This window comes from Paenibacillus sp. FSL H7-0703, assembly GCF_038003485.1.
GTDB lineage: Bacteria > Bacillota > Bacilli > Paenibacillales > Paenibacillaceae > Paenibacillus > Paenibacillus polymyxa_B.
Genome location: NZ_JBBOPF010000001.1, coordinates 2,323,015 through 2,380,685, shown reverse-complemented (window position 1 = coordinate 2,380,685; position 57,671 = coordinate 2,323,015). Strand labels below are relative to the sequence as shown.

Below are 57,671 nucleotides of genomic sequence, written 5' to 3'. Positions count from 1 at the left end.
GTCATTGAATTCTATCCAGTCCCCCATCATACGAACATTCCGTTTAAAAAAGCGGTGGAGAACATCATTGAGGAATATGGCAGCCAATTAAATTTATATCCAATCAGCAACGCGGAAGTTATTTTGGTTGAAGGTGACAGGATAAAAGTGGAGAACACATGACTCATTAAAAAGGCAGCACATAAAAAGAACCTTTAACTCAACATCTATCGTAGTGTTAAAGGTTCTTTTTTTATAATTCTACCTTACCATACGATCTTTTTCCCAGTTGCAGCTGATTCCTCAATGCGGTCCAGTAGCTGATGCAGCTTTAAGGCATGGTTGAAATCGGGAGCGAGACGGGTGTGTGTCAAAATATCCTCGGCAAAAACATAATGAGCCTTGGCTACATTCAGGGTTACCCCTTGTTTTGGGAAATCTAGGCTTGTATTAGGCTCTCTAGTTATACTTATTTGTTCAAAAGAGCCATTAGGGCCATGACTCTGCGTACTGCTTGGATCGTACACAAGTTTTTCGAGCGTTAGATTCCCAAATTGAACATGCCCAAGCGAAAGATTCTGTGTCAAACGCAAAATGCCCTTTTTCCCCTGAATCTCTATCTCAAACTTAGAATTTACTCCACCTTGAATGTGAACGGATACCGGTACTCCTTTTTCCAACAGCCCGTGAATCAAAATCTGATCGGCTGTATCCTTGGAAATGACTTCACCCGTTTCCTGAATAGTGGCTTCGTGATAACGAGATGATGTGATGGCCGATAGCTCGCGGAATTCGCCAACGATGTATTGCAGCGCGTCTAGGGAATGCCCGCCATTAATCGTGAGCAGATTAGCCCCATTGGCTCTATTCAGCAAATAAGCAGTGTCCTGATTTACTTGTCCTCCTTTGCCGGGAGTAGCTACTTGCATATGACAGGATATAATTTCACCAATCTCTCCGCCCTCTACGAGTTTTTTCATCGTTTGCACTTCAAGATCCTGTCGTGCCTGCAAGCCGACGGTATGATGAATGCCTGCCAATCCCGCCGCCTTGGCCATTTTAGCAGCTTCCGCAGTGTTTGCCCCCAAGGGCCATTCACAAAAAATATGCTTTCTCTCTTGAACTGCCGCCATCACCGCCTCGTAATGATGGGGAACTTTTATGCTCACCACGACCATATCCACATCCTCGGAAGCTGCGAGCTTTTTGGCATCATCAAAAGCCAGTGCCGCGCCTACTTCTTCTGCGCTTTGTCGCGCACTCTCCATACGAGAGGTACCGACGGCAGTGATATCCAGGTTTAAGTGCTTGAGCAAAGCCGGAATATGCGTTTGACTGGCCCATTTATTATTCATCGAACCTCCTACGATACCTACACGAATCTTCTTTTTGATCATGTTGCCATACCTCCTGATTTTTAAAATGAGGGTGGAAAATAGCGTCCAAGGCCAATATAATACATTTAACTCATAAATAATAATGCTTGTTTATGATATAGATATCATTTTATTTGATGGGGGATGAAGAGATGGATATTGAAAATATGCAGGCATTTGTTTCGGTGGCAGAGCTGAGAAGCCTGACAGAAGCAGCTCAAAAGTTGAATCACCTGCAATCGAATATGACGGCCAAAATAAAGAAGCTGGAGGCTCATTACGGCACAGCGTTATTTTACCGAAAGCCCCGTGGTATGGAGCTGACACCTTCAGGAGAAATCCTATATGCTCAGTTCAAGCAAATGCTGTCGCTATGGCAAGACACGGAGATGAAAATGAGACCGCAGGAGGAAAAGCTGCGCATTGGTACGATGCAGTCCATTGTTGCGGGGGAAACAACAAGGGCGCTTACGAAGGTATACGAGCTGTACCCGCAGGCCTCGGTTACATTAAAAACCGGAACCACCACGGAAATGGAGCGATTGATCCTCGACGGCGAGCTCGATATTGCTTTTGTCACAGGGTATCCCACCAACCCGTATATTCATTATCAAAAAATATGCCGTGAAGAGTTGGTGCTGGTGGGAAAAGGCATACATGAAGGTTCAGACCTCAAACAGGTGCTGCAAGGAGCCTCTATTATCATATTGTCGGATGGCTGCCTGTACCTAACGCATTTAAAGAAGATGTATCAGGACATGCAATTGACCCATGGCGAGGTTGTGGAGGTCGGTGTGTTTGATACCATGGTGGAATTTTCCTTGATGGGAATGGGAATCACCCTTATGTCTAAAAGGCTTGCGCGGCAATTCAAAGTAACATCCTATTTGCCCACTCCCCCAACTTTCGGCTACATGGATACATATTTAATATCTCGTCCAAATCACGAAATGACAGCGATTGAACATAAATTTATCGAAATCAACAATACGATCTAATAGAGTAGGGGGAATTGATTTACAGAATCACGGCATATCCGGCAGCAGTGTAGCCAGTAGCGGTTTTGAACCGATGTGCGAGCGCCCATCGACAAAAACGCGTACGTTTTATGGTGCGCTCAAGCATATTGCCGAAGGATTAATTAACCGTTACCCGGACAAGCTGATCGTCTTTTTGCCCCCCCCCCTCACGGATCAAGTGATACGGTTCCTGAGCATCTGCCTAATGCCATCACAGGTCAAGTCTATAGCGCGTATGCACAGGCTGCTCAGGCTATTCGTTTAGCTTGAGCATTTTTTTGTGATTGTAGGATTTGTATATACTTGTCTCAGACTTGTTTATTTTTAGTGAGGGTGTATAATACTTGATATATCAATTGATGGGTCAATCATTAGAAGGAGGGTTTGTCATCGAACATTGCTCTGAAAGAAGCCAGTTGTTTTATCGCATGCATCTTTTGTGTAAAGAAATGAATAACGCTTTTGAAGCACAATTAAAAACCAGTTTTACCAAGGTCGAAATTTTGTATCATATTGATCATCGTCAGGAACTAAGTCAGCTGGAGCTCCAACATCTGCTCGTTCTGGATGGTGCAGCAGTGACCCGACATCTGAGAAGGCTGGAAGAGGAAGGTCTGATTTTACGTAGTAAAAAAGAGCGGGATAAGCGTGTGACCTATATACGTTTGACCGAATTAGGGGTTCAAGAGCTGCAAGTTTTGTCAGAGCAAAGACAAGCCTTTCAGGAAAAGCTGCTATGTAAGTTTACAGATGAGGAAATTGTGGCTTTTACAGATGTGCTACAGCGTATGTCTAGCAATGTAAAGAATATGTAAATATGCGAGGAGGAAATGAATATGAAAGCCATCGTTATAGATCAGTATGGAAGCAAGGATGAATTGAAAGAAAGAGAAGTGGCTACTCCTACACCACAGGCTCACCAGGTTGTAGTCAAAGTGGCGGCTACCTCCATCAATCCAATTGACTGGAAGCTGCGTGAAGGTTACTTAAAACAAATGATGGATTGGGAGTTCCCGATTATTTTAGGCTGGGATGTAGCCGGCACTATTTCGGAAGTAGGCAGCGAGGTCACCGATTGGAAAGTGGGAGATGAAGTGTTTGCACGTCCGGACACCACCCGATTCGGTACTTATGCCGAGTATACCTTGGTGGATGATCATCTGCTGGCACGTAAACCCGCCTCAATTTCTTGGGAGGAAGCCGCTTCTGTACCTTTGGCGGGGTTGACTGCTTGGCAGGCGCTCTTTACACATGGTCAACTGACCAAAGGGGAAAAAGTATTAATCCACGCAGGTGCAGGTGGCGTAGGTATGTTTGCTATCCAGTTTGCCAAACAAGCCGGAGCCTATGTCATTACTACAGCCAGTGAGCGTAATCATGAATTGCTTGCTTCATTGGGAGCCGACCAAATCATTGACTATCGTACAACTCGTTTTGAGGAAGTTTTATCTGATGTGGACGTCGTGTTCGATACGATGGGCGGGGATGTTCAGAAGAACAGCTTTAAGGTAGTGAAAAAGGATACCGGACGGATCATATCCATTGTCAGCAATTTTGACGAAGAGTTGGTGAAGGAGTACAACGTAACAGCCCAAAATATATGGCTGGAGCCCAATGGACAGCAACTACAGGAAATTGCCGATCTGTTGGAGCAAAAGAAAGTAAGATCGGTAGTAGGAGCTACGTTTCCTTTTTCTCAAAAAGGTTTGTATGACGCACACGCTTTAAGCGAAACCCACCACGCTGTTGGTAAAATTGCAATAACCTTCCCATAAGGACGCATACACATATACGGTACGAAAGGAATTGCACGATGAAGATTTTAGAAGATTATTTTCACTACTATAATCTATCGTTTATCTGGAAAATATACCGGACTCAGCGAATGCCTTTGATAAGTACAAAATATCTGATTCCTCTAAATGATAACCCGTCAGCTGCATAATAGCTTGCGGGTTTTCTGTTTTCCGAACAATACATATGTGTTCAATTTGTAACATTCGCTTTTTCTGTTGACAAGCAGTAGGTGAGAGCCTAAAATAACGAATGTAATAATATAGCGCATATGAATGCGAATATTACTTCAAACGAACGACAACAATACGAGTATGCTTTGCGTAGGAGGAATTACGACTCATGGAGCGTTTCTTTAAATTAAAGGAACATGGCACGAACGTCCGCACAGAGATTATTGCGGGGATTACTACTTTTATGACCATGGCTTATATTCTGGTGGTCAACAATACCTTTTTAGGTCCGACTGGAGCAGGTATGCCCAGTGAAGCTGTCTTTTTTGCGACGGCGGTAGGTGCAGGTTTGGTTACCATACTGATGGGGCTATTCGTTAATGTGCCGATCGGCATGGCGCCGGGTATGGGCTTGAATGCTTATTTTATGACTGTAGTCCTGAGTTCCAATGGCATGATTACTTGGCAAGCGGCACTTGGCGCTGTATTTATATCCGGTATCGTCTTTCTGATTTTAACCGTGACACGAGTAAGACAGATGCTGCTTGTTGCAGTTCCGGAAAATTTAAAGACAGCCATTACAGTGGGTATCGGTTTGTTTATTACGATTGTCGGCTTCAAGCTTTGTAATCTGGTTATGGTGAGCATCGTTCCAGGGACAGATGTTGGTCAACCGGTTCCGGGTCATGCTTTTAATTTGATTCTGGGAAGTCTGGTACATCAAAAGGATGCACTGCTGGCGCTAATCGGATTGCTTATTATCGCAGCACTGATGGTCGTTCGGGTCAAAGGTGCATTGCTGATTGGGATCGTAGCTACTACATTAATCGGTATTCCGATGGGAGTAACAAATTTGAGTAGCTTGACAACAGGCAACTGGATTCCTGATTTCAGTAATTTGGCTGTAGGTCAGTTAGACTTGAAAGCAGCTTTGCATATCGGTCTGTTTGATATCATTTTCATTTTCACATTTGTAGAGTTGTTTGATACGTTCGGTACCTTGGTAGGTACGGCTACACGCGCGGGTATAATGAAAGATAAGAAAAAAGGCGAGAAAATTATCGGTAAAGCAATGCTGGTGGATGCAGTTGGGGTAAGTACTGGTGCAGTATTGGGTACAAGTACGATTACAGCATTCGTAGAAAGCTCCGCAGGGGTAGAAGAAGGCGGACGTACCGGACTGACTGCTGTAACGACAGGTGTTCTGTTCTTGTTGGCCCTGTTTATTGCACCGTTGGCTCTGGTTGTGCCTTCTGCCGCTACTGCTCCAGCTCTGATTATCGTTGGGGTCCTAATGATGAGTCAGGTTCGCAATATCGACTGGGATAACTTCCTGTTGGCGTTTCCTGCATTTTTGACCATCGTGCTGATGCCTTTCACAGGTGGAATCGCGAATGGTATCTCTGCTGGTATTCTGTCTTACGTTGTGCTGGCTGTGTTTAGTAACCTGTTTACCAGCAATAAAGTTAAAATTCACTGGCTCATGTGGGTGCTTGCTATTATTGTAGTGATCCGCTTTGCCTTTATGGGCTCCGAATAATCAGTAGATATAGAACACAGAACCTCTTTCCTGTTGCTTAAGGGAAGAGGTTCTTTTTTTTGTAGTTAGACGCAGATAGATACAAAGGAGCTATTATATAGAAGGAAAACGAATAATAATAAAGTATTGTGAAACCTTATCTAATAAATGCTTGCAAAAGGGATATGTATATGGTATATTCTAATTCCGGCCAAGAAATACAATATTGCGAGCGAGTGTTACAAAAAAAGATTTCAAAAAAAATGCTTGCAAAGTTGGTTCGGACATGGTAAGATATAAGAGTTGATGAGGCGACAAACCAAATCGACAAGAAAAGAATGTTTGATCTTTGAAAACTGAACAACGAGTGAGTAAAACGATTTTGTTCGCAAAATCAAACAAGAGATATTTTATCTCGTCAGTTTCAAAATGAGCTTATCGCTCTTTCTATAAACCAACTTTGGTTGGTCTTTAATGGAGAGTTTGATCCTGGCTCAGGACGAACGCTGGCGGCGTGCCTAATACATGCAAGTCGAGCGGGGTTATGTAGAAGCTTGCTTCTACATAACCTAGCGGCGGACGGGTGAGTAACACGTAGGCAACCTGCCCACAAGACAGGGATAACTACCGGAAACGGTAGCTAATACCCGATACATCCTTTTCCTGCATGGGAGAAGGAGGAAAGACGGAGCAATCTGTCACTTGTGGATGGGCCTGCGGCGCATTAGCTAGTTGGTGGGGTAAAGGCCTACCAAGGCGACGATGCGTAGCCGACCTGAGAGGGTGATCGGCCACACTGGGACTGAGACACGGCCCAGACTCCTACGGGAGGCAGCAGTAGGGAATCTTCCGCAATGGGCGAAAGCCTGACGGAGCAACGCCGCGTGAGTGATGAAGGTTTTCGGATCGTAAAGCTCTGTTGCCAGGGAAGAACGTCTTGTAGAGTAACTGCTACAAGAGTGACGGTACCTGAGAAGAAAGCCCCGGCTAACTACGTGCCAGCAGCCGCGGTAATACGTAGGGGGCAAGCGTTGTCCGGAATTATTGGGCGTAAAGCGCGCGCAGGCGGCTCTTTAAGTCTGGTGTTTAATCCCGAGGCTCAACTTCGGGTCGCACTGGAAACTGGGGAGCTTGAGTGCAGAAGAGGAGAGTGGAATTCCACGTGTAGCGGTGAAATGCGTAGAGATGTGGAGGAACACCAGTGGCGAAGGCGACTCTCTGGGCTGTAACTGACGCTGAGGCGCGAAAGCGTGGGGAGCAAACAGGATTAGATACCCTGGTAGTCCACGCCGTAAACGATGAATGCTAGGTGTTAGGGGTTTCGATACCCTTGGTGCCGAAGTTAACACATTAAGCATTCCGCCTGGGGAGTACGGTCGCAAGACTGAAACTCAAAGGAATTGACGGGGACCCGCACAAGCAGTGGAGTATGTGGTTTAATTCGAAGCAACGCGAAGAACCTTACCAGGTCTTGACATCCCTCTGACCGGTCTAGAGATAGACCTTTCCTTCGGGACAGAGGAGACAGGTGGTGCATGGTTGTCGTCAGCTCGTGTCGTGAGATGTTGGGTTAAGTCCCGCAACGAGCGCAACCCTTATGCTTAGTTGCCAGCAGGTCAAGCTGGGCACTCTAAGCAGACTGCCGGTGACAAACCGGAGGAAGGTGGGGATGACGTCAAATCATCATGCCCCTTATGACCTGGGCTACACACGTACTACAATGGCCGGTACAACGGGAAGCGAAATCGCGAGGTGGAGCCAATCCTAGAAAAGCCGGTCTCAGTTCGGATTGTAGGCTGCAACTCGCCTACATGAAGTCGGAATTGCTAGTAATCGCGGATCAGCATGCCGCGGTGAATACGTTCCCGGGTCTTGTACACACCGCCCGTCACACCACGAGAGTTTACAACACCCGAAGTCGGTGGGGTAACCCGCAAGGGAGCCAGCCGCCGAAGGTGGGGTAGATGATTGGGGTGAAGTCGTAACAAGGTAGCCGTATCGGAAGGTGCGGCTGGATCACCTCCTTTCTATGGAGAATCGTTTCCTGCAATGGAAACATTCAAATATGAAGCGTAAGCTTCAAAAACTACTCACTCGTTGCTCAGTTTTGAGAGCTCAAACTCTCAAAAAAAGCTGGTTGTATACAGCTTTGCACCTTGAAAACTGGATACCGAAACGAAATTGCGTTTTAGAATATTCCTTTAAGCTGATCTTGTGTAAACAAGTGAAATAAAGGTAGCAGGTAAGGAGAGATCTTTTGCCTTTGGCAAAAATCATTCTTTATCGAACATCGACATTTTCTTTTTTTGAAAGAAAAGTCTAGGTTAAGCTACAAAGAGCACACGGAGGATGCCTAGGCGCCAGGAGCCGACGAAGGACGTGGCGAACAACGATAAGGCCTCGGGGAGCTGTAAGCAAGCTTTGATCCGGGGATGTCCGAATGGGGAAACCCGGCTGTCTTCATCGACAGTCACTTTCTGCTGAATACATAGGCAGAATAGAGGCAGACCAGGGGAACTGAAACATCTAAGTACCCTGAGGAAGAGAAAACAATAGTGATTCCGTCAGTAGCGGCGAGCGAACGCGGATTAGCCCAAACCAAGGAGCTTGCTCCTTGGGGTTGTGGGACGTCTCACATGGAGTTACAAAGGAACCGGTTAGATGAAGAGGCCTGGAAAGGCCCGCCAGAGAAGGTAAAAGCCCTGTAGTTCAAAACTTGTTCCCTCCGAGACGGATCCCGAGTAGTGCGGGGCACGTGAAACCCCGTATGAATCCGGCAGGACCATCTGCCAAGGCTAAATACTCCCTGGCGACCGATAGTGAAGCAGTACCGTGAGGGAAAGGTGAAAAGCACCCCGGAAGGGGAGTGAAATAGATCCTGAAACCGTGTGCTTACAAGAAGTCAGAGCCCGATCTATGGGTGATGGCGTGCCTTTTGTAGAATGAACCGGCGAGTTACGTTCCCGTGCAAGGTTAAGGTGAAGAGCTGAAGCCGCAGCGAAAGCGAGTCTGAATAGGGCGACTTGAGTACGTGGACGTAGACCCGAAACCGGGTGATCTACCCCTGTCCAGGGTGAAGGTGCGGTAACACGCACTGGAGGCCCGAACCCACGCATGTTGAAAAATGCGGGGATGAGGTGGGGGTAGCGGAGAAATTCCAATCGAACCCGGAGATAGCTGGTTCTCCCCGAAATAGCTTTAGGGCTAGCCTCGGAAAAAAGAATCGTGGAGGTAGAGCACTGATTGGGTGCGGGGCCCGCAAGGGTTACCAAGCTCAGTCAAACTCCGAATGCCATAGATTTAGTTCCGGGAGTCAGACAGTGAGTGCTAAGATCCATTGTCGAAAGGGAAACAGCCCAGACCATCAGCTAAGGTCCCCAAGTGTGTGTTAAGTGGGAAAGGATGTGGAGTTGCACAGACAACCAGGATGTTGGCTTAGAAGCAGCCACCATTGAAAGAGTGCGTAATAGCTCACTGGTCGAGTGACTCTGCGCCGAAAATGTAACGGGGCTAAACACACCACCGAAGCTATGGCTTGATGCTTGCATCAGGGGTAGGGGAGCGTTGAATGCGGGTTGAAGGTGTACCGTAAGGAGCGCTGGACTGCATTCAAGTGAGAATGCCGGTATGAGTAACGAAAAGATCTGTGAGAATCAGATCCGCCGAAAGCCTAAGGGTTCCTGAGGAAGGTTCGTCCGCTCAGGGTAAGTCGGGACCTAAGGCGAGGCCGATAGGCGTAGTCGAAGGACAACAGGTCGAAATTCCTGTACCACCGTAATCCGTTATGAGCGATGGGGTGACGCAGTAGGGTAGTGACGCGGACTGATGGATGTCCGTCTAAGCAGTGAGGCTGATGTGTAGGCAAATCCGCACATCGTTAAGGCTGGGCTGTGATGGGGAGCGAAAATTGTAGTAGCGAAGGTCATGATCTCAGACTGCCAAGAAAAGCCTCTAGCCAGGAGAAGGTGCCCGTACCGCAAACCGACACAGGTAGGCGAGAAGAGAATTCTAAGGCGCGCGGAAGAACTCTCGTTAAGGAACTCGGCAAAATGACCCCGTAACTTCGGGAGAAGGGGTGCCTCGGTAGGGTGAATAGCCCGAGGGGGCCGCAGTGAAAAGGCCCAAGCGACTGTTTAGCAAAAACACAGGTCTGTGCGAAGCCGCAAGGCGAAGTATACGGGCTGACGCCTGCCCGGTGCTGGAAGGTTAAGGGGAGTGGTAAGCCCTTCGGGGCGAAGCTATGAACCGAAGCCCCAGTAAACGGCGGCCGTAACTATAACGGTCCTAAGGTAGCGAAATTCCTTGTCAGGTAAATTCTGACCCGCACGAATGGCGTAACGACTTGGGCGCTGTCTCAACGAGAGATCCGGTGAAATTTTAATACCTGTGAAGATGCAGGTTACCCGCGACAAGACGGAAAGACCCCATGGAGCTTTACTGCAGCTTGATATTGAATTTGGGTACGATCTGTACAGGATAGGTGGGAGCCGTTGAATCTTGAGCGCCAGCTTGAGAGGAGGCATCCTTGGGATACCACCCTGATCGTATCTAGGTTCTAACTTGGTACCGTGATCCGGTGCGAGGACAGTGTCAGGTGGGCAGTTTGACTGGGGCGGTCGCCTCCTAAAGAGTAACGGAGGCGCCCCAAGGTTCCCTCAGAATGGTTGGAAATCATTCGAAGAGTGCAAAGGCAGAAGGGAGCTTGACTGCGAGACCTACAAGTCGAGCAGGGACGAAAGTCGGGCTTAGTGATCCGGTGGTACCGCATGGAAGGGCCATCGCTCAACGGATAAAAGCTACCCTGGGGATAACAGGCTTATCTCCCCCAAGAGTCCACATCGACGGGGAGGTTTGGCACCTCGATGTCGGCTCATCGCATCCTGGGGCTGAAGTAGGTCCCAAGGGTTGGGCTGTTCGCCCATTAAAGCGGTACGCGAGCTGGGTTCAGAACGTCGTGAGACAGTTCGGTCCCTATCTGTCGTGGGCGTAGGAAATTTGAGAGGAGCTGTCCTTAGTACGAGAGGACCGGGATGGACGTACCGCTGGTGTACCAGTTGTTCCGCCAGGAGCACCGCTGGGTAGCTATGTACGGAAGGGATAAGCGCTGAAAGCATCTAAGCGTGAAGCCCCCCTCAAGATGAGATTTCCCAATTAGTAAGACCCCTTGAAGACGACGAGGTAGATAGGTTGGGGGTGGAAGTGCAGTAATGCATGGAGCTGACCAATACTAATCGGTCGAGGGCTTATCCTAAGAATAAAACGCAAATGAGTTTCGGATCCAGTTTTCAGGGTGTAACCTTGAATGTAGAATTTGCACAGCAAATTCATGTTTGGTGGCGATAGCGGAGGGGTTCCACACGTACCCATCCCGAACACGACCGTTAAGCCCTCCAGCGCCGATGGTACTTGGACCGCAGGGTCCTGGGAGAGTAGGACGTCGCCAAGCAACAAGTAAAAGAGACCAAGATCTTCTGAAGATCTTGATCTCTTTTTTGCGTTATAAGGCACTGGGATTTTATTTAAAGTGAGTTTGTTATAAGTTCAACTGGATAAGTGGATATTAACTAATAAATAAGAAGACGGTTTTAAAATAATTTAGTACCAGGTATTAGTATCTGGTGTTATAATATGAATAAGGATTACAAAGGAGAGTGATCAGATTGTTGAATTCAAAAGCTAAGCTTACCGCCTTTGGCACTTATGTACCTGAACGGATTTTGACGAACGCTGACTTGGAGAAGCTTGTGGATACGAGTAACGAGTGGATTGTACAGAGAACGGGTATGCATGAAAGACGCATTGCGGCTGAAGATCAATATGTATCTGATTTATGTATACAAGCTATTACTCGTATGATTAACCTGTATGACGTAAATATAAACGATGTTGAGATGATTATTGTAGCGACGAGTACACCTGATTACTACTTTCCAAGCACGGCTTCACGTATTCAGGCTCATTTTGATATTCCAAACACAGGGTCAATAGATATTAGTGCAGCATGTGCAGGTTTTTCCTATGGACTTCATTTGGCAAATGGCCTTATTACGAGTGGTCTGCATCGTAAGGTGCTGGTAGTGGGAGCCGAAACGTTGTCCAAAATTACAGATTATACGGATCGGACGACGTGTATACTTTTTGGAGATGGTGCAGGGGTTGCACTTGTAGAATATGACGAGGATGAAGGATCATTTTTAACTTCAGATATAGGTACCTATGGGCAAGGGGGAGCACATCTTTACCGTGTGGGATTATCTGATCATTTGGATGGAGAGAAGCTGCAAGACCATGGATTTATTGCTCAAAATGGACGTGAGGTTTATAAATGGGCTGTTCGCTCTGTTCCAACGGGAATGGAACGATTATTGGATAAGGCAAATATGAAGAAGGAGGATCTTGACTGGTTTGTACCTCATAGCGCTAATTTGAGAATGATCGAGTCCATATGTGAAAGAAGTACAGTACCTTTGGAAAAAACGCTGACAAGCGTAGAATTGTATGGTAATACATCGGCGGCATCCATCCCGTTGGCTTTGCAGTGTGGTTTGGATGATGGACGTTTACGGTATGGACAACATGTGTTGTTATATGGATTTGGGGGAGGCCTCACCTATGCGGGTCTGCTATTAAAATGGAGTGTGCCTGATTTGTAAGTTATCCTAACCCATGTAGAAGCAATAGCACTAGTATGTACGATCATGTTAATAAGAGCCGTTGGCATTAGAATTTATCGTAAGTTGGCAGGATGCTATAATTAACACTATGAGAGAAAGGAGCGTAACATGAAGGTATTGGTATTGGCAGAAAAACCGTCCGTGGCCAGAGAGATTGCACGTGTGATGGGTAGCCGCGAGAAGCATAAAAGTTATATAGAAGGACCCCAGTACGTGGTGACGTGGGCACTGGGACATTTGGTCGGCTTAGCAGAGCCAGAGGATTACGATTCTAAGTATGCGACCTGGAATTTGGAGGACTTGCCTATTCTTCCGAAGAGTTCAAAGTTAAAGGTGCTGCGCGAAAGTAATCACCAGTTCAAAGCTGTGCAGCAGCTCATGAAGCGGCAGGACATTGGAGAGCTTATCGTGGCAACAGATGCTGCTCGTGAAGGTGAATTGTTGGCACGCTGGATCATCCAAATGGCAAACTGGAAAAAGCCCTTCCGGCGCTTATGGATCTCCTCGCAGACGGACAAGGCGATTAAGGCAGGTTTCGCAAAGCTATTGCCTGGTCAGCAGTTTGATCGTTTATATGAATCGGCTCGCTGTAGAGCTGAAGCAGACTGGATGATTGGTCTCAATGTAACTCGCGCGTTGACTTGTCGTTATAACGCCCAACTTTCGGCTGGAAGAGTGCAGACACCAACGCTGGGGATGATTATGGAGCGTGAGAAGGAAATTACCGAATTCCGTTCTCAGGAATATGATACTCTGACGGCGGATTTTGGCGATTTTCAGGCAACTTGGCGGGCAGAAAGCGGGGATTCACGCATGTTTGACCGCACTCAAGCAGAGGCTTTGCGCCGAAGACTTGAGGGGGCCAAAGGCACAGTTGCGAGTGTTAAAAAGAGCGAAAAGAACGAGCCTCACCCGCTGGCGTATGATTTAACGGAGCTGCAAAGAGATGCTAACCAGCGCTATGGCTTTTCAGCTAAACAGACGTCTAATCTGCTTCAGCGTCTGTATGAGCAGCATAAGCTGGTGACTTATCCACGTACAGACAGCCGTTATCTGACATCCGATATGGTGGATACACTTAAGGAAAGGCTCAGTAGTGTAGCAGTAGGTCCGTATGCTTCCTTGGCACGTCCGCTATTGCGTAACAACTTACCAATCACAAAGCGAATTGTGGATGACAGTAAAGTCACGGATCATCACGCGATTATTCCTACTGAGCAGACATTATTGCTTAATCAGTTGAGCCCAGAGGAACGTAAGCTGTATGATCTGATTGCACGACGTTTTATCAGTCTATTCTATCCACCTGCACGTTATGATGCTGTAGCCGTATCAGTAACGGTGGAGCAGGAGACGTTTCAGGTAAAAGGCACAACGGTAAAAGATAGCGGATGGCGTGCTGTATATGACGCGAACCATTATGATATGGATGATGAAGAAGCAGAGGATCGGGAAAACAATGGACGAGGCGTTATTTTACCTGAGCTGCAAAAAGGAGATTCCGTCCGGTTACAGCGTTGTCTTGTACGAGCTGGGCGAACGATGCCGCCGAAGCGGTATACAGAAGCTGCCCTGCTCGCTCAGATGGAAAAACATGGACTGGGTACTCCTGCTACCCGTGCCGATCTGATTGAGAAGCTTGTCAGCTCGGATACGATTGAGCGTCAGGGGAACGTGATGCATCCAACCGGGAAAGGTAAACAATTGATTGATCTGGCGGCTCCACAGCTTCGAACGCCCGAATTGACGGCACGTTGGGAAGCGGAGCTAGAACGGATTGCTCGTGGTCAAGGACAACCGGAACCGTTTTTGAATTCTATTCGTGCTATGGCGAAAGAGCTGGTTTCCACTGTGAAAAATAGCAGTGCGGAGTACAAGCCTCATAATTTGACGAATAGTCATTGCCCAGATTGTGGTACAAAGCTATTGGAGAAGAAGGGCAAGAAAGGCAAGTTCCTTGTATGTCCAAGTGCGGATTGCGGTTACCGTCGTTCAGGGGAAAAACGTTTGTCCAATCGACGTTGCCCGCAGTGTCATAAGAAAATGGAAATGAAAGAGGGCAAAGCAGGATTGTATGTAAGATGCCTGCCCTGTGGCATTACCGAGACGTTGGATAAGGACAAGCAACGGGTAAACAAACGGGAACAGCAAAAGCTAGTAAGACAATTTGAAAAGCAGGAATCTTTTGGCTCCAGTTTGGGTGATTTGCTTAAAGCAGCGATGGAACAAAAGCAGGGCAAATAACGGATGACCAAAAGTGCTACAGTCACATAATCAGCAGGTATACGTCGGTATAAAAACGATCACTCCTTGGCATGGTAAGCCGAGGAGGTGAGTATTTATGCCCAAACATAAACCGCTTAAAATCAATAATCAGCAAAATAAATCAAGCATACTGGAGGAGGAAATTGCTGCTCATCCAGAGAAGCAAGCGAAATATCCTCCAAGCTTGAATGGGATTCCCAAACAGCAGTCTTGATGCTGCGTGGGATGGACAACGTGTATAGAACCAAGACGATTGGACGTCAGATGAAGTAGTTACTAATGCTAGACCTGTCTCGCAAAAAAAAGAAGCAGCAGTTACGGTGGTCAACCGTTACTGCTGCTTCTTTTGCATAATAGAATGTTGAATTATTTGATTTGGGATAACTACTTTTAGTATTCATTAAAAAAAGATTGAATTTGGTTAACATCGTGTGTTTGGGTCAAAGCAAGCATGAGCAAAATCCGTGCTTTTTGCGGATTAAGCGAATCGGTCGATACAAAGTTCGATGCCGCGTCTTTTGTTGACGGGGACACCACTCCACTTCCCACGCGGCTGGAGCGGGCAATGATCACTCCTTTTTTACCTGCGGCCTCTGCGCCTTCTGAGGAGGTCTTGGACAAGGAGCCATTACCGGAACCAGCTACGACAATTCCCTTGGCACCAGCTGCTACGGCTGCATCATACAGATAGCGACCATTGTTTTGATATTCGTATAAAATATCTACTTGTGGCAGTTGAGTCAGGTTAGAGATGTCGAATACAGAAGAAGTCGTATGCTTGTGTGTGGATTTGTTGTAGTAGTACACTTGATCGCCCACAACAGCTCCAAGGTATCCCTGCTCCACAGACTTGAACGTATCAACTGCTGTTGTGTTCGTTTTGGTGATGTATCTTGCTGCACCGATACGGTCGTTCAACAGGACGAGTACACCCTGACCTTTAGAGGCCGAAGCCCCGGCGACTTTCACTGCATTATAAAGGTTGAAGGGACCATCAGCACTGATGGCAGTAGCTGGACGCATAGAGCCAACGACAACTACTGGCTTATCGCTTTTGATAACAAGATTGAGGAAATAAGCTGTTTCTTCTAATGTATCTGTACCATGTGTAATGACAATGCCATCTACATCGTCTCTGGCAAGCAGTTCATTGGTACGTTTGGCAAGTTTTAAGAGGATCTCATTATTAACGTCGGGGCTACCTACATTAACAACTTGCTCACCACTGACATTTGCAATACTTTTCATCTCAGGAACGGCATTGATCAGAGTTTCCACACCCAACGCGCCTGCTTTGTAGCCGGTTGTATCCGTATTGACGGAAGATGATCCTGCGATGGTCCCTCCTGTGGCAAGTATTTTAATATTGGGTAAATGATTGGTTTGAGGATTTTCGGATTTGTCCGACGTTGTAGTGGTAGAAGCAGGTGCAGTTGTGCTGGTTGTAGCTGCTGCCGCAGCCGCAGCGTTGGCGGTAAATCCACCACTCCATAAAGTACTACCGAGAATAAAGCTAGCCAACAGGGGAATCATCGTCATTTTTTTCATGTTAGTCATATAAAGCTCCTCTCCAATCTTAAACCTCAAATATAAATGATAGATTAACTGACAAATATTTTGTCGAATTACGTTGATATCACGAATTATAGGGTGTAAAATTGCTTTTAGTCAACACTTATGTTAGGAAATATGACTTTAGAACTTATTTATTATAAATGTAATCGATTTCAAAAAAGACATTTGCAAAACAAAACAACAAGCAGATATCTCATAAGGAGTCTGCTTGCTGTTATTGTGGAAGCTAAACAACAGATTTTACCCTGTAATCAATTCGCATAAAAGGCTGCAGGGTTAAGTTGATACTTTAGGTTAATAACGCGGCTATACAGCTTAATGCAGATTCGTTGATCAAGGATTGTTGGAATGCTGTTTTGTCGGCAAGCTGGCGCTGGGAGTTCCTTTTCCTCGTTTACGGTTGCGTTCTGCCTTTTTTGCATTTTCTCGCAGCTTTTCAACGTATTCATGGGTGCTTTCCATCGCAGTTCCTCCTTTAAGACGAAATAGATGCACTCGGGGATCGCCCTTATGCCACCTTACTATTTCCGCAAAAGCGCTATCCAAGTCAGAAGAGGCGTTGTTTCTGTAAAAGGGGTGGGGTTATAATGAGGGGGAGAGCGCTATATAAGGCCTAATACCTGAACTTGGTACGGTGTGCAAAAGGAGGAGAGACATTGCAGACAGGCTTGTTGGTATGGCTGCTGTTTATCAATGCAGTAGGCTATCTGGTAATGTCGGAGGATAAAAAGAGAGCACGTAAACATTGCGATCGTGTACCTGAACGGACGTTGTTTTTCCTGGCCCTGATCGGGGGAGCATTAGGCGTTCTAATTGCCATGTACCGTAAACGCCATAAAACACGGCATATGAGCTTCAGACTAGGTATTCCTGCGTTGCTATTCATGAACGCATTGCTGTATGGGTATTTTTTACGGTAAAGGGGAGGAGTTTAGGTTCTCATAGGGAAGTTTAATGATGAGTGAGAAGACTATTCCAGCCATCCGGTGACATGGAATGAACAACCACAGGAATACATATTTCAGGCTTTGAATCAATAAACTGAATGAGGAAGAGGTGCATATTATGATATTTTCAAAAGTATTGCTTGCTTATGATGGTTCGGATGCATCCAACAAGGCTTTGTTAAAGGCGGCTGAATTGGTCAAGGCATCACCGTCCTCGAAGCTTGAGGTGGTAACGGCATTCGATTTTCCTCGGATCTTTATGGGCGAAGGTTTGGCTCCAATTCCGGCTTCAATAAATAAAGAATATTACGATTTGGCCGAACAAACTACGGATGAAGTTAAAAAACGACTTGCTGAGCAGGGTGTAGATGCCAAGGTGGAACTGATTCAAGGTTCTCCAGCCGAAGTCATTTTGGATTATGCCAATGAGAATGGCTTCGATGCGATTGTGATCGGCAGCCGAGGTTTAGGTGGTATCCGTGAATTTGTATTGGGTAGCGTAAGTCACAATGTGGTGCAGCATGCGCGTATTCCTGTGCTGGTCGTAAAATAACTGAATAAAAAAGTAAAAGTCGGTTTACTGCCTGTATAGGGAGTGCCGACTTTTATTTTTTTCAGTGGGATGCGTTGCGGTCGCTGTTATCAGGGGAGGGGAGCGATAGCTAAATATAATACAATAGTCCTGACCTGTGGGTATATAAGGGTACTGATTTCACTAAACACGAACATTCTATTGTATGATTATTCTAATGTTCGTTTTCAAGTTGACATAAGGTGTAGGGAATTGTTAAACTAGGAAGTGTATTGTCGATAAAAAATGAACTTAAGGTGCAATTTAATAAGGTACACATGTTTGAGCCGAAACAAACCACGATCATACTTGTAAAGAATATCGATTGGGATGGAATAGGCACAATGCTAACTCGTATAATGCCGGGGATATGGCCCGGAAGTTTCTACCTGGAAACCTTAAATTTCCGGACTACGGGAGACATTCGGCTGAAGCCGCATTGGATGCGGTGGAAGAGGCTTGCTTTTGGCATGCCTTTAAGAGGCTCTGTCGTTTGTTTTTCGTAGTCCGGTGTCTTGAAAATAACTTTATTTTCGAGTGCCGGATTTTTGGCGCTTATTGATAAACAGGGAGTGAAGGACATGTCAGTGCAGGTCGCTGTCATTATGGGCAGCACATCAGACTGGGACACCATGCAGCATGCATGTGCTGTGCTGGACGAGCTTGAAATCGGATATGAGAAAAAAGTAGTTTCAGCCCATCGTACACCGGATTTAATGTTTCGTTTTGCAGAAGAGGCCGCTGGGCGTGGACTAAAGGTCATTATTGCTGGAGCGGGTGGGGCTGCGCATCTGCCAGGAATGGTGGCTGCGAAGACAGCATTGCCGGTCATTGGTGTGCCTGTTCAGTCGAAGGCTCTGAACGGTCTGGACTCCCTGCTCTCCATTGTGCAGATGCCGGGTGGTATTCCGGTTGCCACTGTGGCAATTGGTAAGGCAGGCGCTACAAATGCAGGGCTGCTGGCAGCACAAATATTAGGCGCTTTTGACGAAAAGATAAGCCAGCGGGTTTTGGCGAGACGCGACCGTATTCGTGATGAGGTGCTGGAAGGCAGTGACTCGCTATGAATGGGGCAAGTGAACCCGCAGGCCGTATCCGACCTCCTGGTACAACGATTGGACTTTTAGGAGGCGGGCAATTAGGAAGAATGCTTGTACTGGCCGGAACCAATCTAGGATATCGCTTTGTGACACTGGACCCTGTACCGGATAGCCCCTGTGGGCAGGTATCTGAACAAATCCGCGCTGCCTATGATGATGAGCATGCGGCCAGAGAGCTGGCTGAGCGGTGCGATGTGATCACGTATGAGTTTGAAAATGTGGACGCAGGTGTGGCTGCACTTTTGGAAAAGGAATCCAGTGTGCCGCAAGGCAGCAGTCTTTTGTACACAACACAGCATCGTCTGAGAGAAAAGCGTTCTATTGAAGCTGCTGGTGTCCCTGTCGCTCCGTATCGTGAAATCAGTAGTCTTGCGGATATGGTTCAAGCGGTAGCTGAACTGGGTGTACCGTGTGTGCTCAAGACAGCAGTCGGTGGTTATGATGGAAAGGGACAAGTGGTCATTCGCCAACCAGAGCAAGCCAGGGCTGCCTACGAACAACTGACAGGAGGCGGTGCGGAACTGGTATTGGAACAGTTCATTCGTTTTCGCTGCGAAATCTCGGTGATTGTAGCTCGCAGCACGAACGGTGAAGCCAAAGCCTTTCCACCTGCCGAAAACATTCACGTGAACAATATTTTGCACACGTCAATTGTGCCTGCACGTGTGCCAGAGCCTGTCCAGGAGGAAGCACGCAAGTTGGCGCTGGCTGTGGCAGAGTCGCTGGGTGCGGTGGGACTGCTCGCTGTGGAGATGTTTGTCACCGAAGACGGACAATTGTACGTTAATGAGTTAGCACCACGACCGCATAACTCCGGTCATTACACGATGGAGGGGTGCGCGACGTCGCAATTCGAGCAGCACATACGTGCGATTTGCGGTTTACCCTTGGGCAGCACGAAGCTGCTGACTTCCGTCGTGATGGTCAATGTGCTAGGTGAGCATTTGGAGGATGTGGTTCGGCGGTTTGCGCAATCGGATGTTGAAGCTGAAAGATTGGATGTTGTACCCAAGCTGCATTTGTATGGAAAAAGTGAAGCCAAGCCAGGCCGAAAGATGGGACATATTAATCTATTGTGCCAGGATGCGGAACAAGCGCTGGAATGGATTGAACAAACCAATATTTGGGGGAATAAATAGTCATGATCGAACGCTATAGCAGACCGGAAATGAGAGCGATTTGGACGGAAGAAAATAAATTTAAAGCGTGGCTGGAAGTAGAGCTGTGTGCCTGTGAAGCTTGGGCGGAATTAGGGGTTATCCCAAAAGAGGATACTGTGGCTCTGCGTAAGAATGCAAGTTTTGATATTGAACGGATCTATGAAATTGAGCAGGAGACAAGACATGATGTCATTGCTTTTACCCGCACGGTGTCCGAAAGTCTTGGAGACGAGCGCAAATGGGTACATTATGGCTTGACCTCCACAGACGTAGTTGATACGGCACTGGGCTACCTGTTAAAGCAGGCGAATGAAATCCTGGAGCGCGATATCTTGAATTTTATTGAAATTTTGAAGGAAAAGGCATTGGCTTACAAGCACACACCGATGATGGGACGTACACACGGAGTACATGCTGAGCCAACAACGTTTGGACTGAAGATGGGATTGTGGTACGAGGAAATGAAGCGCAATCTGGAACGCTTTCGTTTTGCGGCTGACCAAGTACAATACGGTAAAATGTCCGGTGCAGTTGGGACATATGCCAACATTGACCCGGCCGTAGAAGAATTTGTATGCCGCAAGCTGGGCACCAAGCCTGCACCAATTTCTACACAGACGCTTCAGCGCGACCGTCATGCCGAATACATGGCAACATTAGCGTTGATCGCCACATCGTTGGACAAATTTGCTACAGAAGTCCGTGCTCTGCAAAAGAGTGAGTTCCGTGAGGTGGAAGAAGCTTTTGCCAAAGGTCAAAAAGGTTCTTCTGCGATGCCGCATAAACGCAATCCGATCGGCAGTGAAAACATCTCTGGCCTGGCACGCGTGATTCGTGGGCATATGGTATCGGCGTATGAGAACGTAACCCTGTGGCATGAACGCGACATCTCGCATTCTTCTGTGGAACGTATTATCCTGCCAGATGCAACAATGCTGTTGAACTACATGCTGAACCGTTTTGGCAATATCGTAAAAAATCTGACGGTCTTCCCTGAAAATATGAAGCGCAATATGGCACGTACGTATGGTGTACCATTCTCCGGCCGTATTATGACGAAGTTGATCGACAAAGGCTTTAGTCGTGAAAAAGCCTACGATACCGTGCAGCCGCGTGCTATGCAGGCGTGGGAAGAGCAACGCCAATTCCGCGAAATCGTCGAGGCAACTCCGGAAATTACTGCCGTGCTCAGCGCAGACGAAATCGAGGATGCGTTCAACCCAGCCTGGCATCTGAAGAACGTGGATACGATCTTCAAAAAGCTGGGATTAGGGGAGTAGGAGGGAAGGTTGCTGCGTGGTGAGGCCGCTGCGCGAACGGATCATTCCTCCGATTGCTGTTGCCCCTGGATTCCTGTGATTGTATAAGACCAGATATTGGTTGGAATCCAGAGGCAAAGGCAAGCGCTGACGCTTCTCCAGAACGATTCCGTCCGCTCCGCTGCACCCAGCACCAACCTTCGTGTGGGAGCAGAACTAGGGAAGGTGCGGCACATAAGATGCCGCACCTTCCCAAAGGCGATGGAAAAGCGTGTTCCACTGCTTTCTATCGCAGGCCACGTTCTCGTGAGGGCTGCCGAATTTGCGCAGCAAACAGCCCGTTGCCCTCCCGAGAACGCGCAGGCTCAAGAAGCGAAGCCTTGAGCCACCGTATCCGTGCGCAGCGTAGCACATGCGCACAACAGGGCAAAGCCCAATGCTCGCTGCACGGCATGCCGTGCTACGGCCACGGGCCGAATGGTTTGGCGGTATGTAGACGCTGAACCACGGTCGAGCTGTAAGCGGCATAAAACTTGTCGCTTAGAGTCGGGAGCGTTAATACATTGTTAATACGTAAAAACGTCGATCTGTACTAACGTAAAAGCGTTGCTGGATGAAAGCTTGTGCAAACAAGCCTTCATCCAGCGGAACGCGCTCACTCCACCGTAGCTCCAGTAACCCGCCATCCCCTGCTCACTAGCCAACCCTTGCGGGAGTCCCGAGGGCAGCAGCCCTGGGGGTCCTCCCTGAGGGGAGGATTTAGGAGGGGCAAGGTTGATTTAGGAGGGGGAATACTCTTTTGGAAGAGGTGTAATGAAATGTCATTGTCTACTGCCGAAGGTCTGATCCATGCGCCGCTCTTGTATAAAGGCAAGGTGCGTGAACTGTATGATCTCGGAGAGCATTTTCTGATTGTGGTGACAGACCGAATTTCGGCTTTTGATTATGTGTTAGAGCCACCCGTGCCCGAAAAGGGGAATGTGCTGAATAAGCTCAGCGCTTTCTGGTTTGAGCAGACGAAAGACTTGTTGGAAAACCATGTCGTGCACACTGATGTGAACAAGCTCGGGCATGTGATCGACGAACAGAATAAAGAGTTGCTGAAGGACCGGATCATGGTCACGCTGAAGGCTGAACGCATCGATATTGAGTGTGTGGTGCGCGGATATATTACCGGAGGCGGGTGGCGTCAGTATGAGCAGAACGGTGAGGTGAACGGCATTCCATTGCCAGAGGGGCTGCGTAAAAATGAACGCTTTCCCAAGCCTTTATTTACACCAGCTGCAAAAAATGATGTTGGACACGACGAGGACATTTCCCTTCACCAAATGAAAGAACTGGTCGGGGTTGAACTAACAGGTGAGCTTGAGGAAAAGAGTTTGGCGTTGTACGAATTTGCACGTGCTTTCTGCGAGAAGCGGGGGATTATTTTAGCCGATTGCAAGTTTGAGTTTGGTCTTGTTAACGGGAAGGTTATTTTGATTGACGAAATTTTCACTCCGGACTCATCCCGATTCTGGGCACAGGAAAAATATGAGCTGGATGTTGAGATTGACAGCATGGACAAGGAGCCGGTACGAAGTTATTTGGCATCATCCGGTTGGGACAAGAATAGCAAGCCCGATCAGTTGCCGGCTGATGTCGTAAAAGAAACAACTGCAAGATATACGGATATTTGGCGGCGTCTGACGGCACAGTAAATAGTAATCATAATTCAACCAATAGGATTCACTCATTCGGAGGAGGAACTGAAGGAACATGATGAAAGCAACAGTCTATGTCACGATTAAGCAAAGCGTTTTGGACCCGCAAGGGGTTGCGGTGCAAGGCGCACTGCATTCTATGGGTTTCGGAGAAGTGGACAGCGTCAGAATTGGCAAGTATATGGAACTGAATCTGGATACAACAGACCGCGAGAGTGCTGAAAAGCGCGTCATCGAGATGTGTGAAAAGCTATTGGCCAACACGGTCATTGAAGACTACCGCTACGAACTGGAGGGCTAATTCCATGAAATTTGCAGTTCTGGTTTTTCCAGGATCCAACTGTGATATTGACTGCTATAAGGCGATAGAGGACACGGTCGGTGAACCTGTCGATTATGTATGGCATACTGCGACGGATCTGTCGCCTTATGATTGTATGCTTGTTCCTGGCGGCTTCTCTTACGGGGATTATCTACGCTGCGGTGCGATTTCCCGGTTTGCACCGGTGATGAAGGAAGTAGCCAAAGCGGCTGCCGAGGGCAAATATATTTTGGGGATTTGCAACGGTTTCCAAATTCTGACCGAAGCCGGTCTGTTGCCAGGGGCTTTACGCCGTAATCTGTCGATGAAATTCCTATGCCGGGATACGGTGTTGCAGGTTACGAATAACCAAACACCTTTTACTAAAGATTACGCTGCTGGTGAAAAGATCGTCATTCCGATCGCACACGGCGAAGGCAACTATTACTGTGATGATGAGACGCTGGCTCGCTTGCAGGCGAATAACCAGATCGTATTTACGTATAAAGATAATCCAAACGGTTCCATGACGGATATCGCAGGGATTTGTAATGAACAAGGAAACGTGCTGGGCATGATGCCTCACCCTGAACGCGCGGTGGACGCATTGCTCGGAACGGATGACGGCAAACGTATGTTTACATCTATTTTGAACGCATGGAGGGATCGACATGGCACAGCAAGTGTCCGCTAAGGAACCAACGGCAGAGCAGGTTGCCGAGCATAAACTGTACCAGCAGATGGGTGTGTCGGATAGCGAATATGCGTTGATCTGTGAATTCATGGGACGTCAGCCGAATTATACGGAGATTGGTGTATTCAGTGTCATGTGGTCAGAGCATTGTGCTTACAAAAACTCCAAGCCGTTATTGCGTCGTTTTCCAACGAGTGGTCCACGAGTGCTGATGGGACCCGGTGAGGGCGCAGGCATTGTAGATATCGGTGATAACCAAGCGGTTGTATTTAAAATCGAAAGCCACAACCATCCGTCGGCTGTGGAGCCTTTTCAAGGAGCAGCGACTGGGGTAGGCGGTATCATCCGTGATATTTTCTCCATGGGCGCAAGGCCTGTTGCGGTGTTGAACTCTCTGCGTTTTGGCAAGCTGGAGAGCGACCGTGTGAAATATTTGTTCGAGCATGTAGTATCTGGTATTGCGGGCTACGGGAACTGTATCGGTATTCCGACTGTAGGTGGCGAGGTTGTATTTGATGAAAGCTACGAAGGCAACCCACTCGTTAATGCAATGTGTGTCGGACTGATTGACCATGATAAAATCCAGCGAGGTGTTGCTAAAGGGGTCGGTAACCCGGTGTTCTATGTGGGCCCACCGACAGGTCGTGATGGGATTCACGGAGCGACATTCGCATCGGTTGAGCTGACAGAAGAATCTGAAGCGAACCGGACTGCGGTTCAAGTAGGCGATCCTTTTATGGAGAAGCTGGTTATGGAATCATGTCTGGAACTGATCGACAGCGGTATTGTGCTGGGTATTCAGGATATGGGTGCCGCGGGACTTACCTGCTCCAGCGCGGAGATGGCGAGTAAGGCTGGCAACGGTCTGGAACTGTATCTGGATCAGGTACCGCAGCGTGAAGAGGGCATGACACCTTATGAAATGATGCTGTCCGAATCACAGGAACGGATGCTGTTCGTAGTAGAGCCTAAGGATGAAGCACAGGCACTGGAAATTTTCGAGCGCTGGGGCGTTATTTGTGCCAAGGTCGGTAAAGTGACGGATGACGGTCGTTTGCGTTTGTTCCATCACAATGAAGTGGTCGGAGATATGCCAGTGACGGCGCTGGTTGATGAATGCCCGATTTATGACAAGCCTTCCGAAGTCCCCGCTTATTATGAGCAAAATGCTGCCATTGACACACTTCGTTATGCAGAAGTGACGGATTTGAACGGTGCGCTGAAAAAGGTGCTGTCTTCACCAAGTGTAGCTAGTAAGAAATGGGTATACGAGCAATATGACTACATGGTTCGTACGAGTACAGCCGTTCGTCCGGGATCGGATGCAGCTGTAGTGACTGTGCGCGGAACTCGTAAGGGACTTGCCATGACGACAGATTGTAACGGACGTTATGTATACCTTGACCCAGAGGTAGGCGGACGGATTGCAGTCAGTGAAGCAGCGCGTAACATTGTATGTTCTGGCGGCGAGCCGTTGGCGATTACAGATAACCTGAACTTCGGTAACCCTGAAAAGCCGGATATTTTCTGGCAAATGGAAAAAGCCGTAGACGGTATGGCTGAAGCTTGCCGTGTACTGGATACACCTGTTATCGGGGGGAATGTCAGCTTGTACAACGAAAATACCAAAGGCTCCATCTATCCGACGCCTGTTGTCGGTATGGTAGGTTTGGTACATGATACGGATCATATAACAACACAAGGCTTCAAAGCCGAGGGTGATGTGATTTTCTTGGTGGGGGAAACGAAGGCCGAGCTGGGAGGCAGCGAGTTCCAAGCTGTCGTACACGGTGTATCCGAAGGACGCCCGCCTGAGCTAGATTTGAACGTAGAGAAAAAACTGCTGACTGCGGTACTGGGAGCGATTCAGGGCGGATTGGTACAATCTGCGCATGATTTGGCAGAGGGCGGATTGGCTGTAGCGCTTGCGGAATCTGGGATTAGCGGCGGATTGGGAGCACAGGTCAACGTAGAAACGACTTTGCGTCCTGACCATGCTTTGTTTAGCGAAAGCCAATCCCGTATTTTGTTATCTGCATCGCCGGATAAAGCGTCTGCTCTGGAAGCACATCTGCGTGGTTTGGGAGTGCCAGTTACTGTATTAGGAAAAGTTGAAGGATCACAATTGACAGTTGAGGTGAACGGACAACCCGCTTTGAACGAGGCAGTCGCCAGTTTGAAGCAAATCTGGGAGGATGTCATTCCATGTCTGATGAAATAACAGCACGGACGTTGTGGACTGGAGATTATTATAATGAAGGCTCTGGTAAAGAGGGGCTGTTTGATAAATTAAAAGAGGAATGCGGCGTGTTTGGAGTGTATAGGCACTCCGATGCCGCTTCCCTAGCATATTACGGATTGCATGCACTCCAGCATCGCGGGGAGGAAAGTGCAGGCATCTGTGTGAGCAGTGGCGACGAGTTCCATTATCATCGTGGAATGGGGCTTGTAAAAGAAGTATTCAATAAAGATTTGATGGCTTCGCTGACAGGCGATATTGCCATAGGACATGTGCGCTACTCGACAAGTGGAGACAGTAAGCTAACGAATGCACAGCCTTTGGTGTTCAAGTATCGTGATGGCGACCTAGCGGTAGCTACGAACGGGAATATTGTGAATGCTTTGCAAATTCGACATGAGCTGGAGCAGGGCGGGTCTATTTTTCAAACGACCAGCGATACAGAAGTAGTGGCGCATTTGATCGCACGATCATCCAAGGATTTAGTGGAGGCCGCGAAAGATGCATTGAAGCGGATTGTCGGCGGATTTGCTTTTCTCATTATGACCAACGACAAGCTGCTCGTGGCTTCCGACCCCAATGGTCTGCGTCCAATCACGATGGGCAGACTGGGAGATGCTTATCTGTTCGCATCCGAGTCTTGTGCCCTGGAAACGATTGGTGCAGAACTGCTGCGCGATATCGAGCCGGGTGAACTGCTAGTGCTGGATAAAAACGGCTTGCATGAAGATCGGTACACGGAAGATAAGCACCGTAAAGCGTTATGTGCGATGGAGTATATTTATTTTGCTCGTCCTGACAGTGACTTGAATGGTTCTAATCTTCATGCTGCACGCAAAAGAATGGGTAGCCAGATGGCGTTGGAAGCTTTTGTCGATGCGGATCTGGTGACAGGAGTGCCGGATTCCAGCATATCGGCTGCGATTGGTTATGCAGAGCAGACAGGTATTCCTTATGAGCTGGGTATGATTAAAAATAAATACACTGGACGTACCTTCATTCAGCCGAGTCAGGAGCTACGCGAGCAGGGTGTGAAAATGAAGCTGAGCGCTGTACGACGTGTTGTTGAAGGTAAACGGGTCATTATGATCGACGACTCTATCGTCCGGGGCACTACATCCCGTCGAATCGTGAATATGCTGCGTGATGCGGGAGCGTTGGAGGTACATGTACGTATTACCTCGCCGCCTTTCAAAAACCCGTGCTTCTACGGTATTGACACGCCGGATCGCCGGGAACTGATTGCTTCATCCAAAACCGTCGAGGAAATTCGTGAGGAAATTAACGCCGATTCGCTTTACTTTATGAGCGCCGAGGGTTTGATTGCCGCTGTAGGTGGATATAACGAACAAGATTACAAAGGCGGTTTGTGCCTAGCTTGTTTCGATAATGATTACCCAACTCAGGTGGATTTCAAAGGTGAAGAAAAGTTCGGATGTAGTTGTTGAGAAACGGGAACAAAAGAGATACAGGTGGCGCATGGTGCAGGAAAAGCGGTTCTGAGGGGGCCACTCCGCGTGTAGAAGGTTCTTCCGATCGCTGTTGCCGCTGATTCCCGAATTGGAATAACCCCTTAGAGGGTTGGAATTCCAGCGGCAAAGGCGAACGCTTCGCTTCTCCAGAATTCTTCCACCCACTGCGTTTCTCAGGTGTGCAGCATTTTGCAGCAGTGCCTGTACCTCTTTGGTTCCCACCGGGAAGAGGATAGGTAAGGTCGTTAAAAACTCATGGCATAACTATTTCATGCCATGAGTTTTTAACGGAGCGGTGACTCACAAAAAGTCACCCTGCTCTTATAAGGTTGAGCCAGCGAAGCGAAGCTCAACAGCAGGCAAGGCGAAGCTGCCTGCCTCAAAGGGCAAAGAAGTGAGCCACTCGTAGGCACCGTTCACTTCTTTGCCTGGCACGTCCCCGCCTTTGCGAAGCAAACAGCCCGGGACGTGCCCGCCGCCGTGAAGGCGGCCACGCACCAAAGCGTGTCTTTGTGAATTGCGGGAATGACCCGCAATTCACAAAGGACAACACGCGACTCACAGCACGAACCAACCACCAAGCAGCACCCAACCCTACACATCTGACCGATTCTTGAGGGGTCCAGGGGGAGCAGCCCCATGGAATCCTCCCTATTAGGGAGGACTTAGGAGGGTCAATCATTTGAAGGAGTGTTCATGAATGTCCGAAGCATACAAAAACGCAGGGGTAGATATCGCTGCCGGTAATGAAGCAGTAGAACGGATGAAAAAGCACGTTAAACGTACCTTCCGTCCCGAAGTGCTGACGGACTTGGGCGGATTCGGTGCATTGTTCGGCCTGAATAAGGATAAGTACGAGGAGCCTGTACTCGTTTCCGGTACCGATGGTGTCGGCACGAAGCTGAAGCTTGCTTTCGCAATGGATCGTCATGACACCATTGGTATTGACGCGGTTGCGATGTGTGTAAACGACATTGTCGTCGGGGGAGCGGAGCCACTCTTTTTTCTGGATTACCTCGCTTGTGACAAGGTTGTGCCCGAGAAAATTGAAGCTATAGTCGCTGGAATAGCAGAGGGATGCCATCAATCGGGCTGTGCGCTGGTCGGCGGTGAAACCGCAGAAATGCCAGGGATGTATAGCGAGGGTGAATATGATATTGCCGGATTCACGGTAGGGATTGTAGATAAAAGCAAAATTATCAACGGTAGCTCCATTGCTCCCGGAGATACAGTGATCGGTCTGGCCTCCAGTGGAGTTCACAGTAACGGCTTCTCACTGGTGCGCAAGCTGTTATTGGAACAGCAGGGTTATGATTTGCATGAGGAAATCGAAGGCTTAAACGGCAAACTGGGCGATGTACTGCTGGAGCCGACGAAAATTTACGTGAAATCCGTTTTGGCATTGCTGGACAAGGTAAAAGTAAAAGGTATGGCGCATATCACAGGTGGCGGTTTTATTGAAAATATCCCTAGAGTGTTACCGGATCACGTCAATGTGGATATAGAATACGGCACTTGGCCGATTTTGCCAATCTTCCAGCTCATGCAGGAAAAAGGTGCAATCTCCAACAAAGACATGTTCACAACCTTTAATATGGGAATTGGGATGGTAATCGTTGTAGGCGAAGAGCATGCACAGACTGCACTGGAAGTTTTGAAGGAACAGGGCGAAGCCGCATATGTGATCGGAAAAGTAACGGAAGGCAGTTCTATCGTGACCTTTACGGGAGCCGAGGTGTAATGAACGAGTACCGGATTGCTGTTTTTGCATCAGGTGAAGGAACGAATTTTCAGTCATTGGTGGATGCGGCTGCGCGAGGAGAACTGGGGGGCGCCTCGGTAGAATTGCTCATCTGTGACAAGCCTGCGGCTCCTGCCGTAGCTAGAGCCCAGAAAGCTGGAATTGCGTGCCATACTTTCCGACCCAAGGAATATCCTTCTCGAGAAGACTATGAGCGTGAACTGGTGACTTTACTCGAGCAGAAATCGATTGATCTCATCGTGTTAGCTGGCTACATGCGTTTGCTATCCAGCGTCATGGTCGATGCCTACGCAGGAAAAATCATTAATATTCATCCGTCACTACTTCCGGCATTTCCAGGGAAAGATGCTGTTGGACAGGCATTGACCTATGGGGTCAAGGTAAGTGGCGTGACCGTTCATTTTGTGGACGGGGGCATGGATACGGGGGCCATTATTGCCCAGCGTGTCGTGCAAGTTGACGACCATGATACAGCGGAATCCTTATCCGCAGCCATTCAATCCGTGGAACGTCAGCTATATCCAGAGGTAGTTGGAAAATTGGCCCAAGGTAAAATCCAATTAAATGGTCGCAAAGTGATTTCACTTCTCTAAGAATGATTGTAATTTGTCATATCATTGGCATATCAAGGATGCTGTACAGGCATTTTCCGATATTTCTCGGGAAATAAAATGATAAAAGAGAATTTTGCAAAATTCTGAAATAGCTAAAGGAGGAGACAGGGTGAGTATTAAAAGAGCGCTCGTTAGCGTATCGGATAAGCGGGGGATCGTGGAATTTTGCCGCGAGTTGTCCAAATTGGGTGTGGAGATCGTTTCGACAGGGGGAACGAGCAGCTTGTTGTCGAAGGAGGGTATTCCCGTCATCGGCATTTCAGAGGTAACGGGTTTTCCTGAAATTATGGATGGACGTGTTAAAACACTCCACCCTGCGGTACACAGCGGCTTGCTGGCTGTTCGAGATAATGAAGAGCATCAGCGTCAGATGAAAGAACTTGGATTGGGTTATATTGATCTGGTCGTTGTGAATCTGTATCCTTTTGCGGAAACGATCGCCAAACCCGGTGTAACTTATGAGGACGCGATTGAAAATATCGACATCGGCGGTCCAACGATGCTTCGTTCTGCGGCAAAAAATCATGCTTTTGTCAGTGTGGTAGTCGATGCTGATGACTATAGCACAGTGTTGGAGGAAATCCGTAAGGATGGCGATACGGAACTGAATACCCGTAAGCGTTTGGCCGCAAAAGTTTTCCGTCATACGGCGTCATACGACGCTTTGATATCCGATTATTTGTCGAATGTGACAGGCGAGCCGTTGCCTGAGCGATACACTGTAACCTATGAAAAAATTCAGGATTTGCGTTATGGCGAAAATCCGCATCAGCAGGCGGCATTTTACCGTGAGCCATTGGCGGCAAAGGGTACACTGACAACAGCGAAACAACTTCACGGCAAAGAGCTGTCTTACAATAACATCAATGATGCTAATGCGGCTTTGCAAATTGTCAAAGAATTCAGTGAACCTACCGTAGTAGCAGTTAAGCATATGAATCCTTGCGGTGTGGGAATTGGCGGGAGTATTTATGAAGCGTACAGCAAGGCGTATGCAGCTGATCCAACCTCGATTTTTGGTGGGATCGTGGCGGCTAACCGGATTATTGATGGTGATACAGCGAATAAGCTGAGTGAGATCTTTTTGGAAATTGTACTGGCACCGGGCTTTACGAAAGAAGCATTGGAGATTTTAACGAAAAAGAAAAATATTCGTTTGCTTGATCTGGGTGAACTTTCCAGGTCTGAACAGGCAGAGAGCCGTTTCGTCGTGACTTCCATTGAAGGCGGCATGGTAGTTCAGCAAAATGACATTCACGCTGTAGACTCGGATGCACTTACAGTTGTAACGGAGCGGGCACCATCCGCGGAAGAAATGAAACAGCTTTTGTTTAGCTGGAAAGTGGTTAAGCATGTGAAATCCAACGCCATCGTACTGGCGGCAGATAATATGACCATTGGCGTAGGCGCAGGACAAATGAACCGTGTCGGTGCGGCCAAGATTGCTATCGAGCAGGCCGGTGACAAAGCAAAAGGTGCCGTACTGGCATCCGATGCATTTTTCCCGATGGGCGATACGTTGGAGTTGGCAGCTAAAGCAGGCATCACAGCAGTTATTCAGCCGGGCGGCTCCATCAAAGACGAAGAATCCATCAAGGTTGCTAACGAATACGGCATTGCCATGGTCTTTACAGGCGTACGTCATTTCAAGCACTAACTTGTATGAGTTGAGGATGCAGCAGCATTTTCACCTGAACAATCTTAATGGGAGCGGGAGGAAACACCTGAATGGATATTTTGGTTATCGGAGGGGGCGGCCGCGAACATGCAATTGTGTGGGCGCTGAAGAAAAGCCCCAAGGCCGGGCAAATCTATTGCGCACCAGGCAATGCTGGTATCGGACAATTAGCGGAGTGCGTGCCGATTCCGGTGAGTGACTTTGACGCGCTGACAGAACTGGCGGAATCCAAAAAGGTAGGACTTGTCGTGGTTGGTCCCGATGATCCGCTGGCAGATGGTATTGTGGATGCTTTTGAAGCGAAAGGCATTCCAGTATTCGGACCGCGTAAAAATGCAGCGGAAATTGAAGGTAGCAAGATCTTCATGAAGGATTTGCTTCATAAATATCATATTCCGACAGCAACCTATCGCAAGTTTTATACTTACGAGGAAGCACATGCATACTTGAAGGAACAACCGATTCCGGTTGTCATTAAGGCAGACGGACTCGCGGCAGGCAAAGGGGTAACGGTCGCTTACTCGATGGAGGAAGCGGAAAAGGCTCTCTCCGACATAATGGTGACCAAGGTGTTTGGTGAAGCCGGGGCACAGGTCGTGATCGAGGAGTTTCTGGCTGGTCAGGAAATGTCGATTCTCTCCTTTGTCGACGGTGAAACGGTTCGTCCGATGGCCGCGGCCCAAGACCACAAGCCCATTTTTGATGGTGACAAAGGGCCGAATACAGGTGGCATGGGTACGTATTCTCCGTTGCCTCACATAGCCAATTCTATTATTGAGGAAGCAATTGAGACGATCATCAAGCCGACGGCCAAGGCCATGGTTGCTGAAGGGCGCCCGTTCCGAGGTGTATTATTTGCCGGATTGATGATTTCGCCGGATGGCAAGCCAAAGACCATTGAGTTTAATGCACGTTTCGGTGATCCGGAAACTCAAGTGGTTCTGCCTCGTTTAAAATCCGATCTGCTCGATATTTTTCTTGCTGCTATAAATGGCACGCTGGATCAGGTGGAGATCGAGTGGAAGGATGAAGCGGCGGTATGTGTGGTGCTGGCATCTGGAGGTTATCCTGGAGCTTACGCCAAAGGTGTACCTATCCACGGATTGGAACAGGTAGACGAAGCTATCGTGTTCCATGCTGGAACGGGCATCAACGAACAGGGCGAGTGGGTAACGAACGGCGGACGTGTATTAGGTGTGGTCGGCTTGGGACGTGATATTGCCGGGGCACGGAACAAAGCTTACGAACAGGCGGATCGTATTACCTTTGAAGGTAAACAAAACCGTACGGACATTGCGGCAAAAGCCTTGCTGTAGCAGCGATATAAAGGATAAAGAGAACCTCTGTGGAGGTTCTTTTTTTGTTCAAAGGAAATTAAGTTGTAGACTGATAAAATAAAGCGTTTTCTTAGTGCTTATATTACAGCAACAAGGAATTCACCCCAAAAAGGTTGTTTTAGTTCATTCACATGATTAAACTAACGGTTAATAGTAGGTTTAAGTAATCGATGAGACGAAGAGGGGGAAACCGAAATGAAGACGATCAAGTGCATGATGGACCACCTGTACTGGGCGGACGGTCGCATCTTGGACGCGCTCGAGGAGAGTGAGACGAAGAACAAGGACCTTCTGAAGCTGGTTCGGCACGTCGCGGTCGCGGAACGAGTCTGGCTGTCCCGATTGCAGGGCAAGGGCAGCGCGCAATATTCGTTGTGGGAGGAAGCAGAAGACCTGACGGCGATCCGGACGATATTCGAAGAAAACGCCGAGCAATATCGCGTCTATATCGAAGGGCTCGAGGAATCCGAGTTGGACGAGATGATCGACTATGCGAACCAGAGCGGGGTTCCGTTCCGAACGTCCGTCCGGGACATCCTGTCGCAGGTCCTCTTACATGGGCAATATCACCGGGGACAGATCAACCGGTCGCTTCGGATCGAATCGGCAGAGCCTGCCCAAGTCGATTACATCACGTTCGCGAGGCTCTAACAGAGCCTAATAATCACCTTTACTCGGAATGGGATTGGCATTGAACGACGGGTACGAAAGCTCAACAAATTGCTTTTACCATATAAGAGCAACATGCTAATGTATATTAGCAGACGATGGTGTTTTATAAGTGATAAGAACCTACACTGCCTTATTTAGGATCAAAGAGAGCCCATACCCTTATAAATTGGAAAATTAATATGCTTCCAAATACGGTTATGGGCTTATTTACTTTTCATAAGCACTACATTAGACTGCCGGTACTTGTTTAAGCTAACGGGCAGGGGAGTTACAATATGTAGAATTGTAGGATAACCAACTCGATGGAAATATTATGTCATTCAAAAAGAGCATAACGATTCTTTACTGATCGTTCTCAATATGTTATATTAATTGAGGGAGGGAGATTGGAATGGCGAGAAGCAAGGAGTTTGAAGAGAAAGAAGTCTTGGATAAGGCGATGCGGCTCTTTTGGGAGCAGGGATACGAGAAAACGTCCATGACCGAGTTGGTTGAGCATATGGGTATTCATCGAAGAAGCTTGTATGATACTTTTGGAGATAAGCATAATCTGTTCCTGAAAGCGATGGATCGGTTTGACGACAAAATCAGCGCCGTGCTTGCAGGAGCGGTTAAAGGATCCAAGACCGCATCGGAGGCATTACAGTTTATTTTTGGTTTCATGATCGACGGGGATGAGGACTCGCCAGCCGGCTGCTTAATGGTGAATTCGGCCGTAGAATTGGCGGCGCGTGACGTCGAGGTGGACAACAAGTCCACGAAAGCATTCACGACAGCAGAGCAATTGCTCAGGGAGATTATTCTTTGGGGACAACGTGACGGTGAATTCACCTCCACATACAATGCTGAGGAATTGGCGGAATACCTGCATAATGTATGGATTGGGTTAAGGGTAATGGCAAGAACCACGGCTTCCAGAGAAAAGCTTCACCGTATTACTCATATTTCGATGAAGCTCCTGGAAGAATAAGGGTAATTGTGGTAGTCAGTTCAGATGTGAAGTGTCCCTTCTGCTAATCCATGCTCTTTGCGATCGAGTTATCTTACGCCTAATTTAGAATGAACATTCTAAAAACGCCGAAAGAAGCTCTAAAGCATAGTTTACAATGAAGTTTATCAGCGCAGTTAAAACAACAAACAACACAACACATAAAAACAACAGAGTAAGGCACTCAGCATTTTTTTTAACGATTTTGAGAGTGACCGTTCTCGTTAGAAAACAAGTATCGAGTAAAACTCGCTTACCGTAATTACTACGTATCAAAACGCAGACCAAATAGCTTCAAGAAAACAATTTCATAAACAAAATACAATAAAAGGAGCACATGAAAATGAATATTTCTCAACAAGTTGCATTTGTCACTGGCGCGAACCGAGGTTTTGGTCGCCATCTTGCCCTTGAACTTCTATCCAGAGGGGCTAAGGTGTATGCCGGAGCAAGAAATCCGCAGTCCATTGACATTCCCGGTGCAATTCCTGTAAAGCTTGATATTACGAACCCTCAAGAGGTAGCGGCAGCTGCTATGGCCGCTCAAGATGTTACGCTTCTGATCAACAATGCAGGCTCGGCTACAGGAGCTACTTTGCTTGACGGTGATCTCGATCAAATACAGTTGGAATTTAATACGCACTTCTTTGGCACATTATCCATGATTCGCAATTTCGCACCTATTCTTATTAATAATGGTGGGGGATCCATACTGAATATCCTTTCCGCATTATCATGGTTCAGTAGTGGCGGGAGTGAAGGCGCTTATTCGGCTGCAAAGGCGGCTGCGTGGGCAATGACGAACGAGTTGCGCTTAAATCTGTATCCTCAAAATGTAAGAGTAGCTGGCTTGCATGTGGGCTTTATGGATACAGACATGACGTCAGGCGTTAAAGCTCCGAAGTCCAACCCTGCTGATATTGCAAAAATTGCAATTGATGGAATAGAGTCCGATAGCTTTGAAATTCTTGCTGATGAACCGAGCCGTCAACTCCAGCGTGCTCTCGCTGGCGGTGTAGCTGCTATTTACCCACAGCTTAAATGATGAGCAAAACTGTACTAATTACCGGAGCGTCGGGCGGAATTGGAAAAGAGCTGGCGGATCGTTTCGCCAAAGACGGATACGATTTGGTGCTGGTCGCACGCAGCGAGGACAAGCTCGTGGATCTCGCGGGGGGAATATCGGAAGAAGTACCGTGTCCAAACGACATACATCGCCAAAGATGTTGCATTACCTGGCGTGGCAGAGGAAATCTACAGGGAGCTTAAAGAAAAAGGGATCACCGTCGACTTTCTTGTTAATAATGCGGGCTTCGGCTTGTACGGGGAATTCTTGGAGACACAGTTGGAGCAAGAGATGAATATGATCGACATTAATATCAAGGCTCTGACTGTAATGACTAAGGTGTTCTTACCGGATATGGTCAAAAGGCAGCAAGGGGGCGTGCTGAATGTGGCTTCGTTGGTGGCTTTTTTTCCTGGACCACTGATGGCAGTTTACTATGCGACAAAAGCGTACGTACTATCGTTCACTGAGGCTTTGGAGAATGCGCTGCGCGGCACAGGCGTGACTGTGTCCGCACTCTGTCCGGGAGCGACAGCGACTGGCTTTGTCGATCGTGCTGGGCTAGCCACCTCAAATCTGTTTAGAAGCGGCGTCATGGAGGTTGGGTAGGTAGCTGACATAGGATATCGCAAATTCTTGCGGGGCAAGACTTTAATCATAACAGGGGGGCGCAACAAGTTCATGGCGTTCTTGCCGCGGTTGCTGCCTCGCAAGCTCATGACAAATGCGGTCAGATCCGCACAGGCTAAAGTGGAGCGATAATCGAAAGACATTGGAGTTAATAAACTCAATTCAAAGAGGGGGTTTTAAAATGGAAAAACTGTGAAGCAAAACGAAAATTGGCAACCTGGAATTACCTCATCGGTTAGCGATGGCACCAATGACACGTAGTAGAGCGCAAGAGGATGGTACGCCGGGAGAGCTAACTTCCTATTATTATGCTCAAAGAGCATCGATGGGTTTAATTATTACTGAAGGCACACAACCTTCTGATGATGGTCAAGGTTACTTAAGGTCACCGGGCATCTATACGGAAAAGCATATTGAAGGTTGGAAAAAGGTTACGGATGCGGTACATGAAGAAGGTGGATTTATATTTATCCAATTAATGCATGTCGGTCGTGTTTCGCACCCCGACAATACACCACATCATCGTCAACCCGTTGCACCATCTGCGATCGCACCCGGTGTAGAAATGTTTACGGCTAAAGGGATGCAGGAAATACCCGTTCCAAGAGAGTTAAGTGAAGAAAATATCCAGACGACAATTGCAGACTTCCGGAAAGCAGCAGCGGCAGCTATTAAAGCAGGAGCCGACGGCGTTGAAATTCATGGAGCAAATGGTTATCTGATTAATCAATTTATTGGGGAGAATTCTAATATACGATCGGATAAATACGGTGGATCGATAGAGAACCGTGCTCGCTTTGCAATTGAAGTAACGAAAGCAATCGTTGAAGAAATTGGAGCAGAACGAACAGGCTTTCGTATTTCGCCGGGAACACCTCTTAACGGAATTGATGAGGGCGAACACGGTCTTGAAGTTTATCTTCACCTTGTAAAAGAATTAGCTCAATATAATTTAGCTTACCTCCATGTTATGCATTTAGGGAACGAAACACTGCTCCGTGAAATTCGCAACATCTGGCCAAATCCATTATTAGTCAATAGAGCTGGACGGGCTCTAGAAGATCTTAGTGTAGATATTGATAATGGCCTTGCTGATATGGCGCCAGTCGGGGTATGGTCATTAGCTAATCCGGACTTAGTTGAACGTCTTAAAGAAGGCTTTCCTTTGAATGAAGCAGATCGTAAAACATTGTACTCTGGTAACGGAAGCGAGGGTTACACAGATTATCCTACGATGAAAGAACTTCAACTCAACATCAGTAAAGAATAACATGGATATTGCTTTATGATGGCGTACAAGTTAAAGTACGCCATCAATTTTTCCAATAAACGAATGTGGAATTAAGATAAATGAGAAAAGGGAAGATGAAGAATTGAAAGCTGCGCAAATGCAAAAATATTCAAAACAAATCCAATTAGGAATAAACAATATAAAAATACCGGAAATCAATAAACATGAGGTTCTTATCAAAGTAAAAGCTGCAGGTGTAAATCCCTTAGACATTCTTATTTTAAATGGTAGTATTCGCATGATTGCCGATTATGACTTCCCTTTAACTTTAGGAAACGAACTATCCGGCGTTATTGAGGCTGTTGGAAAAGATGTTGTGAAATTCAAGGTTGGAGATCCCGTTTATACGAGGCTGCCAATAAATAAAATCGGAGCTTTTGCTGAGTATGCGGCAGTCCATGAGGATGCGATTTCCGTTATGCCTAAAAATCTTTCTTTTATTGAGGCCGCCGCGGTACCCCTCACGGCTTTGACTGCATATCAAGCCTTGCATGATGTACTTCATGTTCAACCCGATAAAAAACTATTTATTTCTGGAGGAACCGGCGGCTTTGGTACGATGGCTATCCCGATTGCCAAATCGATGGGGTTATATGTGATTACGAGCGGCAGTGAAAGAGGGAGATCACGAACACTGTCCATCGGCGCTGATCAATTCATTAACTATAAAGAGGAAAATTATTTTGATTTGCTATCTAATATCGATTATGTTATCGATACATTGGGGGCAAAAGAAATTAAAACGGAACTTGCTATTCTCAAACCCCAAGGGAAATTGGTATCATTGAAGGCTTTACCCAATTACCGCTTTGCTGCTGAAAATAACTTTCCAATATGGAAAAAGCTATTGTTTGGTTTAGTAGGTGCTCGTTTAGATCGATTAGCAGTTAAACAGGATAAAGAATATCGCTTCTTATTCGTGTCCGCTAATGGCAGGCAATTACAAAAACTGACGAAACTAGTTGAGGATGAAGATATTAAGCCTGCTATAGATTCAGTTTATAATTTTGATGACATTAACATGGCTTTAAATAAAGTTTCTACTGGCCACTCCGAAGGAAAAGTGATAGTAACCTTCTAAGGAGAGGATATATGAATTTTGGAAATACGCTCGAAAGGTGTCTTGGCATAACACCACATTCACGCTTCGTAGCATTTGGCTGATTACGCTAAAGGAGAACGTTAGTTTAATAAAACAGCAGTAGTCTAAGACTGCCGCTGTCTTTTTTGTTGGCGCCAGTCTAATACTTATTTTATGGGATCTGTCGGTTTTTAAAATTCAAAAGCCGCTTGGAGCAGCAAAACTTTATTTTCTTCTGACACTTTTTTCTTTGACAAAAGTATACTTATCCTATAGGATTAAAAATACAAAACTGACTGACTGATCAATCGGGAGGAGGAAACCTATGCAGCCACGGAAGGCGAAGCAGTCCGAGACCGTCTCAAATGACCAACCTGCTGAGCACGCGGGAGAAGAAACAGACCGCAGAACACAGCTTCTTCACATTGCATTGAAGCGGTTCGCCGAGCAGGGTTACCATCAAACGAAGATTTCAGATATCGTGGTAGAGGCGGGAGTAGCCCAAGGCACGTTTTATTGGCATTTTAAAAGCAAAGAGGCACTGGCGCTGGAGATTATCGCTACCGGTCGTGAACAGCTACTGTCAGCGATTGGACAGGGATATCGCCGTGATGCGGGAACGCTGGCTGATATGGTTAAGGCATCGGAGGCGCTGTTTGTTCGGTTATTTGATTTTGCATTGGAGAACCGCTATCTGATGGGTTTGCTACTGATCGGCAGTGGTGTCGATGAACCGGTGCGCCAGAGTATCCGAGAGACAAGGGCCGCGATGGAGCTGGCATTCCGACGCAATATGGAAAGAGCGATCGAGCTGAACATGTTGCCTGCTGAATTGGATGTCGAATTAAGGGCGGCACTACTCATGAGTATGATCGAAGGTGTCATTACACGCTGGCTATTCGGTTCAGAGGGAACATATGACCACATCACGCAGATAACTGCTAAAAGATTGGCAGCAGAGGCGGCTAATTTTGAGTTTTATGGACTATTAGGTCAAAGCTAGAGGGTCAACATCGCATGAATGGGTAGTTGGCAACAAATAATATAGCCAAATCACATATATGAACTCAATCATTTACATCCAGACAGGAGAGAAGGATACATGAAAACACGTAAAAAAGGGTTCTTGGTAACTACACTCATGGCTGTGGCATTGTTCAGCCTTGTGCTGAGCGCTTGCGGTACTAAGCCAGAAGCTTCTAATACTAGCAATGGAGCGGGTAGCAGTAATGTGGCAGCGAGTAACCAGCTCGAAGCAATCAAGAAGGCTGGTGTAATTAAGGTAGGCATGATGGGCACCTATCCGCCGTACAATTTCTTGAACGATAACAAGGAATTGGACGGATTTGATGTGGATATCGCCAAAGAATTGGCGAAGCGGATTGGAGTGAAACCGGAGTTCACGGCACAAGAATTCTCGGGACTGGTTCCAAGTTTGCAAAAGAAAAAATTCGATGCAGTGATTAGCCAAGTGACGATCACAGAGGATCGTAAGAAGGCCATTGACTTCACTGAGCCTTATATCACAAACAATGTAAACATTATCGTAAACAGCAAAACAAATGATATTACCAAGCTAGAGGACTTTAAAGGCAAAACCATTGGTGTCGGCTTGGGAACGAATGATGAATCTTATCTGCGGAATGAAGTACTGCCGAAGGTAGGTGATTTTGAGATTAAAACGTATGATGATGTCATTACTTCCTTAAAGGATCTAAACTCTGGTCGTATTGACGCAACAATCAACAATCTGTATGCTCTCAAGCCTATTATCGATAAAAACGGGTTCAAAATTAAAGCCGTAGGCGAGCCGATTAAATCGGATCAAGCGGGTGTAGCCATTAACCAGAAAACTCCTGAGCTCAAAGAAGCCTTGAACAAGGCTTTGAAGGAAATGAAGGAAGACGGCACTTACAAAACAATTTTCAAAAAATGGTTTGGCGAGGAGCCAAAAGAATAACGTAAGCCTGTTAGAGGCGTCTGGCTCCAGTCTTGGCTTTTATGCTGACATGGGGCCACTCGTCTGAAAGAAGGGAATATAACCGATGCTTGAATTAATGTGGGAGAACGTCCCTTTTTTATTAAAGGGTGCTTATTATACGCTATATATTACGATTGTCTCTATGTTTTTTGGCCTAATCATTGGTTTGGTTGTTGCTGTGGCCCGGTTGAAGGGGAATCGACCCGTTCGATGGCTGGCGCGCATGTATGTATCGATCATTCGGGGGACGCCGGTTTTGGTGCAGATTGCGGTCATTTATTATGGACTGGATGATTATGGAATATCATTCGGATCGCTGACAGCTGCTTGTCTGGCACTTAGCATTAATACAGGGGCGTACTTATCGGAGACGTTCCGTGGAGCTATTTTAGCCGTACCCCAGGGACAGACCGAGGCAGCTTATGCAACGGGAATGTCGCCCGGTCAAACGATGTGGCGTATTATTCTTCCTCAGGCGGTACGGATCGCAATTGCACCGATGGGGAATACATTTGTAGGTATGCTTAAAGAAACGTCGCTGGTGTCGTTTATCGGGGTCAGTGAATTGATGCGGCAGGCACAGCTTTTACAGGCGCAGTATTTGCTTTACATGCCGTTTCTGCTCGAAATTGGCCTGATGTACTGGATTATGAGCATTGGATTCTCCGCTATACTGGAGCGGGTGGAAAAGCGTCTGGCTCGAGCTTATTAAGGTGGAGATGATAGATGATGATAACAACTAACGGATTAGGTAAACGATTCGGACAGGTAGAGGTTCTGAAAAGCATTGATTTTCAGGTTGCCGCTCGTGAAATCGTCGTATTACTCGGCCCGAGCGGTTCAGGTAAAAGTACCTTGCTGCGCTGCCTGAACGGTCTGGAAGAGCTCTCTTCCGGCAAGTTTGAGGTGAATGGGATTGAGGTCGATGCTACGGCTCCCGTTCGTGTCCGCCAAGCAGCCATTCGTGAGATTCGCAAACAGACAGGGATGTTGTTCCAGCAATTCAATCTGTATCCGCACAAAACCGCAATCGGCAATGTCATTGAAGGACTGCTGACAGTAAAAAAAATGCCGCGCGACAAGGCTATGTCCATCGGACAACGGTTGTTGGAGCGGGTGGGGTTATCGGACAAGCAGGATGTACATCCTTCACGTCTGTCCGGTGGACAACAGCAACGAGTAGCCATTGCGCGTGCGCTGGCGATGGACCCGGCGATTATGCTGTTCGACGAGCCGACATCGGCGCTTGATCCCGAGCTGGTAGGGGAAGTGCTGGGTGTTATGCGAGAGTTGGCTCAAGACGGAATGACGATGGTCGTCGTTACTCATGAGATGAAATTTGCTCGCGAGGTGGCGGACAAGGTCGTATTTATGGCAGATGGTATCATTTTGGAGGAGGCAGCGCCACAGGCGTTTTTTGACACTCCCCAGCATGAGAGAACACAGAAATTTTTACGCCAAATCAGTGAATTTTAAAGTTAAGATCGAGGATGAATCATAGATTATTAAGAGGGAAAGAAGGCCTTTGAACATGAAAGTATCTACAACTTGGCACGGCAAACGCGCGTTTACTTCGGAGGGTCCATCCGGTTATTCCGTTGGGATGGATGCTACGGCGGCTTATGGCGGTGATGGTAAAGGGATGACACCCATGGAACTGCTGTTGGCGGGTCTGGCGGGATGTATGGGCATTGATATTACGATGATTTTGGATCGTTTCTTGTCGGACATTACTCGCATTGATATTGACGCAGAAGGTACGCGCAAGGAAGAAATGCCGACAGGCTTTACAGCGATTGATCTGACATTCTACGTAGATGGCGATATTCCGGATTACCGCGTATGGAAAGCGATTCAGATGGGTAAGGAAAAATATTGTGCAGTATCCGATTCCTTAAAAGCGGAAATTCGGATGCACCTCATATTGAATGGAACCGAAGTATCCTATCCAGCATAAGGGTCGAAGGGTAGTGAAAGAGAGTCAGCCTGTGTTATATACAGGAGGCTCTCTTTTTTATGTTATTTGAAAATATGACACGTAATGAAACTTTTTGTACTGTGTTTTCGTTTAAAATAGAAATTGAAATATAAAAATGGGAAAATAAACCTGTGTGTGAAGTGCATACGGGGGGAGGTAATAGTGAAACGAAAGCGCCTTATTTTGGTAGCAACTAGTTTGGCTACAGTGCTCATCGTTATGGGTGTAGCGGCAGGCTTACTATCTTTCATGCAGAATCAAGTGGCTAATCCCCCGAATACCGTCCGGCCCACAACTGCGATTGCAGCTGACGTTAAGGAAGAAACGAAGGAACAGGATGCTGCCCGCCGTTTACTTCATTTTGTGGAGGCGAATGCAGAAAAAGTTTCGATTACGATTCTGAGAGATGGAAAAAAGCTGGCAGGTCAAGAGGAAAACCGGATGATGCCTTTGGCGAGCACCGTCAAAACAATCATTGCGATCGAATATGCCAAGCAAGCGGTGGTGGGTAAGATTAACCCGGACGGGAGAGTGAAGCTGATTTCGCTGGAAAGGTTTTATTTGCCGGGTTTGGATGGGGGTGCTCATACGGCGTGGCTACAGAATATGGAGGCTAAAGGGCGGATACAGAATGAAACTGTATCTGTACGAGACGTCGCCAAGGGGATGATTCAATTCAGTTCCAACGCCAATGCGGAGTATTTAATGGACAAACTGGGGGTGGATGCGATCAATCGGACGAGAGCCAAAATGGGGCTGCAAAATCATGATCCCATTTATCCGTTTGTATCCTCCATTTTGATTCCCTACGAATGGATGAAGGAGAGACAAGGTGAGAATTGGAATAATACAAAGAATAATATTTCTGCCAAAGAAGCCATTCAGGCGATGTCTGATACGGAATTTCGCCGATATGCCCGCGTGATTCATAACAAGCTGCGCCGTGATGTGAGTGGTTCTTACAAGAGAAACGCAGATATTACGACTTGGTATGATCAGGATTATGATCGTATCAATACGGATCGCTTTATAGCATCAACGACAGCCGAGTATGCCTCTTTAATGAGTAAGCTGAATCGTCGTCAAGGGTTCACAAAAGCTGAGCAAAAGTTATTGTCCGAGGTCTTGGAGGAACCATTTATGGTTCTTCCTGAAAACCAGCAATCCCTTAAACATACTGGGCAAAAAGGTGGCTCCACGGCTTATGTTTTGACACTGGCCATGTATGCGACAGATAAGGAAGGGCATACGACAGAGCTAGCTGTCTTTTTTAACGATTTGGACCCAAGCACAAATGCCAGCTTTCCCGAAATGATAAATGATTTTAAAAAGAGGCTACTGCATGATGAATCGTTTAGAAAAGAAGTTAATCGGCGTATCGGTGTACAGGTAGCGCTGCTAAACGCTAGGGTATAGTACTGCGTTTAGCTGCGCTGCGCAACTTCTTATCCTCATCCTATCCGCTGTCTTTTTGTTTGCGTTCCCGAAGCAATAGATACAAAAAATATGGCGCGCCAATGACGGCTGTCACGATGCCAGCGGGAATTTCGAGCGGCGGCTTCAGACCTCGTCCCAGCGCGTCAGCAAGGACGAGAATCAGGGCGCCGATCATCGCCGAACCGGGCAATAGATAGCGGTGGCGATTGCCAAATAACCGCCGTGCCAGATGCGGTGCCAGCAGTCCAATAAATCCGATGGAGCCGATGGCAGCGACACAGGAGGCAGCCAAGGCGACTGACACGGCTAGCAGTCCTGTACGCACACGCTTCACGCTAAGTCCCAGCCCAGCAGAGCTTTCCTCATCTAGGCTCATAATGTCCAGCTTGCGCTGTAGGGTATAGGCGAGAGGCAGCAACACGATTAACCACGGCAGTAGCCCATACACTTCGTCCCAGCCTTTGCCCCACAGACTTCCAGCTAGCCAAGTGAGCGTGTCGCTGGCTTCGAGTGGATACTTGACCAGTATATAATCGGTCGCAGCCTGAAAAATAGCGCCCACCGCCAGTCCGGTCAAGGCTAGCATATTGGGACGCATGCCTCCCTTCATCGAAAGCTGTACGAGCAACAGTGCAGCTAGCCCAGCCCCGACAAAGGCGGCTACAGGCAGCAGTGCCACTGGGGATGAGGGCAGCAGCACGATGACGAGAACCGCCGCAAAGCCGCCCCCCTTGGATACACCTACCACATCTGGCGAGGCTAGCGGGTTGCGGATCATGCCTTGCAGCAGAACACCGGCTACTGCCAGCCCAGCTCCGGCCATGATGGCCAGCAGACCGCGTGGCAGCCGATAATGATGAACGATGAACCAGGAAGAGGCACTCCGGTCCGTCAGAGCCTTGATCAGCTCAGAGGGCGTAATGTAGGTGCTGCCCACGCCTATAGCTATAAAAGCAACACCCAGCATGAGCGCGAGTAAAATCCACAGTTTTTTCATCGTGAAGCCCTCCCGTTCTTATGCGCCAGATATAAAAAGAAGGGCGCACCCACCAGCGCGGTTACAATGCCAACGGGTGATTCATAAGGAAATGCAATAAATCGTCCAAGCACGTCCGCATAGGTCAGCAGCAGAGCTCCGCAGATTGCAGACAGGGGAATGACCCGTTTGTAATTGTCGCCTGTAAACATCTTGATGATATTCGGTACCATCAAGCCCACAAAGCCGATGGAACCGGCTACCGCTATGGCAGAGCCTGCCAGCATAATCACTGAGGCCGAGGCCAGTAGACGGACAAGACGTACGTTTTGTCCCAATCCCTGTGCGACCTCCGTCCCGAGGCTCAGCACAGATAGCGAGGGGGCCAGCGCTAGCGCAAGAATCATACCCACGGCGAACCATGGTAGCACCAGACGCGTGTCGGCCCAAGTGGACCCGTCGATGGCTCCGGCGAGCCAATATAGCACATCGGATATTTGCTCGTTGAACACGAGCAGTCCCTGGGTGATGGAGGCCAGCAGCAGATGCACGGCCATCCCGGCAAGGGCCAGCTTGACCGGCGTCATGCCCGCCGTTCCGGCCAGCGCATATACGAAGGAACCGCCTGCGATGGCCCCGGCAAAAGCAAAATAAATGCTGCCGGACGATCCGATATTCGGCAGCAGCACGACGGACAGCACGACAGCCAGCGAAGCGCCTGAGCTGACCCCGAATACCTGCGGCGAAGCCAGCGGGTTGCGTGTGATGGCTTGCATCAGAGCTCCAGCCACGGCAAGCCCGGCCCCGACGATTAGGCCAATAACGGCACGCGGTAGGCGTACCGTCAAGACAATGAGCTGATCCTTAGACGGATGCTCAGTGAACAGCGCAGTCAGCATGGTGGGGATGTCCATCCTGACTGGGCCAATCGCCACGCTGAGCAGCAGTCCAGCCAGCAACGCAGCGATAAGTGCAAAGAAGACCGGCTTATTCAGCCGGTCGCGTGAGGCTTGTCCGATCAACGGGAGCCGTCTCCTTTACTTTGCGCGGGATACAGAAGCGAAATGGCTTGCTCCAGTATTTTTTCGGCTGAGCCGAGCCCACGGTACCGGGTCCACAGTGCCCGGTTTACTTCGTAAACTTCCCCTTTTTTGACGGCCGTAATGTTTTGCCAAAGCGGGTTTTGCTTCCATTCCGCAATCAGCTTCTCATCGGCTTCCACCAAAAAGATCACATCAGGATCCGCTTGTGAAATTTGCTCCAGCGTCAGCTTGACGGTAGGCTCGCTTGTATTTTGAAGGGCATTGTGGATACCCGCTTGCTCCAGTAGTTGTCCATCAAAGGATGAAGCGCCGTGAGCCGATAGTGAATCAGAACGGAATACCCCTAGCAATACGCTGCGTGGCTCACCAGCTTTGATGCCTTCTTTCAACTTTTCCATTGTAGCTTTATGCGTAGCGAGAATTTGCTCGCCTTTTTCCTTCTCACCCAACGCATCGGCGATGACACCGAAGGATGCCAAGTTTTGTTCATAGGAGGAATTGCGGCTCTTTAGAACAATGGTCGGAGCAATCTCACTAAGTTCTTTGTATATGCTTTTATGACGATTCAGATCAGCAATAATCAAATCCGGCTTCAAGGAGCTGATCGTTTCCAGGTTTGGCTGTTTGCGTGTTCCTACTGGTGTGAAGTCGATTTTCTTGCCGAGCAGCCCATCAATATCATCGTCATTTTCCTGAGCTATACCGACAGGAGTTACGCCCAGTTGGGTTGTGGCATCGACAAAAGAGAATTCCAGGGTTACGATTCTTTTGGGTGTACCTGTAACTTTGGTTTCTCCCATCTCATGTTTAATCATTCGAGTGTCGCCTGTTGCTTGAGGTGCTACTGCGCTGTTATCTTGTGACTGGCTTCCACATCCCGCCATAATGACCGTCAGTAGTGCCAGGATCGCTGCAAGCAGCATACCTGTGCGCAGTGGTTGTTTCGGTATTGCCATATGTTATCCCCCGTTCCAGTATGATTATCAGAGAAACTGATAATCATTATCAATCAACTAACTGTTGATCATTCTAGCAATCGGGAAGGAGGACGTAAATAATGTGGTTATTTAAACCGTTTTGATCGATTAAGTGAATTAAATTCAATAAAATTATGAATAGGAGGAGGGGAAGTACCAGGACATCAGAGTTGGACGGTTTATGCATCCCTCCGCTGTCGGCGATAGATACGCTCCGGTCTGCCGACGGTTCCGTACACCTGATCGTGGTGCGCGTCGCCACTTTCCACTAAATACTCCAGATACCTTCTGGCTGTAGAACGGCTCATACCCAGCTCGATTCCCACTGTACCTGTAGTCACCTCACCCCGTCGATTCAGGAGATCTAGCACTTTGTCGCAAGTTACTTTATCGATGCCTTTGGCCCATAGTTCTCCGACTCCGTTCCCCGCCATCCGACCGGTGCCCGCGCTTTGAAGTAAACTGTCAATTTCAGATTGCTCGACTGTGGATTGTTCCTCTTGCCATGTTGTGATTTGTCGCCGAAACCGGGCATATTCCTCCAAGGTCGCACGCAATCTCTCGAATATAAGCGGCTTTACGATAAAATCAAACACGCCTGCTCGAACGGCTTGTACCACTGTTTCAGCTTCTTTGGCGGCAGTCAGCATAATAACATCTGTACCCGGATAGTGTTGCTTGATGAACGATAGCAGGGTTAGACCATCCGTATCGGGGAAATAAACATCCAGCACGACTAGAGGAGGACGGAGCACGTCCAGTTGAAGTTTTGCCTCAAATTCGTTCGTCGCGATTGCACATACGGTGAACCCGTCCACCTTTTCAATAAATCGGCGGTTAATCTCCGCAATTCGCGGATCGTCTTCAATAATAAGAACCTCAATGTCCGATAAAACCCGCTCATTCATGGGCATAACCTCCTTTTGCATTATTACTCGTATCTGTTCTATGTAAAGGAATGTAAACCTCAAAAATACTTCCTCCACCAGGACGTTTGTGCACTTCTATAGAGCCGCCCATTCGTTCAGTGTACTCCAGCACGAGAGCAAGGCCATATCCATGTCCTGCTTCTGCTTTGGTCGAAGCTCCTCTGACAAACAACTTTTCTTGGATATCGTCCGAAATTCCCGATCCGTTATCCGCAACTTCGACGATGATGGCTTCAGCCGTTTCTTCAAGCCGGAACCAGACCTGTCCGTCAAAGATGGAGGACATCGCAACAGCTTCCATGGCATTGTCCAGCAGGTTTCCGGCTATGGAAGCGAGAAAGGACCACTCCAACGTAGGGGACTGGGTTGAGAATGCTCCTTTAATATCAGAATGGAGTAAAACCCCTTTTTCCAGCGCCTGTTTCTTCTTACCGATCAGTAGGCTGGCGATGATTGAATCGGGCAGGAGAGCTGTGGCAATCGGCCTGTGTACACGATATTCCTCTGATTCCTGGGTGATAAAGTCCACCGCTTCGTCATAACACTCCAACTGAATCAGGCCGGATATGAGATACAGCCGATTGGCGTATTCGTGTGTTTGTGATCGCAGTACTTCCGCGTAATCTTTGACCTCTGTCAACTGTTGTGTCATGTGGAGCAGTTCGGTCTTGTCACGCAGACTGGCAACCGTGCCCATGATGCGACCGGAACGATCCTGGATCGGCACACGGCTGACGACTACAATTCGCTGTTGGACCTCAATTTCCTCATTCCATATGTACTGTCCCTGATCTGGCCCCATCGTTGAATGCTCTACTGTGTAATCGGCAACAAGCATATCAACCAGTACATCCGGAACACCAGTCAAGTGACGAAGGTCGCATCCGTAGATAGAGGTTTCCGGCGGGAGTCCGATCAAGCGAGCTGCCTGTGGATTGGCAAGTGTGATTTGTCCGTTACTATTAACCGCGATAATCCCTTCGCCGATGGACTCAATAATGGCTTGCTTTTCCTGGTACAACCGTCCGATCTCCACTGGTTCCAGTCCATGCAGTGCGCGGCGTACCCGTTGCGCTATAATCAGGCTTCCCAATATGCCGATCATCAGCGCGCCCACCATTAACCAGAGCCATGCATATGTGTATGTACGAATATTTTGCTGCACATCTGTCATTAAAAAACCTACAGAGACGAGCCCGATGGCCTTACCTTGCGTATCATAAACGGCTGTTTTGGCGCGTATTGACGGTCCGAGAGAGCCCGTCGATTCAGTGATCAAGGACTGCCCTTGCAGTACCTTATCATTCATGGGGTCTATCATAGGCGTGCCGATGCGCTCCGGGTTTACATGCCACTGCCGGATGAGATGGCGATCAGCAATAGTAATAAAATCAGCGCCGCTGCTGGCTTGAACGGGCTTTATGGCCTCGTTGATACGCGAACGCAATTGCGTCGTCTCGGTCTGCTCCAGAGCGTCTCTGACCTGCGCATCTACGGCGAGGGTATTGGCGACGGTGAGCGCCCTTTTTCCGATTTCATCATATAGAGCGGAGGTGATCATATATCGAAAGGATAATCCCAACAGCCCGGTAACTACCAGTACTAAAAGGGATATAAATACCATTAGTTTTGTCTGAAAACGCACATGCCTTCACCGCCGTTAAACAAAATATAGGAGGAACGGATCAGTTGATCTCTCCCCCATACGATCTATTTTACTGTATTACAGAAACGCCCGCACTTTTATTCTTTCGAAAGAATGGTCTATAATAGAAATAGTTACATAATACGAGGAGGAACATAATATGATTATTATTCATGCCGATATGAAAGTTTTACCTGAAAAAAGAGAGACTTTTCTGCAACAAACCCAAGGGCTGATCAGCGCATCCCAAGCTGAAGAAGGCAATGTACGCTACACGTTAATGCAGGATCTGAATGATCCCAACGCATTTACGATGGTTGAAGAGTGGAAAGATGCTGCTGCTGTAGATTTCCATAATAATTCTGCCCATTTCCAGGCATTTGTTGCCGCGGCTAAAGAATTGTTGGCTGCTCCGCTTCAAGTGAATGCTTTTCAGGATGCAACTAAACTGTAATCATCCCGTTGGATAATTCATAATCAGGAACAGGAGGAATAGACATGGGGAACATTGCGGATACAACTGTACTGAATAACGGAGTTCAGATGCCTTGGCTCGGTTTTGGTACTTACAAGGCGGAAGGCAATGAGGTCTACGAAGCGGTCAAAACAGCTATTGAGGTCGGTTACCGTCACATTGATACAGCGGCGATCTACGGTAACGAGGAACTGGTTGGACAAGCCATTCGTGATAGTGGGACGTCTAGAGAAAATCTGTTTGTAACCACCAAACTATGGAATCAGGATCAGGGCTACGATTCAACACTGCGTGCCTTTGAGGAAAGCCGTAAGCGGCTGGGTCTGGATATCATTGATCTGTATCTCATTCATTGGCCTGGCAAGGATAAGTACAAGGAAACCTGGAAGGCATTCGAACGACTGTATGAAGAAGGAAGCGTACGCGCTATCGGAGTTAGTAACTTCCAAGTTCACCATCTCGAAGACCTCCTCAAAGACAGCAACATGGTTCCTGTCATCAACCAAGTGGAGCTTCACCCTCGTCTGACTCAACAAGAACTGCATCAATACTGCCGGGAGCACCAGATTCAGCTTGAATCGTGGAGTCCGCTGATGAAGGGGAAATTAACCGAGCAAGCGGACATCGTTGAGATTGCTGCCAAATACGGTAAAACCTCTTCGCAGGTTATTTTGCGTTGGCATCTGGATCGGGGGATTGTGACGATTCCCAAATCTGTAACCCCGCATCGTATTCGCGAAAATGCTGATTTATTCGACTTTGAATTGACGGCTGAGGATATTGAACGAATCAATGGTCTTCATCTTGATGAGCGTGTAGGCACGCATCCCGATAAGCTGCTGTTTTAAATAAATATTCACTTGTAAAAAGAACCTCCCATTCTGCGTTTATCGCGGTTTGGGAGGTTCCTTTTTAGGTTCAGGTGTAGCTTTGTTTAATTACTTGTTTAGCTTACGATACAACAAGTAAGAATAGAGTACAGGAGAGATAACGGATATGATCAGCACGGTAAGGAAAATGACTACTCCCGCCATTCCACCGACCCATGCCGCCACCAACGCTGAAGCACCGCCAAGCATCATCATAGGCCCACCGAAACGGTGCGTTTTACGCCATACCTCGGGATTAGACAGAGTCCACGGCGTGCGGATACCGAACGTATAGTTCGGCTGTACCTGAGTCATATAATTCCCCATCGCCATCAGCATCAGGCCTATTAACCCTAAAATTATAGCATTCATTTGCAGTCGTATATTCAGGTTATACAGCAGCATTCCCCATCCAGCTACAGCGAGAACTACAGAAACACCTGCACGCGTAACTTCATAGGCTTTTGAAAATTTCTCATAATTAGCTCTGTTGGGGTCCATGTGGCGAGCCAATCGAATGACCAGCGGGACTAGGCCCAACAACACGAGCATGATAATAGAACCACTTTTGCTCGTATACCCGTCTGCTGTATTGTTAAAGTTAATATGCGAGGCTAGAACATTGGGAAGTCGGTCGTACAGCAGTATAGCGCCTATGGCGGGTGATAAGGCAATCAAAGTTGTCAAAACATCCGTCAAGCTCCAAGGTGTTCGAAATTTCATTCAGATTCCTCCCCATTCTTAATATGATTCCTATTTTTTTTCGCAGGGGTATCGGAGTGGGCGATACTGAACATCCAACCGATCACATCCGCCACAACCGTTGTATGCAGGGTGTAGATAATGTTTTGCCCCTGTCGTTCATCCAGCACCAGCCCAGCCTGCTTCAGGATATTGAGATGGTGGGAGATGCTGGGTTTGCTAATTTGAAAATGTTCAGCTACTTCGCCTGCGCTCATGCTTTTTTCCTTTAAAAGCTGTAAGATTGTACGCCGGGTCGGATCAGCCAAAGCTTTAAAGGCATCGTTCAAAATACATTTCCTCCTTTAGATATTTAGATAATATTCTAAATATCTAATATCATATTAAAATAGAGCTATAATACATGTCAACGGAACAATACATCATTTTAGAAAAAAAGATTTAAATCAGGCTGATTGTGTTTGTAAAAGGTAGAGAAGTTGGCTATAATCAAATTACACAAAAATAAGAATCTTAATTTAGAACAAAAATGAAGGAGGGAATATATATGAAACACGTATTTCGTAAAGGAAATCATCCGCAAGCCCCGGTTATTTTGCTGCTACATGGTACCGGCGGGAACGAACAGGATCTGATTCCATTGGCTGACATGATAGCACCGGGAGCGTCTGTGTTAGGCGTAAGAGGAAATGTGCTGGAAAATGGGATGCCACGTTTCTTTCGCCGTTTGGCAGAAGGCGTGTTCGATATTGAGGATCTTGTATTCCGTACCAAGGAGCTGAGCGAATTCGTGGATTCAGCTGCGGAGCAATACGATTTTGACCGTAACAACGTTGTGGCTCTTGGCTATTCCAATGGAGCAAACATAGCGGCCAGTATGCTCTTTCACGATGCAAAAGCGCTGCGTGGAGCTATTCTGCATCATGCGATGGTGCCGCTGCGTGGGCTGAATTTGCCTGATTTAAACGGTATCCCTGTATTTCTGTCTTCCGGTGAAAATGACCCGATCGTTCCGGTCACGGAATCCCGTGAGCTGCAAGCTTTACTGGAAGGTGCTGGTGCGCAGGTGAATGCGTATTGGGAACGCAATGGTCATCAATTGACCCGTACTGAGGCCGAAGCCGCAGGACGTTGGTTTGGGGAGCATTTTAACCCGAGTGGAGAGCAGGTATAAGCACTAAATTTAAAAATGTGAGGAATAGGGCGAGTGACCTGGCTAAGGTTTCTCTACAGAGAGCCGATTGCTTTCAAGCAGTCGGCTTTTTCACTCGCACATAGAAGGTCGGATCTATTGACCCGGATGCTTTTGCCCGCCATGTCTCCTATTGGGCTTACACTTACCCCAGTAATATTCCTCCCGCTGCGCCCGCAAGAACAACCACCCAAGGCGGAAGCTTCCAAAAGACCAGCATCATAAACAAAATGATCGCCAGGGTAAAATCCATCGGTTTCAAGATGGCGGTAGTCCAAAGTGGATCATACAGCGCAGCCATCAAAATACCAACCACGGCTGCATTAATCCCCACTAAAGCTCCTTGGATTTTCGGGTTGTTTCTTAATCCATTCCAAAACGGGAGTGCACCGACAACAAGAAGAAATGCCGGTAAGAAAATGGCGAGAGTGGCAACCACTGCTCCTGGTACTCCCCCGGCGATAGCTCCAAGGTAACCTGCAAAGGTGAATAACGGCCCTGGAACGGCTTGCGTAGCTCCGTAACCAGCCAAGAAATTCTCTCGGCTAACCCATCCAGTTGGAACAACTTCCCTCTCCAAAAGCGGCAATACCACGTGTCCCCCACCAAATACCAAAGAGCCTGAACGAAAAAAGCTATCGAACAGCGTTAACCATCCCACTTCCTCTGAGGATCTAAGAAGCGGAAGTGCCACAAGCATTGCAACAAATACAATCAAGGAGCAGACCGCAAAAGTTCGGCTAATCGCAATTTGAAGATTGGACGTAATCTCCGCCTCTTGCTTTCGAAAAAGCCATAACCCGATAACACCAGCAGCAACAATGATTAGAATTTGACTGTAAGCTGTATGCCAGGACAACGTAATCACGGCGGAAATCACGGCAATTGTCGCCCTATCCCGATCAGGCGTCAGCTTCTGTCCCATCCCCAGAATAGCATGGGCCACAATCGCTACTGCTACGATCTTCAGTCCATGAATCCACCCCGCACTCGCTATATCGTATCCTTGAAGCAGGAAAGCAAACGCAACCAACAGAAGGAGCGACGGCAGTGTAAAACCAATCCAGGCTAACAATCCGCCAAGTAATCCTGCTCTTACAACTCCAATTCCAATGCCAACCTGACTGCTGGCCGGACCGGGGAGGAACTGGCAGAGCGCTACAAGATCGGCGTAACTTTGTTCATCCATCCACTTTCGACGGCGTATGTACTCATTATGAAAGTACCCTAGATGTGCAACCGGCCCTCCAAAGGAGGTTAGACCTAACTTTGTAGACACCCCCAGCACTTCAAGAAGAGTCGCTAATCGTCCCTTTGGAATATCTTCTAGCGGGTCTAGCTTACTCGTTTCCATATAACAGGTTGCTCCCTTTTCTTTTTTCCAACTTCAATATAACTGAATAATGTAATCTAAGTTACTCTATTTTATTAATTGCTACAAGAATGCATAAAATCATTCGATAGCGATCAAGCTACGGTTTAGCGCTCAGTGAGCGATTCCATAACCCAGGAGGAGATAAACGAATGGCAAAACCAGATAATCGGGCCGATAATGTTGAACATTTGCAACAAAGTATTCAGAACACACAGCAGAACCTGCATGAAGCTGAAGGATATCTAAACGAATTTTCCTCTGAAATCAGCAACGAGGAGCGTAAGCAGATCGAAGAAAAAAATAATCGTCGTAAAGAAAGTATTAGATCATTTCGGGAAGAAGTGAAGGACGAAGCAGCACATTCGCAAGAATAATTTAAAAAGCGCGACCCAATTCCGAGTTTCAATTGGAATTGGGTCGTTTTTTATGCAAAAATCATCATAGCCTCATACAATTCATTTTCCCCCTATAATGCAAGGGGGACGCTAATCTGCATTGAAAATAAATATTTTATAAATAATGTTGTTGTAAACTAATTTGTATTGATGTTAAATAATAAAAGAAAGCGCAATCATTTATGAATTAGGATTTCATCATGCGAAGGGGGAAGGATATGCTGCTGCAAAGAAAAAGCATGGCTTTGATGCTTATGGCGGTGGTTTTGATGGCTGGACTGCTGCAAGGCTGTTCTTTCAAGACCGATGAAAAGGATGGGCCGGGAACAGAACTTGTATTATGGACGTTCAATGAACTGCATGAGAAGTTTTTTCTGCAAATGGCTGACCAATGGAACCAACAGCACCCTGATGAACTGATTAATTTGAAAGCGAATACATTCCCCTATGACAACCACCATAGCAAGCTGTCGATTGCGCTGCAATCGGGGGTGGGAGCGCCGGATATCGCGGATATCGAGGTGAACAAGATCGGTAATTTCCTCAAAGGAATACCGCAGCTGGTCCCGCTCAATCCGGTGATTGACCCCGAGATCAATAACATTGTGCCTTCCAGAGTACAGATTTACGGCAAAGACGGTAAGTATTACGGCATTGACTTCCACGTTGGGGCCGAAGTGATGTATTACAATAAAGAGATTATGGATCAGGCGGGGGTAAACCCGGATTCCATCTTCACCTGGGCAGACTATGCTGCTGCAGGCAAGCAAGTGCTGGCGAAAACAGGCAAGCCGATGGCGACCTTAGAAACGAATGACCTGTGGAGCTATTGGCCGATGATCTCCCAGCAAAATTCAGATTTTCTGGATGACAAGGGCGAGTTGACGTTGGATAACGAAACCAATATTAAAACACTCGAGTTTCTTCAACAGATGATAAAAGACAAAATCGCTGTTCCCGCACCGGGCGGCGGGCATCACATGGAGGAATACTACGGATTTATGAACAAAGGTGGGGCCGCTTCGGTATGGATGCCGATGTGGTATATGGGACGTTTTACGGATTACATGCCTGACCTAAAAGGTAAAATTATCATCAGACCCATGCCAGCGTGGGAAAAAGGCGGTTTTCGCTCAGCGGGTATGGGCGGAACCGGAACAGTAGTCACGAACCAATCAGAGCACCAGGATCTGGCGATGCGCTTTCTAGCCTTTGCCAAGCTATCCAAGCAAGGGAATGTGGAGATCTGGAAGCAGCTTGGTTTTGATCCCATCCGCAGTGAAGTGTGGACCATGCCGGAAGCCAAAGCCAAGAATAAATTTACGGAGTATTTCGGAACGAATATTTTTGATACGCTCATCGAAGTCAAAGATGAAATCAATGCGGTGCATATCGGACCGAAAACACCTGATATTGCCAGTGCTGTGCGCAATAAAATACTTTATCGGACACTACAGAATGGCGAAGATCCAGCCACGGTGCTACATGAGCTGGCAGATGAACTGAGATAGACCCCAACAGGAAAGGGAGTGAGATTCATGGCAACGCCCGTTCATACGAACGCTAATGTACCGACAGGTCAGCCGCCACAACCTCAGCGTCCGACCAGAAGCCGATGGAGTCGCTTTATTCATTCCAGCCGTACGGCACCGTATGTGTTTGTCCTTCCATTTTTACTGTCCTTTGCGCTATTTTTTGCCTATCCAGTCATCTCGACGGTCATTATGAGCTTTCAGGAAGTCCTACCAGGGATAACAACTTATGTTGGACTGGAAAATTATAAGGACTTAATCAATCCTACGTTTGGAAAGGCGATATTGAATAGCGTACTGTATACGTTGCTTACACTAGTCGTGCTGATCCCTCTGCCGCTGGTATTGGCAGTATTGCTGAATTCGCCTAAAATGCCGGGCAGAGGGTTGTTTCGCTCCGTGATGTTTATACCTGCACTAACCTCGGTGGTGGTAGCAGGAACGATCTTTCGACTCATGTTCGGTGAATTGGATGGTTCGCTGATGAACTCCCTGTTGGGGGTATTCGGTCTGGAGCCTTACAAATGGCTAATGAATGCGAACACCGGCTTTTTAGCGTTGATTGTGCTGGCCTTGTGGAGATGGTTGGGCGTAAATATGTTGTACTACATGTCGGGACTCCAGAACATTCCTCCTGAGTTGTATGAGGCTGCGCAGATTGATGGAGCCAGTCGTTTCGATTCATTTTGGCGGATTACGATTCCTATGCTGAAACCAGTAACGATCTACGTATTTACGATTAGCATTTATGCGGGTTTGTCTATGTTTACGGAGAGCTACATGTTGTGGAACGGAAATAACTCTCCGAACGATATTGGTTTAACAATTGTTGGCTATCTCTATCGCCAAGGTCTAGAGCAGAACAGTATGGGCTTCGGAGCTGCGGTGGGCATTGTATTGCTCGTATTTACACTAGTGCTGAACCTAATCCAGCTCAAATTTTTCGGCATGTTCCGGAAGGAGGATTAAGCGATGGCTCAGAAACAAAAAGGCTCGTTATCCGCATTGCTCGTTGTCCTGTTCATTCTGTTTGCCGGGTTTGCCCTGTTTCCGCTATTTGCCGTGACGCTTGCCTCGTTCAAGCCATCGACGGAGCTGTTGCGCTACGGATTGAATCTTAAGCTGGAGTGGGACATCATGTCCCTGAAAAACTATGCGTTCATCTTTCAGGGGACGACGGATTATTTTCAATGGTACTGGAACAGTATTGTCATTACCGTCTTGTT

Annotated in this window: 53 protein-coding genes, 3 rRNA genes, 1 pseudogene and 1 riboswitch (2 of these 58 only partly in view); of the genes and pseudogenes, 44 read left to right on the top strand and 13 right to left on the bottom strand. The window is 47.6% G+C overall.

Annotation, left to right across the window (positions count from 1 at the left end; all coding sequences use genetic code 11):
* On the top strand, positions 1-162 hold the 3' end of the coding sequence (locus MHB46_RS10345; protein WP_341162266.1) for a peptidase E. 456 nt of this gene lie to the left of the window's left edge; 162 of the gene's 618 nt are visible here — the last part of the coding sequence; the start codon falls outside the window, past its left edge; it ends in the stop codon at positions 160-162.
* 83 nt (positions 163-245) lie between these two features.
* Here the strand turns inward: MHB46_RS10345 and MHB46_RS10340 are convergent, their stop codons facing one another.
* Positions 246-1,376 (bottom strand): Gfo/Idh/MocA family protein, encoded by a 1,131-nt coding sequence (locus MHB46_RS10340; RefSeq protein WP_341162265.1) that lies wholly within the window; start codon positions 1,374-1,376, stop codon positions 246-248.
* 131 nt (positions 1,377-1,507) lie between these two features.
* On the opposite strand from MHB46_RS10340, the gene MHB46_RS10335 reads away from it, so the two are divergent.
* The 10 genes from MHB46_RS10335 (at position 1,508) to MHB46_RS10290 (ending at position 15,013) form a co-directional block, all read left to right on the top strand.
* Positions 1,508-2,353 carry a LysR family transcriptional regulator gene (locus MHB46_RS10335; RefSeq protein WP_165179022.1) on the top strand — a complete coding sequence of 282 codons (846 nt, stop codon included), beginning with the start codon at positions 1,508-1,510 and terminating at the stop codon, positions 2,351-2,353.
* A gap of 365 nt (positions 2,354-2,718) precedes the next feature.
* The gene (locus MHB46_RS10330; RefSeq protein WP_341162264.1) at positions 2,719-3,189 is read left to right on the top strand and encodes a MarR family winged helix-turn-helix transcriptional regulator; all 471 of its coding nucleotides are present in this window, start codon (positions 2,719-2,721) and stop codon (positions 3,187-3,189) included.
* Positions 3,190-3,210: 21 nt separating this feature from the next.
* Positions 3,211-4,149 (top strand): NADP-dependent oxidoreductase, encoded by a 939-nt coding sequence (locus MHB46_RS10325; protein WP_341162263.1) that lies wholly within the window; start codon positions 3,211-3,213, stop codon positions 4,147-4,149.
* Between the two features lie 361 nt (positions 4,150-4,510).
* Positions 4,511-5,881: an NCS2 family permease gene (locus MHB46_RS10320; RefSeq protein ID WP_023987039.1), complete on the top strand. Its 1,371-nt coding sequence runs from the start codon at positions 4,511-4,513 to the stop codon at positions 5,879-5,881.
* Positions 5,882-6,331: 450 nt separating this feature from the next.
* Positions 6,332-7,887 (top strand): 16S ribosomal RNA (locus tag MHB46_RS10315).
* Positions 7,888-8,182: 295 nt separating this feature from the next.
* Positions 8,183-11,111, top strand: a 23S ribosomal RNA gene (locus MHB46_RS10310).
* 78 nt (positions 11,112-11,189) lie between these two features.
* A 5S ribosomal RNA gene (gene rrf, locus MHB46_RS10305) occupies positions 11,190-11,306 on the top strand.
* Together the 16S, 23S and 5S rRNA genes form the textbook arrangement of a ribosomal RNA operon.
* Before the next feature lie 214 nt (positions 11,307-11,520).
* Positions 11,521-12,513, top strand: a complete 993-nt coding sequence (locus tag MHB46_RS10300; protein WP_341162262.1) for a ketoacyl-ACP synthase III — start codon at positions 11,521-11,523, stop codon at positions 12,511-12,513.
* A 129-nt stretch (positions 12,514-12,642) separates the two neighbouring features.
* Positions 12,643-14,778, top strand: a complete 2,136-nt coding sequence (locus MHB46_RS10295) for a DNA topoisomerase III (protein ID WP_341162261.1) — start codon at positions 12,643-12,645, stop codon at positions 14,776-14,778.
* Between the two features lie 97 nt (positions 14,779-14,875).
* On the top strand, positions 14,876-15,013 hold the full coding sequence (locus MHB46_RS10290) for a hypothetical protein (protein WP_016819760.1): 138 nt from the start codon (positions 14,876-14,878) through the stop codon (positions 15,011-15,013).
* A gap of 176 nt (positions 15,014-15,189) precedes the next feature.
* Here the strand turns inward: MHB46_RS10290 and MHB46_RS10285 are convergent, their stop codons facing one another.
* Together MHB46_RS10285 and MHB46_RS10280 are read right to left on the bottom strand one after the other, a co-directional pair.
* Complete coding sequence (locus MHB46_RS10285) at positions 15,190-16,356, bottom strand: type II asparaginase (RefSeq protein WP_103049934.1); 1,167 nt, start codon at positions 16,354-16,356, stop codon at positions 15,190-15,192.
* A gap of 351 nt (positions 16,357-16,707) precedes the next feature.
* On the bottom strand, positions 16,708-16,836 hold the full coding sequence (locus tag MHB46_RS10280) for a DUF4023 family protein (RefSeq protein ID WP_081112528.1): 129 nt from the start codon (positions 16,834-16,836) through the stop codon (positions 16,708-16,710).
* 194 nt (positions 16,837-17,030) lie between these two features.
* Between MHB46_RS10280 and MHB46_RS10275 the strand changes: the two genes are divergently transcribed.
* The 5 genes from MHB46_RS10275 to purB all read left to right on the top strand — a co-directional run bounded on the left by MHB46_RS10275 (position 17,031) and on the right by purB (position 21,432).
* The gene (locus tag MHB46_RS10275) at positions 17,031-17,294 is read left to right on the top strand and encodes a DUF1294 domain-containing protein (RefSeq protein WP_209940984.1); all 264 of its coding nucleotides are present in this window, start codon (positions 17,031-17,033) and stop codon (positions 17,292-17,294) included.
* A gap of 145 nt (positions 17,295-17,439) precedes the next feature.
* Positions 17,440-17,874, top strand: a complete 435-nt coding sequence (locus MHB46_RS10270) for a universal stress protein (RefSeq protein ID WP_061832065.1) — start codon at positions 17,440-17,442, stop codon at positions 17,872-17,874.
* A gap of 350 nt (positions 17,875-18,224) precedes the next feature.
* A riboswitch (purine riboswitch) is annotated at positions 18,225-18,326 on the top strand.
* Between the two features lie 147 nt (positions 18,327-18,473).
* The gene (purE, locus tag MHB46_RS10265; RefSeq protein WP_013308792.1) at positions 18,474-18,959 is read left to right on the top strand and encodes a 5-(carboxyamino)imidazole ribonucleotide mutase; all 486 of its coding nucleotides are present in this window, start codon (positions 18,474-18,476) and stop codon (positions 18,957-18,959) included.
* Positions 18,956-20,131, top strand: coding sequence for a 5-(carboxyamino)imidazole ribonucleotide synthase (purK, locus tag MHB46_RS10260; RefSeq protein ID WP_209950374.1), 1,176 nt, complete (start codon positions 18,956-18,958; stop codon positions 20,129-20,131). Before purE ends, purK begins: the two co-directional genes overlap by 4 nt.
* A 2-nt stretch (positions 20,132-20,133) precedes the next feature.
* On the top strand, positions 20,134-21,432 hold the full coding sequence (gene purB, locus MHB46_RS10255) for an adenylosuccinate lyase (RefSeq protein WP_013308794.1): 1,299 nt from the start codon (positions 20,134-20,136) through the stop codon (positions 21,430-21,432).
* Between the two features lie 545 nt (positions 21,433-21,977).
* Here the strand turns inward: purB and MHB46_RS10250 are convergent.
* Complete coding sequence (locus MHB46_RS10250; RefSeq protein ID WP_165179507.1) at positions 21,978-22,115, bottom strand: hypothetical protein; 138 nt, start codon at positions 22,113-22,115, stop codon at positions 21,978-21,980.
* A 114-nt stretch (positions 22,116-22,229) separates the two neighbouring features.
* Here MHB46_RS10250 and MHB46_RS10245 point away from each other — a divergent pair, with 114 nt between their 5' ends.
* From MHB46_RS10245 to purF, 5 genes are read left to right on the top strand one after another with little or no spacing between them, the layout of a single operon-like run.
* Positions 22,230-23,111, top strand: coding sequence for a phosphoribosylaminoimidazolesuccinocarboxamide synthase (locus tag MHB46_RS10245; RefSeq protein ID WP_341162260.1), 882 nt, complete (start codon positions 22,230-22,232; stop codon positions 23,109-23,111).
* Between the two features lie 58 nt (positions 23,112-23,169).
* Complete coding sequence (gene purS / locus MHB46_RS10240; RefSeq protein ID WP_007428837.1) at positions 23,170-23,415, top strand: phosphoribosylformylglycinamidine synthase subunit PurS; 246 nt, start codon at positions 23,170-23,172, stop codon at positions 23,413-23,415.
* A 4-nt stretch (positions 23,416-23,419) separates the two neighbouring features.
* Entirely contained in the window at positions 23,420-24,109 is a 690-nt protein-coding gene (gene purQ, locus MHB46_RS10235; protein WP_341162259.1) for a phosphoribosylformylglycinamidine synthase subunit PurQ, read from the top strand.
* Positions 24,087-26,330 carry a phosphoribosylformylglycinamidine synthase subunit PurL gene (gene purL / locus MHB46_RS10230; protein ID WP_341162258.1) on the top strand — a complete coding sequence of 748 codons (2,244 nt, stop codon included), beginning with the start codon at positions 24,087-24,089 and terminating at the stop codon, positions 26,328-26,330. The genes purQ and purL overlap by 23 nt, the downstream gene beginning before the upstream one ends.
* The gene (gene purF / locus MHB46_RS10225) at positions 26,315-27,796 is read left to right on the top strand and encodes an amidophosphoribosyltransferase (protein ID WP_208332447.1); all 1,482 of its coding nucleotides are present in this window, start codon (positions 26,315-26,317) and stop codon (positions 27,794-27,796) included. Before purL ends, purF begins: the two co-directional genes overlap by 16 nt.
* A gap of 345 nt (positions 27,797-28,141) precedes the next feature.
* On the opposite strand, the gene MHB46_RS10220 is transcribed toward purF, so the two are convergent.
* Positions 28,142-28,318, bottom strand: a complete 177-nt coding sequence (locus tag MHB46_RS10220; protein WP_176715755.1) for a hypothetical protein — start codon at positions 28,316-28,318, stop codon at positions 28,142-28,144.
* Positions 28,319-28,520: 202 nt separating this feature from the next.
* On the opposite strand from MHB46_RS10220, the gene purM reads away from it, so the two are divergent.
* From purM to MHB46_RS10140, 16 genes and pseudogenes are all read left to right on the top strand, one after another.
* On the top strand, positions 28,521-29,561 hold the full coding sequence (purM, locus tag MHB46_RS10215) for a phosphoribosylformylglycinamidine cyclo-ligase (protein WP_068938538.1): 1,041 nt from the start codon (positions 28,521-28,523) through the stop codon (positions 29,559-29,561).
* Positions 29,561-30,175, top strand: a complete 615-nt coding sequence (gene purN / locus MHB46_RS10210) for a phosphoribosylglycinamide formyltransferase (protein ID WP_190298628.1) — start codon at positions 29,561-29,563, stop codon at positions 30,173-30,175. The genes purM and purN overlap by 1 nt, the downstream gene beginning before the upstream one ends.
* Before the next feature lie 130 nt (positions 30,176-30,305).
* On the top strand, positions 30,306-31,853 hold the full coding sequence (purH, locus tag MHB46_RS10205; protein ID WP_341162257.1) for a bifunctional phosphoribosylaminoimidazolecarboxamide formyltransferase/IMP cyclohydrolase: 1,548 nt from the start codon (positions 30,306-30,308) through the stop codon (positions 31,851-31,853).
* Positions 31,854-31,924: 71 nt separating this feature from the next.
* Positions 31,925-33,190, top strand: a complete 1,266-nt coding sequence (gene purD / locus MHB46_RS10200) for a phosphoribosylamine--glycine ligase (protein ID WP_069012411.1) — start codon at positions 31,925-31,927, stop codon at positions 33,188-33,190.
* 216 nt (positions 33,191-33,406) lie between these two features.
* The gene (locus MHB46_RS10195; RefSeq protein ID WP_069010461.1) at positions 33,407-33,862 is read left to right on the top strand and encodes a DinB family protein; all 456 of its coding nucleotides are present in this window, start codon (positions 33,407-33,409) and stop codon (positions 33,860-33,862) included.
* A gap of 412 nt (positions 33,863-34,274) precedes the next feature.
* Positions 34,275-34,853: a TetR/AcrR family transcriptional regulator gene (locus MHB46_RS10190; protein ID WP_165179499.1), complete on the top strand. Its 579-nt coding sequence runs from the start codon at positions 34,275-34,277 to the stop codon at positions 34,851-34,853.
* Between the two features lie 361 nt (positions 34,854-35,214).
* Positions 35,215-35,916: an SDR family oxidoreductase gene (locus tag MHB46_RS10185; RefSeq protein WP_341162256.1), complete on the top strand. Its 702-nt coding sequence runs from the start codon at positions 35,215-35,217 to the stop codon at positions 35,914-35,916.
* Positions 35,913-36,699, top strand: a pseudogene (locus MHB46_RS10180) (SDR family NAD(P)-dependent oxidoreductase). The gene MHB46_RS10185 and the pseudogene MHB46_RS10180 overlap by 4 nt, the downstream one beginning before the upstream one ends.
* Positions 36,700-36,775: 76 nt before the next feature.
* Positions 36,776-37,837: an alkene reductase gene (locus tag MHB46_RS10175; RefSeq protein WP_341163723.1), complete on the top strand. Its 1,062-nt coding sequence runs from the start codon at positions 36,776-36,778 to the stop codon at positions 37,835-37,837.
* 103 nt (positions 37,838-37,940) lie between these two features.
* Positions 37,941-38,939: an NADP-dependent oxidoreductase gene (locus tag MHB46_RS10170; protein ID WP_341162255.1), complete on the top strand. Its 999-nt coding sequence runs from the start codon at positions 37,941-37,943 to the stop codon at positions 38,937-38,939.
* Positions 38,940-39,264: 325 nt separating this feature from the next.
* Positions 39,265-39,942 carry a TetR/AcrR family transcriptional regulator gene (locus MHB46_RS10165; RefSeq protein ID WP_061832076.1) on the top strand — a complete coding sequence of 226 codons (678 nt, stop codon included), beginning with the start codon at positions 39,265-39,267 and terminating at the stop codon, positions 39,940-39,942.
* Between the two features lie 99 nt (positions 39,943-40,041).
* Positions 40,042-40,899 (top strand): substrate-binding periplasmic protein, encoded by an 858-nt coding sequence (locus MHB46_RS10160; protein WP_341162254.1) that lies wholly within the window; start codon positions 40,042-40,044, stop codon positions 40,897-40,899.
* A gap of 85 nt (positions 40,900-40,984) precedes the next feature.
* On the top strand, positions 40,985-41,632 hold the full coding sequence (locus MHB46_RS10155) for an amino acid ABC transporter permease (RefSeq protein ID WP_341162253.1): 648 nt from the start codon (positions 40,985-40,987) through the stop codon (positions 41,630-41,632).
* Between the two features lie 14 nt (positions 41,633-41,646).
* The gene (locus tag MHB46_RS10150) at positions 41,647-42,396 is read left to right on the top strand and encodes an amino acid ABC transporter ATP-binding protein (RefSeq protein ID WP_341162252.1); all 750 of its coding nucleotides are present in this window, start codon (positions 41,647-41,649) and stop codon (positions 42,394-42,396) included.
* A gap of 55 nt (positions 42,397-42,451) precedes the next feature.
* The gene (locus tag MHB46_RS10145) at positions 42,452-42,877 is read left to right on the top strand and encodes an OsmC family protein (RefSeq protein ID WP_341162251.1); all 426 of its coding nucleotides are present in this window, start codon (positions 42,452-42,454) and stop codon (positions 42,875-42,877) included.
* Between the two features lie 183 nt (positions 42,878-43,060).
* Positions 43,061-44,314, top strand: coding sequence for a serine hydrolase (locus MHB46_RS10140; protein ID WP_341162250.1), 1,254 nt, complete (start codon positions 43,061-43,063; stop codon positions 44,312-44,314).
* Between the two features lie 40 nt (positions 44,315-44,354).
* On the opposite strand, the gene MHB46_RS10135 is transcribed toward MHB46_RS10140, so the two are convergent.
* From MHB46_RS10135 to MHB46_RS10115, 5 genes are all read right to left on the bottom strand, one after another.
* Positions 44,355-45,332: a FecCD family ABC transporter permease gene (locus MHB46_RS10135; protein ID WP_341162249.1), complete on the bottom strand. Its 978-nt coding sequence runs from the start codon at positions 45,330-45,332 to the stop codon at positions 44,355-44,357.
* Entirely contained in the window at positions 45,329-46,333 is a 1,005-nt protein-coding gene (locus tag MHB46_RS10130) for a FecCD family ABC transporter permease (protein ID WP_069012865.1), read from the bottom strand. The genes MHB46_RS10135 and MHB46_RS10130 overlap by 4 nt, the downstream gene beginning before the upstream one ends.
* Positions 46,330-47,310, bottom strand: coding sequence for an ABC transporter substrate-binding protein (locus MHB46_RS10125; RefSeq protein ID WP_069012866.1), 981 nt, complete (start codon positions 47,308-47,310; stop codon positions 46,330-46,332). Before MHB46_RS10125 ends, MHB46_RS10130 begins: the two co-directional genes overlap by 4 nt.
* A gap of 200 nt (positions 47,311-47,510) precedes the next feature.
* Positions 47,511-48,239: a response regulator gene (locus MHB46_RS10120; protein WP_023987065.1), complete on the bottom strand. Its 729-nt coding sequence runs from the start codon at positions 48,237-48,239 to the stop codon at positions 47,511-47,513.
* The gene (locus MHB46_RS10115) at positions 48,232-49,905 is read right to left on the bottom strand and encodes a sensor histidine kinase (RefSeq protein ID WP_341162248.1); all 1,674 of its coding nucleotides are present in this window, start codon (positions 49,903-49,905) and stop codon (positions 48,232-48,234) included. The genes MHB46_RS10120 and MHB46_RS10115 overlap by 8 nt, the downstream gene beginning before the upstream one ends.
* A gap of 160 nt (positions 49,906-50,065) precedes the next feature.
* Here MHB46_RS10115 and MHB46_RS10110 point away from each other — a divergent pair, with 160 nt between their 5' ends.
* Positions 50,066-50,359 (top strand): putative quinol monooxygenase, encoded by a 294-nt coding sequence (locus MHB46_RS10110; protein ID WP_013308817.1) that lies wholly within the window; start codon positions 50,066-50,068, stop codon positions 50,357-50,359.
* A gap of 44 nt (positions 50,360-50,403) precedes the next feature.
* Positions 50,404-51,228, top strand: coding sequence for an aldo/keto reductase (locus MHB46_RS10105; protein WP_235307288.1), 825 nt, complete (start codon positions 50,404-50,406; stop codon positions 51,226-51,228).
* Between the two features lie 90 nt (positions 51,229-51,318).
* Here MHB46_RS10105 and MHB46_RS10100 read toward each other — a convergent pair whose 3' ends face one another.
* The gene (locus tag MHB46_RS10100; RefSeq protein WP_069012871.1) at positions 51,319-51,972 is read right to left on the bottom strand and encodes an SdpI family protein; all 654 of its coding nucleotides are present in this window, start codon (positions 51,970-51,972) and stop codon (positions 51,319-51,321) included.
* Positions 51,969-52,280, bottom strand: a complete 312-nt coding sequence (locus tag MHB46_RS10095) for an autorepressor SdpR family transcription factor (RefSeq protein ID WP_341162247.1) — start codon at positions 52,278-52,280, stop codon at positions 51,969-51,971. Before MHB46_RS10095 ends, MHB46_RS10100 begins: the two co-directional genes overlap by 4 nt.
* Before the next feature lie 218 nt (positions 52,281-52,498).
* Here MHB46_RS10095 and MHB46_RS10090 point away from each other — a divergent pair, with 218 nt between their 5' ends.
* On the top strand, positions 52,499-53,125 hold the full coding sequence (locus tag MHB46_RS10090) for an alpha/beta hydrolase (protein WP_341162246.1): 627 nt from the start codon (positions 52,499-52,501) through the stop codon (positions 53,123-53,125).
* A 163-nt stretch (positions 53,126-53,288) separates the two neighbouring features.
* Here the strand turns inward: MHB46_RS10090 and MHB46_RS10085 are convergent, their stop codons facing one another.
* Positions 53,289-54,497 (bottom strand): chromate transporter, encoded by a 1,209-nt coding sequence (locus MHB46_RS10085; RefSeq protein WP_341162245.1) that lies wholly within the window; start codon positions 54,495-54,497, stop codon positions 53,289-53,291.
* A 170-nt stretch (positions 54,498-54,667) separates the two neighbouring features.
* Here MHB46_RS10085 and tlp point away from each other — a divergent pair, with 170 nt between their 5' ends.
* The 4 genes from tlp to MHB46_RS10065 all read left to right on the top strand — a co-directional run.
* Positions 54,668-54,892, top strand: coding sequence for a small acid-soluble spore protein Tlp (gene tlp, locus MHB46_RS10080; protein ID WP_013308822.1), 225 nt, complete (start codon positions 54,668-54,670; stop codon positions 54,890-54,892).
* Positions 54,893-55,131: 239 nt separating this feature from the next.
* Positions 55,132-56,424 carry an ABC transporter substrate-binding protein gene (locus tag MHB46_RS10075; protein ID WP_341162244.1) on the top strand — a complete coding sequence of 431 codons (1,293 nt, stop codon included), beginning with the start codon at positions 55,132-55,134 and terminating at the stop codon, positions 56,422-56,424.
* Positions 56,425-56,451: 27 nt separating this feature from the next.
* The gene (locus MHB46_RS10070; RefSeq protein ID WP_023987071.1) at positions 56,452-57,414 is read left to right on the top strand and encodes a carbohydrate ABC transporter permease; all 963 of its coding nucleotides are present in this window, start codon (positions 56,452-56,454) and stop codon (positions 57,412-57,414) included.
* A gap of 3 nt (positions 57,415-57,417) precedes the next feature.
* Positions 57,418-57,671: the 5' portion of a carbohydrate ABC transporter permease gene (locus MHB46_RS10065; protein WP_029517136.1), read on the top strand. Its footprint extends 586 nt past the window's final position; the window shows 254 of its 840 coding nt (coding positions 1-254); it begins with the start codon at positions 57,418-57,420; its stop codon lies off the right edge, out of view.

Coding starts and splice junctions, on each gene's coding strand:
- MHB46_RS10340 (WP_341162265.1), bottom strand. CDS start 1,376: ATGATCAAAAAGAAGATTCGTGTAGGTATCGTAGGAGGTTCGATGAAT.
- MHB46_RS10335 (WP_165179022.1), top strand. CDS start 1,508: ATGGATATTGAAAATATGCAGGCATTTGTTTCGGTGGCAGAGCTGAGA.
- MHB46_RS10325 (WP_341162263.1), top strand. CDS start 3,211: ATGAAAGCCATCGTTATAGATCAGTATGGAAGCAAGGATGAATTGAAA.
- MHB46_RS10320 (WP_023987039.1), top strand. CDS start 4,511: ATGGAGCGTTTCTTTAAATTAAAGGAACATGGCACGAACGTCCGCACA.
- MHB46_RS10295 (WP_341162261.1), top strand. CDS start 12,643: ATGAAGGTATTGGTATTGGCAGAAAAACCGTCCGTGGCCAGAGAGATT.
- MHB46_RS10290 (WP_016819760.1), top strand. CDS start 14,876: ATGCCCAAACATAAACCGCTTAAAATCAATAATCAGCAAAATAAATCA.
- MHB46_RS10285 (WP_103049934.1), bottom strand. CDS start 16,356: ATGACTAACATGAAAAAAATGACGATGATTCCCCTGTTGGCTAGCTTT.
- MHB46_RS10280 (WP_081112528.1), bottom strand. CDS start 16,836: ATGGAAAGCACCCATGAATACGTTGAAAAGCTGCGAGAAAATGCAAAA.
- MHB46_RS10270 (WP_061832065.1), top strand. CDS start 17,440: ATGATATTTTCAAAAGTATTGCTTGCTTATGATGGTTCGGATGCATCC.
- purE (WP_013308792.1), top strand. CDS start 18,474: ATGTCAGTGCAGGTCGCTGTCATTATGGGCAGCACATCAGACTGGGAC.
- purK (WP_209950374.1), top strand. CDS start 18,956: ATGAATGGGGCAAGTGAACCCGCAGGCCGTATCCGACCTCCTGGTACA.
- purB (WP_013308794.1), top strand. CDS start 20,134: ATGATCGAACGCTATAGCAGACCGGAAATGAGAGCGATTTGGACGGAA.
- MHB46_RS10245 (WP_341162260.1), top strand. CDS start 22,230: ATGTCATTGTCTACTGCCGAAGGTCTGATCCATGCGCCGCTCTTGTAT.
- purS (WP_007428837.1), top strand. CDS start 23,170: ATGATGAAAGCAACAGTCTATGTCACGATTAAGCAAAGCGTTTTGGAC.
- purQ (WP_341162259.1), top strand. CDS start 23,420: ATGAAATTTGCAGTTCTGGTTTTTCCAGGATCCAACTGTGATATTGAC.
- purL (WP_341162258.1), top strand. CDS start 24,087: ATGGCACAGCAAGTGTCCGCTAAGGAACCAACGGCAGAGCAGGTTGCC.
- purF (WP_208332447.1), top strand. CDS start 26,315: ATGTCTGATGAAATAACAGCACGGACGTTGTGGACTGGAGATTATTAT.
- purM (WP_068938538.1), top strand. CDS start 28,521: ATGTCCGAAGCATACAAAAACGCAGGGGTAGATATCGCTGCCGGTAAT.
- purN (WP_190298628.1), top strand. CDS start 29,561: ATGAACGAGTACCGGATTGCTGTTTTTGCATCAGGTGAAGGAACGAAT.
- purD (WP_069012411.1), top strand. CDS start 31,925: ATGGATATTTTGGTTATCGGAGGGGGCGGCCGCGAACATGCAATTGTG.
- MHB46_RS10195 (WP_069010461.1), top strand. CDS start 33,407: ATGAAGACGATCAAGTGCATGATGGACCACCTGTACTGGGCGGACGGT.
- MHB46_RS10190 (WP_165179499.1), top strand. CDS start 34,275: ATGGCGAGAAGCAAGGAGTTTGAAGAGAAAGAAGTCTTGGATAAGGCG.
- MHB46_RS10185 (WP_341162256.1), top strand. CDS start 35,215: ATGAATATTTCTCAACAAGTTGCATTTGTCACTGGCGCGAACCGAGGT.
- MHB46_RS10165 (WP_061832076.1), top strand. CDS start 39,265: ATGCAGCCACGGAAGGCGAAGCAGTCCGAGACCGTCTCAAATGACCAA.
- MHB46_RS10160 (WP_341162254.1), top strand. CDS start 40,042: ATGAAAACACGTAAAAAAGGGTTCTTGGTAACTACACTCATGGCTGTG.
- MHB46_RS10155 (WP_341162253.1), top strand. CDS start 40,985: ATGCTTGAATTAATGTGGGAGAACGTCCCTTTTTTATTAAAGGGTGCT.
- MHB46_RS10150 (WP_341162252.1), top strand. CDS start 41,647: ATGATGATAACAACTAACGGATTAGGTAAACGATTCGGACAGGTAGAG.
- MHB46_RS10145 (WP_341162251.1), top strand. CDS start 42,452: ATGAAAGTATCTACAACTTGGCACGGCAAACGCGCGTTTACTTCGGAG.
- MHB46_RS10135 (WP_341162249.1), bottom strand. CDS start 45,332: ATGAAAAAACTGTGGATTTTACTCGCGCTCATGCTGGGTGTTGCTTTT.
- MHB46_RS10125 (WP_069012866.1), bottom strand. CDS start 47,310: ATGGCAATACCGAAACAACCACTGCGCACAGGTATGCTGCTTGCAGCG.
- MHB46_RS10120 (WP_023987065.1), bottom strand. CDS start 48,239: ATGAATGAGCGGGTTTTATCGGACATTGAGGTTCTTATTATTGAAGAC.
- MHB46_RS10110 (WP_013308817.1), top strand. CDS start 50,066: ATGATTATTATTCATGCCGATATGAAAGTTTTACCTGAAAAAAGAGAG.
- MHB46_RS10105 (WP_235307288.1), top strand. CDS start 50,404: ATGGGGAACATTGCGGATACAACTGTACTGAATAACGGAGTTCAGATG.
- MHB46_RS10100 (WP_069012871.1), bottom strand. CDS start 51,972: ATGAAATTTCGAACACCTTGGAGCTTGACGGATGTTTTGACAACTTTG.
- MHB46_RS10090 (WP_341162246.1), top strand. CDS start 52,499: ATGAAACACGTATTTCGTAAAGGAAATCATCCGCAAGCCCCGGTTATT.
- MHB46_RS10085 (WP_341162245.1), bottom strand. CDS start 54,497: ATGGAAACGAGTAAGCTAGACCCGCTAGAAGATATTCCAAAGGGACGA.
- tlp (WP_013308822.1), top strand. CDS start 54,668: ATGGCAAAACCAGATAATCGGGCCGATAATGTTGAACATTTGCAACAA.
- MHB46_RS10075 (WP_341162244.1), top strand. CDS start 55,132: ATGCTGCTGCAAAGAAAAAGCATGGCTTTGATGCTTATGGCGGTGGTT.
- MHB46_RS10070 (WP_023987071.1), top strand. CDS start 56,452: ATGGCAACGCCCGTTCATACGAACGCTAATGTACCGACAGGTCAGCCG.